Origin of the sequence: Prevotella sp. LCP21S3_D2, assembly GCF_052118345.1 — a bacterium.
Classification (GTDB): domain Bacteria; phylum Bacteroidota; class Bacteroidia; order Bacteroidales; family Bacteroidaceae; genus Prevotella.
The window spans coordinates 56488-114158 of the sequence record NZ_JBQKHJ010000005.1 but is presented as its reverse complement, the minus strand read 5'-3'; the positions used below and the strand labels follow the sequence as shown (position 1 = coordinate 114158).

General features: G+C 46.8%; 46 protein-coding genes and 2 pseudogenes (2 of these 48 only partly in view). 18 read left to right on the top strand and 30 right to left on the bottom strand.

Translation table 11 applies throughout. From position 1 onward, the window contains the following. Both ACTQ16_RS05580 and ACTQ16_RS05575 read right to left on the bottom strand, forming a co-directional pair. Positions 1-1382, bottom strand: the start of a protein-coding gene (locus ACTQ16_RS05580) for an acyl-CoA dehydratase activase-related protein (protein WP_441936538.1). 2992 nt of this gene lie to the left of the window's left edge; 1382 of the gene's 4374 nt are visible here — the first part of the coding sequence; it begins with the start codon at positions 1380-1382; its stop codon lies off the left edge, out of view. 114 nt (positions 1383-1496) lie between these two features. Further along, complete coding sequence (locus ACTQ16_RS05575; protein WP_441936537.1) at positions 1497-2837, bottom strand: MATE family efflux transporter; 1341 nt, start codon at positions 2835-2837, stop codon at positions 1497-1499. A 260-nt stretch (positions 2838-3097) separates the two neighbouring features. Here ACTQ16_RS05575 and ACTQ16_RS05570 point away from each other — a divergent pair, with 260 nt between their 5' ends. Next, positions 3098-4252 (top strand): N-acetyltransferase, encoded by a 1155-nt coding sequence (locus ACTQ16_RS05570; protein ID WP_294969529.1) that lies wholly within the window; start codon positions 3098-3100, stop codon positions 4250-4252. 88 nt (positions 4253-4340) lie between these two features. On the opposite strand, the gene ACTQ16_RS05565 is transcribed toward ACTQ16_RS05570, so the two are convergent. From ACTQ16_RS05565 to ACTQ16_RS05550, 4 genes are read right to left on the bottom strand one after another with little or no spacing between them, the layout of a single operon-like run. Beyond that, on the bottom strand, positions 4341-5189 hold the full coding sequence (locus ACTQ16_RS05565; RefSeq protein ID WP_295347287.1) for a phosphatase PAP2 family protein: 849 nt from the start codon (positions 5187-5189) through the stop codon (positions 4341-4343). 6 nt (positions 5190-5195) lie between these two features. Beyond that, entirely contained in the window at positions 5196-5900 is a 705-nt protein-coding gene (locus ACTQ16_RS05560) for a CDP-alcohol phosphatidyltransferase family protein (RefSeq protein WP_294969525.1), read from the bottom strand. Positions 5901-5944: 44 nt separating this feature from the next. After that, a complete protein-coding gene (locus ACTQ16_RS05555; protein ID WP_153122561.1) occupies positions 5945-6406 on the bottom strand; it encodes a GtrA family protein in 462 nt (153 codons plus the stop codon). Beyond that, a complete protein-coding gene (locus tag ACTQ16_RS05550) occupies positions 6394-6930 on the bottom strand; it encodes a phosphatidylglycerophosphatase A family protein (protein ID WP_294969519.1) in 537 nt (178 codons plus the stop codon). Before ACTQ16_RS05550 ends, ACTQ16_RS05555 begins: the two co-directional genes overlap by 13 nt. A gap of 218 nt (positions 6931-7148) precedes the next feature. Here ACTQ16_RS05550 and ACTQ16_RS05545 point away from each other — a divergent pair, with 218 nt between their 5' ends. The 6 genes from ACTQ16_RS05545 (at position 7149) to ACTQ16_RS05520 (ending at position 21794) form a co-directional block, all read left to right on the top strand. Further along, positions 7149-9710, top strand: coding sequence for a DUF5686 family protein (locus ACTQ16_RS05545; RefSeq protein ID WP_441936534.1), 2562 nt, complete (start codon positions 7149-7151; stop codon positions 9708-9710). 81 nt (positions 9711-9791) lie between these two features. Beyond that, positions 9792-10430: a response regulator transcription factor gene (locus tag ACTQ16_RS05540; RefSeq protein WP_294969516.1), complete on the top strand. Its 639-nt coding sequence runs from the start codon at positions 9792-9794 to the stop codon at positions 10428-10430. 272 nt (positions 10431-10702) lie between these two features. After that, the gene (locus ACTQ16_RS05535) at positions 10703-11719 is read left to right on the top strand and encodes a LacI family DNA-binding transcriptional regulator (RefSeq protein WP_294969514.1); all 1017 of its coding nucleotides are present in this window, start codon (positions 10703-10705) and stop codon (positions 11717-11719) included. Positions 11720-11864: 145 nt separating this feature from the next. Further along, positions 11865-16067 (top strand): hybrid sensor histidine kinase/response regulator transcription factor, encoded by a 4203-nt coding sequence (locus tag ACTQ16_RS05530; RefSeq protein WP_441936532.1) that lies wholly within the window; start codon positions 11865-11867, stop codon positions 16065-16067. A gap of 186 nt (positions 16068-16253) precedes the next feature. After that, positions 16254-19208: a TIM-barrel domain-containing protein gene (locus ACTQ16_RS05525; RefSeq protein WP_441936530.1), complete on the top strand. Its 2955-nt coding sequence runs from the start codon at positions 16254-16256 to the stop codon at positions 19206-19208. Between the two features lie 114 nt (positions 19209-19322). Further along, on the top strand, positions 19323-21794 hold the full coding sequence (locus ACTQ16_RS05520; protein ID WP_441936528.1) for a glycoside hydrolase family 2 TIM barrel-domain containing protein: 2472 nt from the start codon (positions 19323-19325) through the stop codon (positions 21792-21794). Between the two features lie 141 nt (positions 21795-21935). Here ACTQ16_RS05520 and ACTQ16_RS05515 read toward each other — a convergent pair whose 3' ends face one another. Together ACTQ16_RS05515 and ACTQ16_RS05510 are read right to left on the bottom strand one after the other, a co-directional pair. After that, the gene (locus ACTQ16_RS05515; RefSeq protein ID WP_294969505.1) at positions 21936-22418 is read right to left on the bottom strand and encodes a low molecular weight protein-tyrosine-phosphatase; all 483 of its coding nucleotides are present in this window, start codon (positions 22416-22418) and stop codon (positions 21936-21938) included. Between the two features lie 333 nt (positions 22419-22751). Then, entirely contained in the window at positions 22752-24080 is a 1329-nt protein-coding gene (locus tag ACTQ16_RS05510) for an inositol-3-phosphate synthase (RefSeq protein WP_294969503.1), read from the bottom strand. A gap of 229 nt (positions 24081-24309) precedes the next feature. Here ACTQ16_RS05510 and ACTQ16_RS05505 point away from each other — a divergent pair, with 229 nt between their 5' ends. Continuing rightward, on the top strand, positions 24310-26199 hold the full coding sequence (locus ACTQ16_RS05505; RefSeq protein WP_441936525.1) for an SLC13 family permease: 1890 nt from the start codon (positions 24310-24312) through the stop codon (positions 26197-26199). Positions 26200-26455: 256 nt separating this feature from the next. Here ACTQ16_RS05505 and ACTQ16_RS05500 read toward each other — a convergent pair whose 3' ends face one another. Beyond that, complete coding sequence (locus tag ACTQ16_RS05500; RefSeq protein WP_295347268.1) at positions 26456-27031, bottom strand: DNA-binding protein; 576 nt, start codon at positions 27029-27031, stop codon at positions 26456-26458. 346 nt (positions 27032-27377) lie between these two features. Beyond that, positions 27378-27566, bottom strand: a complete 189-nt coding sequence (locus ACTQ16_RS05495) for a hypothetical protein (RefSeq protein WP_153122584.1) — start codon at positions 27564-27566, stop codon at positions 27378-27380. A 390-nt stretch (positions 27567-27956) separates the two neighbouring features. Between ACTQ16_RS05495 and ACTQ16_RS05490 the strand changes: the two genes are divergently transcribed. From ACTQ16_RS05490 to ACTQ16_RS05480, 3 genes are read left to right on the top strand one after another with little or no spacing between them, the layout of a single operon-like run. Continuing rightward, positions 27957-28181 (top strand): DUF3791 domain-containing protein, encoded by a 225-nt coding sequence (locus tag ACTQ16_RS05490; protein WP_294972626.1) that lies wholly within the window; start codon positions 27957-27959, stop codon positions 28179-28181. A 20-nt stretch (positions 28182-28201) separates the two neighbouring features. Beyond that, positions 28202-28669, top strand: coding sequence for a DUF3990 domain-containing protein (locus ACTQ16_RS05485; protein WP_441932600.1), 468 nt, complete (start codon positions 28202-28204; stop codon positions 28667-28669). 5 nt (positions 28670-28674) lie between these two features. Continuing rightward, entirely contained in the window at positions 28675-28905 is a 231-nt protein-coding gene (locus tag ACTQ16_RS05480) for a DUF3791 domain-containing protein (protein ID WP_294972631.1), read from the top strand. Positions 28906-28978: 73 nt separating this feature from the next. Here the strand turns inward: ACTQ16_RS05480 and ACTQ16_RS05475 are convergent, their stop codons facing one another. The 12 genes and pseudogenes from ACTQ16_RS05475 to ACTQ16_RS05420 form a co-directional block, all read right to left on the bottom strand. After that, a complete protein-coding gene (locus tag ACTQ16_RS05475) occupies positions 28979-29200 on the bottom strand; it encodes a DUF4248 domain-containing protein (RefSeq protein ID WP_294972634.1) in 222 nt (73 codons plus the stop codon). A gap of 173 nt (positions 29201-29373) precedes the next feature. Next, positions 29374-30723, bottom strand: a complete 1350-nt coding sequence (locus ACTQ16_RS05470) for a CHC2 zinc finger domain-containing protein (RefSeq protein WP_441936523.1) — start codon at positions 30721-30723, stop codon at positions 29374-29376. Positions 30724-30740: 17 nt separating this feature from the next. Then, complete coding sequence (locus ACTQ16_RS05465) at positions 30741-32066, bottom strand: hypothetical protein (RefSeq protein WP_441936522.1); 1326 nt, start codon at positions 32064-32066, stop codon at positions 30741-30743. Positions 32067-32278: 212 nt separating this feature from the next. Further along, positions 32279-32629, bottom strand: a complete 351-nt coding sequence (locus ACTQ16_RS05460; protein ID WP_441936521.1) for a hypothetical protein — start codon at positions 32627-32629, stop codon at positions 32279-32281. Between the two features lie 434 nt (positions 32630-33063). After that, complete coding sequence (locus ACTQ16_RS05455) at positions 33064-33396, bottom strand: hypothetical protein (protein ID WP_441936520.1); 333 nt, start codon at positions 33394-33396, stop codon at positions 33064-33066. After that, the gene (locus tag ACTQ16_RS05450) at positions 33397-34257 is read right to left on the bottom strand and encodes a hypothetical protein (protein WP_441936518.1); all 861 of its coding nucleotides are present in this window, start codon (positions 34255-34257) and stop codon (positions 33397-33399) included. After that, positions 34254-34508 (bottom strand): winged helix-turn-helix transcriptional regulator, encoded by a 255-nt coding sequence (locus ACTQ16_RS05445; protein ID WP_295347297.1) that lies wholly within the window; start codon positions 34506-34508, stop codon positions 34254-34256. Before ACTQ16_RS05445 ends, ACTQ16_RS05450 begins: the two co-directional genes overlap by 4 nt. Next, positions 34506-35084, bottom strand: a pseudogene (locus ACTQ16_RS05440) (RloB family protein); the annotation flags it as partial. The gene ACTQ16_RS05445 and the pseudogene ACTQ16_RS05440, both read right to left, overlap by 3 nt. 3 nt (positions 35085-35087) lie before the next feature. Beyond that, positions 35088-36386 carry an AAA family ATPase gene (locus ACTQ16_RS05435; protein ID WP_441936516.1) on the bottom strand — a complete coding sequence of 433 codons (1299 nt, stop codon included), beginning with the start codon at positions 36384-36386 and terminating at the stop codon, positions 35088-35090. A gap of 297 nt (positions 36387-36683) precedes the next feature. Continuing rightward, positions 36684-38414, bottom strand: a complete 1731-nt coding sequence (gene dcm / locus ACTQ16_RS05430; RefSeq protein ID WP_441936515.1) for a DNA (cytosine-5-)-methyltransferase — start codon at positions 38412-38414, stop codon at positions 36684-36686. Positions 38415-38416: 2 nt separating this feature from the next. Continuing rightward, entirely contained in the window at positions 38417-39952 is a 1536-nt protein-coding gene (locus tag ACTQ16_RS05425; RefSeq protein WP_441936513.1) for a MutH/Sau3AI family endonuclease, read from the bottom strand. A 166-nt stretch (positions 39953-40118) separates the two neighbouring features. Beyond that, on the bottom strand, positions 40119-41390 hold the full coding sequence (locus ACTQ16_RS05420; protein WP_441936512.1) for an AAA family ATPase: 1272 nt from the start codon (positions 41388-41390) through the stop codon (positions 40119-40121). A 229-nt stretch (positions 41391-41619) separates the two neighbouring features. Here ACTQ16_RS05420 and ACTQ16_RS05415 point away from each other — a divergent pair. Both ACTQ16_RS05415 and ACTQ16_RS05410 read left to right on the top strand, forming a co-directional pair. Beyond that, positions 41620-41790 (top strand): annotated as a pseudogene (locus ACTQ16_RS05415) (MBL fold metallo-hydrolase); the annotation flags it as partial. A gap of 508 nt (positions 41791-42298) precedes the next feature. Further along, on the top strand, positions 42299-43168 hold the full coding sequence (locus ACTQ16_RS05410; RefSeq protein ID WP_441936511.1) for an Rpn family recombination-promoting nuclease/putative transposase: 870 nt from the start codon (positions 42299-42301) through the stop codon (positions 43166-43168). 155 nt (positions 43169-43323) lie between these two features. Here the strand turns inward: ACTQ16_RS05410 and ACTQ16_RS05405 are convergent, their stop codons facing one another. From ACTQ16_RS05405 to ACTQ16_RS05390, 4 genes are all read right to left on the bottom strand, one after another. After that, positions 43324-43713 (bottom strand): PD-(D/E)XK nuclease domain-containing protein, encoded by a 390-nt coding sequence (locus ACTQ16_RS05405; protein ID WP_441936509.1) that lies wholly within the window; start codon positions 43711-43713, stop codon positions 43324-43326. A 367-nt stretch (positions 43714-44080) separates the two neighbouring features. Then, positions 44081-45217: a cytochrome d ubiquinol oxidase subunit II gene (cydB, locus tag ACTQ16_RS05400; protein WP_441932612.1), complete on the bottom strand. Its 1137-nt coding sequence runs from the start codon at positions 45215-45217 to the stop codon at positions 44081-44083. A gap of 87 nt (positions 45218-45304) precedes the next feature. Then, positions 45305-46840, bottom strand: a complete 1536-nt coding sequence (locus ACTQ16_RS05395; RefSeq protein WP_441936589.1) for a cytochrome ubiquinol oxidase subunit I — start codon at positions 46838-46840, stop codon at positions 45305-45307. Positions 46841-46921: 81 nt separating this feature from the next. Next, positions 46922-47182, bottom strand: coding sequence for a DUF4492 domain-containing protein (locus tag ACTQ16_RS05390; RefSeq protein WP_294972062.1), 261 nt, complete (start codon positions 47180-47182; stop codon positions 46922-46924). Positions 47183-47523: 341 nt separating this feature from the next. On the opposite strand from ACTQ16_RS05390, the gene ACTQ16_RS05385 reads away from it, so the two are divergent. From ACTQ16_RS05385 to ACTQ16_RS05375, 3 genes are read left to right on the top strand one after another with little or no spacing between them, the layout of a single operon-like run. Further along, positions 47524-48030, top strand: coding sequence for an AraC family transcriptional regulator (locus tag ACTQ16_RS05385; RefSeq protein ID WP_441936507.1), 507 nt, complete (start codon positions 47524-47526; stop codon positions 48028-48030). A gap of 5 nt (positions 48031-48035) precedes the next feature. After that, a complete protein-coding gene (locus ACTQ16_RS05380; RefSeq protein ID WP_294972056.1) occupies positions 48036-48221 on the top strand; it encodes a hypothetical protein in 186 nt (61 codons plus the stop codon). Positions 48222-48243: 22 nt separating this feature from the next. After that, positions 48244-48924 (top strand): CatA-like O-acetyltransferase, encoded by a 681-nt coding sequence (locus ACTQ16_RS05375; RefSeq protein ID WP_441936506.1) that lies wholly within the window; start codon positions 48244-48246, stop codon positions 48922-48924. Here the strand turns inward: ACTQ16_RS05375 and ACTQ16_RS05370 are convergent. Then, positions 48908-49927, bottom strand: coding sequence for a helix-turn-helix domain-containing protein (locus ACTQ16_RS05370; RefSeq protein ID WP_441936505.1), 1020 nt, complete (start codon positions 49925-49927; stop codon positions 48908-48910). The genes ACTQ16_RS05375 and ACTQ16_RS05370 overlap by 17 nt on opposite strands. A gap of 248 nt (positions 49928-50175) precedes the next feature. Next, positions 50176-52626, bottom strand: a complete 2451-nt coding sequence (locus ACTQ16_RS05365; RefSeq protein WP_441936503.1) for an outer membrane beta-barrel protein — start codon at positions 52624-52626, stop codon at positions 50176-50178. A 387-nt stretch (positions 52627-53013) separates the two neighbouring features. On the opposite strand from ACTQ16_RS05365, the gene ACTQ16_RS05360 reads away from it, so the two are divergent. Next, the gene (locus ACTQ16_RS05360) at positions 53014-53382 is read left to right on the top strand and encodes an MmcQ/YjbR family DNA-binding protein (RefSeq protein WP_295346220.1); all 369 of its coding nucleotides are present in this window, start codon (positions 53014-53016) and stop codon (positions 53380-53382) included. Between the two features lie 64 nt (positions 53383-53446). Here ACTQ16_RS05360 and ACTQ16_RS05355 read toward each other — a convergent pair whose 3' ends face one another. After that, entirely contained in the window at positions 53447-55243 is a 1797-nt protein-coding gene (locus tag ACTQ16_RS05355) for an AAA family ATPase (protein ID WP_441936501.1), read from the bottom strand. 212 nt (positions 55244-55455) lie between these two features. Here ACTQ16_RS05355 and ACTQ16_RS05350 point away from each other — a divergent pair, with 212 nt between their 5' ends. Beyond that, positions 55456-57246 carry a 1-deoxy-D-xylulose-5-phosphate synthase gene (locus tag ACTQ16_RS05350; protein WP_441936499.1) on the top strand — a complete coding sequence of 597 codons (1791 nt, stop codon included), beginning with the start codon at positions 55456-55458 and terminating at the stop codon, positions 57244-57246. Between the two features lie 174 nt (positions 57247-57420). Here the strand turns inward: ACTQ16_RS05350 and ACTQ16_RS05345 are convergent, their stop codons facing one another. Then, positions 57421-57671 carry the final stretch of a hypothetical protein gene (locus ACTQ16_RS05345; protein WP_295346215.1) on the bottom strand. The gene runs 274 nt beyond the window's last position, so the window shows 251 of its 525 coding nt (coding positions 275-525); its start codon lies off the right edge, out of view — the gene reads right to left on this strand; the stop codon is at positions 57421-57423.

The following is a 57671-nucleotide window of genomic DNA, read 5'->3' as shown; positions in this document are numbered from 1 at the left end:
TCAACAAAGATAGCCTTCATGTCCTGTCCGCCAATATCAAGGATGAAACTGACGTCGGGCATGAGTGATGCAGCTGCCCGTTCGTGTGCCATGGTTTCGATAATGCCGCTGTCAAGTCCGAATGCAGCCTTAATCAGTTCCTCGCCATAGCCGGTAGAACAAGAGCCTACGATTTCCAGTTCAGCCCCTCTATGTTCTGCTTCCTGCTTCAGGGCGTTCAGACCATCGGCTACCGCCTTAATAGGGTTGCCTAGGTTCAGACGATAGTTTGTAAAGACAATATCGCCCTTGTCCTTTTGGGCAGATTTCGCATCTGTATCCGTATTGCTTCCCATTCTAACTGCCACAATCTTGGTTGTAGTGGAGCCGGAATCAATACCGATAACCACCTGCTGCTTACCTTTTGCCAGAGGATGGGTTTCGGTAGCGAATCTTGCTTTTGACTGGAGCCATTTATCGTGCTCCATTTCGTTTTTAAACAAAGGTTCCAAGCTACTGTTCCACTCAACCTTTATTTCCTGATGTAAGCGCTTTCTGAGTATGGAAAGCTGGATTCCGTCAGAATCAGAAACATCTGTAGAATCTGCGGAATCCGTGGGAGAATTACGGTAGGCGCATCCCAGCGCAGGAATCAGATTGCTATTTTCTGATACGATGAAATCATTTTCTGACAGCTGCATATAGTCGCAGAATGCTTTGCGGAGTGCAGGGAGAAAGGTCAGCGGACCACCGCAAAGCAGGATAGGAGCCTCGAAGTCGATGCCGTGAGAAAGCGTCACCACAGTTTGTACTGCGATGCTATGAAAGATACTGGCTGCAATATCCTCTTCCGGAAGATTGCGTGCCATGAGATTCTGGATATCGGTCTTGGCGAAGACACCACAGCGGGCTGCCATCGGATAAACATGTTGGGCATTCATAGCCAACTGGCTCATCTTCTGATTGTCTACACCCATCAATACACTCATTTGGTCAATAAATGCACCTGTACCTCCGGCACAGTTTCCATTCATGCGTAGCTCCATTCCCCCATTAGGCTTGAAGAAAACAACCTTGGCATCCTCTCCACCGATATCGATGAGAGCCTTTGCTTCAGGATGAGCCTTACGGGCATAAACCGATGCTGCCACTACTTCCTGAACAAACTCAGCCTGCAGCTGTTCTGCCGTAGCCATGCCCACGCTACCCGTAACGCAGATATTTACCTTTGTATCGCCTATCAACTGGTTAATCTCATCGAAATAATGAGACACAAGTTCTTTGACACGAGCGTTGTGGCGTTCGTATTTTGAGTAAATCAAGTTTTTCTTGCCATCGATAACGGCAACTTTGGCTGTTGTAGAGCCAACATCTAGTCCGATACTATATTTTGCTTTCTCCATTTCTCTTCTTTCTTTCAGCCTGCAAAATTACAAAAATCTTTCAAGAAAACCAAAAGACAGCTATGATTTTTGCTAATAATCCCATGACTTTTTCAAAGAACAAAGAATGGGCATTCACACCTTTCTCATATCTCTGAACGCACTCCAGGCTATCGGAATAGCTACTGCAAAGGAGCAGAAGTCTGCCCATGCCTGACACATTTCTACCCCCAGCAAACCGAAGAAATGGGGTAGGATAAAGATGAGCGGAATGAAGAACAAACCGCTTCTTGCTCCAGCTACGATATTGGCACGGATAGGCTTGCGGATGGTCTGCATCAGCATATTGGTAAGTACGATGGTGGCAACCAGAGGAAAACTGATAACCTGCCATTTCAAAGCCATGGAACCAACCTCTATTACCTTGGCATCATCACGGAAGAGTTCGATGATAGGCTCTGAGAAAATGAAGCCAATTACGGCACAGATAGCCAGGAATATTGTGCCACACTTGATGCAGTAATAAAAAGCTTCCTTAACGCGGGCATATAGTCTGGCTCCATAGCAGAAACCACAGAGAGGCTGGAATCCTTGACCCAATCCGATTACCACAGCATAGGTAAAGAAAGAGATGCGGGTGACGATGCTCATGCCGGCAATGGCAGCATCTCCGTAAGCTCCCGCTGCCACATTCAATACCAAGGTGGCGATACTTCCCAAGCCTTGTCTTGACAGGGAAGGGGTTCCGCCAAAGATGATTTCCTTGGCATAAGCCTTGCTAGGTGTGAAGTAGCGAAGGTGGATTCGGATGTTCTGCCCCTTGTGCGTCATCCAGAAGAGGATGGTGCAACCGAAACATTGGCTGATGAGAGTGGCGATGGCTGCACCCGTAATGCCCAGCTCGAAGTAGAGAATGAGCAATGGGGCGAGAATCAGATTCAGCAATACGCCTGACATGATGCCTTTCATCGCATACATCGTGTTACCCTGGAAACGTATCATGTTGTTGAGAGTGAGCGAAGTGGTCATGAAAGGAGCCCCTAACAGGATAATGCCCAGATAACGCTCTGTATAGGGAAGAATGGTGGGAGTAGAGCCCAAGGTAAGGCAGAGTGGGGTAAGAAACAGCTGTCCCAGTATTGCGATGACCAAACCTGTGAGAAAGCTCAATACAAAGCCTGTTGTCGCCATCTTTCTGGCGTACTCCTCCTCTTTGGCGCCCAACTTACGAGAGATATAATTGCCAGCTCCATGACCATAGAAGAAGCCAACAGCCTGTATTACCGCCATCATGGCAAACGATATTCCCACAGCCGCTACGCTCTGGGTATTGATGCTTCCCACGAAATAGGTGTCGGCGAGATTGTACATACTTGTAGACAGCATGCTGATGATGGTAGGAATCGCCATCGTGAAAACAACCTTGTGCACAGGAGCTTCGGTCAGGAATGTATAATTATCTCTTGTTTTCTTCATTGTGAAAAATCTGTTTTCTTCTTTTTTTGACCATGCAAAGGTACTATTTTATTTTCGATTATCGCCCAATAATGGGATTTATGTGAACTTTTTTAATAAAAATGCACTAAAAACTTGCCTCTGTCAAAAATATGTAGTACTTTTGCAGACGTATTGTAGTTCTCTATCTTCTTGTAATACAAGATGTACGGACTGAATAGCTATATAAAACGGACTAATTATACTGATCAGAATTTGATTATAATCGAGTAAAAACTGTAATGAGCAATATAAGAATAATACCAGTAACAACCCGAAAGGGATTGCGTGCCTTCGTAAACTTCTATTATGAACTGTACAAGGGCAATAAATTTGCAGTTCCCTTCTTGCGTTTTGATGAAATGAATACGTTGAGTAAGCGCAAGAATCCTGCCTTCGAATTCTGCGAGGCGCAGTATTTTCTGGCTGTAGATGGTGAGGCGCGTATCGTGGGTCGTGTTGCTGCCATCATCAATCGCCGTGCCAATGAACAATGGAATAAGAAGCAGGTAAGATTCGGATGGTTTGATTTTGTGGATGATTTAGAGGTGTCGCAGGCTTTATTAAATGCTGTTGAGGCTTGGGGACGCACAAAGGGAATGACTGAGTGCGTAGGACCGCTTGGTTTTACGGATATGGACCGTGAAGGATTGCTCATCGAGGGATTCCATCATAAATCTACCATGTATATCAATTATAATTATCCTTATTATAAGAACCACATGGAAGCCATGTCGTTCTATGAGAAGGATAATGACTGGCTGGAATATCGCATCAAGGTGCCTGAGGAAACCCCGGCCAAGTTTGCCAGAACTGCAGAGATGATAGAGAAAAGATACAATCTGCATGTGCATAAGTTTACTTCCCGAGAGTTGGTTAAGGGTGGTATGGGACAAGCGGTGTTTCATATCGTAAACGAAACCTATAAAGACCTTTATGATTTCCAGCAACTCACGGACAGGCAGATAGATAAGTATGTTAATGATTATATCAAGAAGGCTGATTTGAATCTGGTTACGGGTGTTGTTGATGGTAATGATGGCAATAGATTAATAGGTTTTGGCGTATCTTTCCCTTCTTTTACCGATGCTTTGCAGAAGATAGGGAATGGCAAACTGTTGCCTTGGGGATGGTTGAAAATTCTGAAAGTACTGAAGTTTCATGCCACAGATACGGTAGATTTACTCCTGATAGGTGTATTGCCTGAGTATCGTGCCAAGGGAGCCAATGCCTTGATCTTTGCCGATCTTATCGAGCAATATCACCGTTATGGATTTAAATGGGCTGAGGCTATGCCGCAGATGGAAAGCAACAAAGGTGTACAGAGCCAATGGCAATATCTGGAAAGCGAACAGCATCGTCGTCGCAGATGTTACCGTAAGGTGATGGTTAGATAAGATAAAACAATATGGAAAATGCAATTTTAAGATAAAAAAGCGCCTGGCTTAGATAATTGATTCTGAGTCAGGCGCTTTGTTTTATTTCCTAATACCGTATGTTCTTTCTTTCTCCCAGAAAGCCCTTCAAGCCTCCCAGTTCCATCAGAATTACACCAATAAGGGTGGTGAGGATGCCCAAGATGACATCGATGATGTAATGATGGCCGGAATAAACGGCTGTCCACCAGATTCCTAAGCAGATGAAAGCGAATAGGGCTATCGTGTACCAACGCTTATGGCTCATTACGGCATAGATGGTAGTGAGGAACATGTAGGCTGCGTGCAAGCTGGGAACGGCAGCAAATACATTGGCATTCTTGCCGTACAGTCCATGAAAGATGGAAAGTCCCGTCATTTCATCAAATCTGCCTAAACCTGCCACATTACCTGGGGTGTGGAGAACCGGCTCGAAACCGTAGTTCATCGCATACCAAGGTGGAGCTGCAGGGTAGATATAATAGCCGATAAAGCCAATGATGTTGACCAGAAGAAAAGCCCATGAGAATCGTCTGAACCAGGAATACTGCTTCTTGATGTAGAGATAAATGGCGAAGGCGATAGGTACCGGTACCCAGCACAGGTAGAAGATACCAGCCATGAAATCGGCTGCTCCGCAGTTGTGAACCTTGAAGTATTCGCCTGGTATCATGAGTTGTGTATGGTCGGCTACAGCCTGCAGTTCAGCAGCTGTAGTGGCTGCTATTCCAAAGAGATATTTCTCTGCTTCATACAGATGAACTACATCGATGGAGTTTACCTTATAGTTCGGGTAAAGGCGCATCGAATCGTAGATGATTCCGAAGAGGAACCAAGGCAGGAAGTAGATGGCAAAGTTGCGGGTCTTCTTCCAAGCCATCAGCACGACCAATAGAATGATTAAATATATGCTAAACACTTTCTCTTATTTTTTTTTCATTACTCGATAGCAATGTGCGATACGCCAGAATGCTGTGATGTTGGCAAGAATGGCGATGAGAATCATGCCGCTCGCCAACCACCATAAATCTCCGGTAATGCCAGTAACGATTGCAGATACGGCAGTAACTACTACTCGCTCCGGGCGTTGCATGAATCCTACCTTGCACTCGATGTCAAGGCCTTCAGCACGGGCACGAACGTAGCTTACCATCACGGAACCCGTCATGGCAGCAAAGGTCATTACGCCCATCCAGAACCATTCGCCCTTGTCGGTAAGGAGGAAGACCAGGCAGATGCCGAAGAGACTGACCAGCTCGCTGTAACGGTCGAGCGTAGAATCCCAAAGTGCACCAAAGAGGCTGCTCTTGCCGCTCATACGGGCCAGTCTTCCATCCATCATATCGAAGAGACCAGAGGCAAGAATGATAAATCCACCCCATCCGATGAGAGTCATACAGTCGGCATAAGTATAGTCGCTAGTGCCGGCAGTCATCAGGGTAGGGTCGCTGTTGACTCCGCCCATTCCCTGAATCCACGCTGCGTCAATAAAGAAGCAGGTAGCAAAAATATTGCCGATAAAACCTACCAGCGTCACGATGTTTGGCGTGATTCCAATCTTTATCATCGCCTTGATGAGCGGATTGATCATCACGTAGATTACTTTTTGTAAGAAATCTCTGTAATTCATTTGTTTATTGTCATTTGTAATTTCCTAATATTCTTTTTCCTTTCTTATTGGAGGTCTTCAGGATTCCTTCCTTCAGGAACCTCTTCTTCGTCCTTTTTCTTAAACACGAATTTCCTCTGTCCGGGATAATTCACCAGCACAGCTACAAGAAATGAAACCACACATTTTGGAATCATGTAGTGGATATTGACGTGTTCATGCAGGTTGATGGCTTCTGTCAAGGCGATGGTACCGCCCGAATTGAGTGTCCAGCTCAAGGCCCAGATGATGAAATATCGCCATGCCACGCTCTTCTTCTTGCGCTTGGAGTCGCCGAATACGTAGCGGTAGTTGAGGGTGCAGTTGGTGATTCCGCCACTCATGACGCCCAGGGCATTGGCTAGTCCGTAGTATATTCCGATGATATCGGAGAGGAAGAAAGCCAGTCCGAAGTCTACTATCGAGGCTATTGATGCTGTCAGCTCAGCCTTTCCGAAGGTTACCAGTTCCTGCTTTATCTTACCCATAAAAATATGATTTTTGCAATCAGCATGACGACGGCTGCATAGAATCCACCCAGCAGGTCGTCTGCCATGACATAGAAGGCTCCCTCTTTGCGGTCTAGCCACTTGATGCCAAGCGGCTTCACCATGTCGAAGAAGCGGAAGAGAACCAAGGCAACCAAAGCCCACCACCAGGCATCCTTGGGTGCTCCTGTGGTAGTAAATGGCGTAATTAGGGACAGCGGAATCCATACGCCAGCCATCTCGTCGATTACAACTCGGCTTGGGTCTTCTCCCCAATAAGGCTGTAGTCGGGCTGTAGCCCAGGTTCCTAACAGGGTAGAGAGGATGACCAGGAAGAAGGTGATGCTTTGCAGCGTTTCCCCGTTGAAGCCACCGAGGTAAGCCATCAATGCCCAAATAAGGGTGGCCAAGACTGAGCCAGCCGTGCCTGGTCCCCAAGGCCAGAAGCCGCTTCCGAAGCCTGTTCCGATGATGACGGGCAGCAGCGGAGGGGGTTCATTGGTTAGATTTCCTTTATTGTTCATTTTTGCCTAATTTCTATTCGTTTTGCTTGATTGTTTGTAATTCGGTTGCAAAATTACGCTAAAAAACTAAAATATCCAAATAGTTTTCGATTATTTTCAGAATAATATGTATATCTTTGCATCCGAATTCGGAAAAAAGCCAAAAATGAAGCCCAAAAGAGCTTAAATATGGCTTATTATATAAATAAGGTATTATTAGAAAGAGGTTAATGAAGGATATGAATTTTAAAAGATCATTCTTGTTGTTTTTTACATTGATGGTCTGTGCGCTTGAGATGGCTGCACAGCAAAAAATCAGCGGTCGCGTCATCGACGAGGATGGCTTTGCCGTGCCTTATGCTAGCGTGCAATATAAGGGACACAAGATTGCCGTTTCAAGTGATGGAGAGGGTAAGTTTACCATCGAGAAGCATCCCGAATGGGTGCTTACCGTGAGTGCCCTCAGCTATAAGTCACAGACTGTGAAGATTAGCGAAAAGCTCAATTTTCTGGAAGTGAAATTGAAAGATGATAGCCGCCGGCTCAACGAGGTGGTGGTGAAATCGAAGAAAGGTAAGTACAAAAGAAAGGAAAATCCTGCTGTAGAGCTGATGCGACGTGTGATTGCTGCCAAGAAGAAGAGCAATCTGTCCAATCATGATTATTATCAGTTTGATAAATATCAGAAGTTAACCTTGGCGCTCAACGATTTGACCAAGGAACAGTTGGAGGGCAAGTTCTTCAGCAAGCGTCAGTATCTGCTGGACCAGGTGGAGAAATCGCCTTATAATGATAAGCTGACCTTGCCTGTGCAGGTCAACGAGACGGTTTCGCAGCATATCTACCGCAAGGATCCAAAGAGCGAGAAAGATATTATCAAGGGTCAGCAGAGTAATGGTATCGGTCAGGTGATTCAGACGGGTGAAATCATCAATACCGTTCTCAAGGATGTATTTACCGATGTCGATATCTACGATGATTATGTGCGCCTCCTGCAATATCCGTTCCCTTCTCCTATCGGTAGAACAGCTATTTCCTTCTACCATTATTATATAGAGGATACGGTTTATGTAGATCGCGATCTCTGCTATCATCTGCAGTTTATTCCTGCCAACAGTCAGGACTTCGGATTCCGTGGAGAGCTCTATGTGCTTGCTGACAGCACCCTGCATGTAAAGAAATGTAATCTTTACATGCCTCACAATAGTGATGTAAACTGGGTGAAGGATATGAAGATAGAGCAGGAATTTACGAAGCTCGATAATGGCGAGTGGGTTTTGACCAAGGACGATATGGTGGCAGAAATGCACATCAATAATCTGTTGCAGGACCTGCTGGTGGTAAGAAATACGCGACTCTCCGACTATGCCTTTGATGAACTGCCGAAGCAGCTGTTCAAGGGCAAGGCGAAGATAAGGCACGATATGGACGCCATGAACCGTGATGAGGCTTACTGGAATAAATACCGACAGGTAGGCCTTACGAAGAGCGAATCGTCGATGGATAGTTTCATTCATCGTATGGAGAATTCCAAGGGCTTCAAATACATTATCCTGGGTGTGCGAGCCCTGATGGAGAACTATGTTGAGGTGGCTCATGCCAAGAAGACCGAGGAGAATAAGGAAAACAGAAGTTATTTCGACTTGGGACCTATCAATACGTTCCTTTCCAACAACTTCGTGGATGGAATCCGATTGCGTCTGGCTGGTCGTACGATGGCTGCGCTCAATCCTCATTTCTTCTGGAATGGTTACGGAGCCTATGGTCTGAAGAGTCATGAATGGTATTATGGTCATGTGCTGACCTATTCTTTCAACAAGAAGAAAAACAGTCCGTTCGAGTTCCCTATGCGCAACCTGACCTTCGAGATGGGACATGATATTACTTCTCCATCTGATGACAACCTGTTGCACAACAAGGACAACTTCTTCATGACCCTTCGTGCCACGACTCAGGATCAGATGTATCTCTACCAGCGCCAGAAGCTGGGCTTTGTCTACGAGACCGATTGGGGCTTCCGCTTCGATACGAATATACGTTGGCAGAGCAACCGTACCGTGGGCAACCTGCGTTATTATAAGGTGAACACGGGCGAAGAAGTAAAGAAAATCCGTACCACGGAGGTTTCGGCAGGACTCAATTACAATCCTGGTGTTACCTATGTGAATACCAAGCAGCAGCGCTTGCCTATCAATCTGGATAGTCCTGAGCTCAGCTTGCGCCATACGACGGGTCTCGATGGCTTTATGGGTGGACAGTATAAGAGCAACATCACCAGCCTTGGTATTTACAAGCGCCAATGGTTGGGAAGCTTCGGCTACATCGATTTCAATATTGTGGGTAAGATACAATGGAACAAGGTGCCATTCAGCATGCTTATCCAGCCACCTGTCAACCTCTCTATCTTTGAACAGGAGGCCACTATCAGTATGATGAAAGACTGGGAATTCCTGAGCGACCGTCAGGTGTTCTGGTCTGTAGCCTGGGATATGAACGGCAAGCTGCTCAATCGTATTCCGCTCATCAAGAAACTCAAGTGGCGTGAATATATTGCAGCCAAGGGAGTCTGGGGACAACTTACGGATAAGAACAATCCGCTGAAGAATCCGAACGATGATGTTCTCTTCAAGTTCCCAAACAACTCTTACACCTTTGGTGATACTCCATATTGGGAATTGGTGGCTGGCGTGCACAACATCTTCAAGTTCTTCGGAATTGACTATGTGCGCCGTATCAATTACCTGAATCATCCTAATGTAGACAAGTGGGGCATCCGCATGGGATTCCTCATGACGTTCTAATCAATTTCTGATGGTCTGGAAGCGGACCATCAGAAATCATATTTGTCATCAGCAACATAAAATAAGATAGGAGATAGAATCATGAAACTTTTGCTAGCAGACAGACAGGACATCACGCGAGCAGGACTCAGCTACGTGATAGAGAAAATGGAAGGGCTGGAAAGCAAGTATGTGGAAGACAAGGCTGAGCTGATGCTTGCGCTCAAAGATAACGAAGATACGGTCGTGATACTCGACTATACGAACTTCGACATCAACGATGCAGCAGAGCTGCTCATCCTGAACCAACGTTTTCCTTATACCCGATGGCTCTTGTTTAGTGAAGACTTGAGTACCGACTTCGTGAAGGTACTCGTGGCTAGCAGTAGTATGTTCAGTATTCTCCTGAAGGAGAGCCCGCTGATGGAAATCAAGGAGGCTATCCGTTTCTGTGTAGCCAGCAACCGTTTCATCTGCCAGCGCATGATGGAAGTATTGCTCGCTCCTAAGAAAGAAACAGAAGAAAAGGTAAATCTTACCAAGACTGAGACTGAGATTCTGAAAGATATTGCATTAGGAATGACTACGAAGGAAATAGCCGAAAAGCGTTTTTCCAGTTTCCATACCGTGAACACCCATCGTAAGAATATCTTCAGAAAGCTGGGCGTCAATAATGTTCATGAGGCTACAAAATATGCTTTAAGAGCGGGCTTGGTAGATTCTGCAGAATATTATATTTAACTTCTGAACTTGTGAAACTTGAATGCGATATTTGAGGATATGGTAAAAAAATAAGGTTTCAGATTGTCTCCCGACAGTCTGAAACCTTTTGTTTCTAACTAACTTATTATCAACTATTCATTACTTACTGGCTGCAAAATTACAAGTTTTTATAGAAAAAAAAAGTATTTTCTCTAGAAAAAACACACGTAAACGTTTGCAAATTCGAATAAAAACTGTATCTTTGCACGTAAAAGTGCAATAATGCATCTTCTAATCTAACTTATTAGTAAATGAAGCAACGTAGAACATCACTAAAAGATCTCGCAGACAAGTTGGGAGTGAGCATCGCTACCGTGTCTCGAGCTTTACGAAATAGCCATGAGGTGGGAGAGGAAATGACTCAGAAAGTCAAGACCTTGGCAAAGGAACTCAACTATCGGCCTAACCCATTTGCACAGAGTCTTCGGAAGGAAGCTCCAAGGGTGATAGGCGTCATCGTTCCTAATCTGGTTACCCACTATTATGCTGCCGTGCTGGATGGCATAGAAGATTATGCCTCAAAGTGTGGCTATTCGGTTATTAGTGCCAATAGTCATGAGAACCATGAGCGCGAAGCGAAGGCTCTTGACAATTTTCTCGATATGCATGTGGAAGGTATTATTGCTTGCCTTGCACAAGATACTACCGACTATTCTCATTTCGAGCAGCTCCACAAGATGGGAGTTCCTTTGGTGTTTTTTGCCCGTTGCTGCCTGGAAGAAAAGTTCTCTCAGGTTGTGGGTAATGGTGATGTGGCGGCTCAGAAGGCTACTCAGCACATGATTGAGACAGGCTCCCGCCGTATTGCCTTCATTGGCGGTCCTAATCATCTCGATATGGTTCGCCGTCGCAAGCATGGCTATCTGGAAGCGCTCAGGGAGAACCGTATTCCTATCGACCGCAATCTGGTAGTCTGTGACAAGATAGATTTCGATGTAGCTCGTAATGCTACACTTCGACTTCTGGAGAGTGAGAATCGCCCGGATGCTATTCTTGCCTTCAACGATATCATTACCTATGCTGCCTTTGATGCCATCAAGGCTAAGGGCTTGCGCATTCCTGAAGATGTTGCCATTATCGGATTCACGGATGGAGATACGGCAGCCTTCGTTACTCCCCGCCTTTCTGCCATCATGGATAAGGCGCACGAACAGGGTACCAAGGCTTGCGAATTGCTCATGCGCAGCATCAATGGGGATGAGCAAATCTACAAGGAAGTTGTGCCGATGATTCTGAAAATCAGAGAAAGCTCTGAGAAGCAGGGTTAAAGGAACTTTTCCCTAGAACTGAAAGACCACTTTGAAGACTGATGAACCTCGATGGAAAGCGATGATAAAGATAAAAACGACAAACTATAAATATAAACCTTGAATGAGCATGTTTAAAAACTTGAATTTGCTAAGGCGGGCCCTCATGATTCTCGGATTTGTGCTGCTTCTGCAGCCTCTCCAGATGAGAGCGGCTTTGCAAAACATCGAGTTCTCCAGTTTGAATAACCGTGACGGACTCAGTAATAGCCAGGTGAATGCTATCTTGAAAGATAAGACAGGTTACGTCTGGTTTGGTACTCAGTCGGGACTCAATCGATTTGATGGATTCCGAATGAAGACCTTCTTGTATAGTGCCACAAACCAGACTTCATTGGCCAACAATTACGTAGATGATTTACAGGAGGACAATGAAGGAAAAATCTGGGTGCATACTTCTGTGGGTTATTGTGTCTATGACCCTACTACCGAGCAGTTCGACCGCAAGCCGGAAGTATGGTTGAAGACCATCAACGTAGAGGGTGCACCACAGAGAGTATTGGTGGATTCACAGAAGAACATGTGGATTCAGGTGTGGGGAAAGGGTCTTTATTATTATAACGTAAAGAACGAAACCACATACCTGTTCAAATATGCGAAGAAGCCTAAGAGCGGTTGTATCCTGGATGGCGACTTTAGCAACCTGAAGGATGTAGACGGCAAGCTGCTGGTTACTTATGGCGACGGAAAGCTGTGCCTGCTGGATGGCGACAAACAGAGCGTGCTCTGGTATAATTCTTTCCTGAAAGACCATCGTCTTTGTGGAGATAATGGCGCTTACAGTTATGTAGAGAACAATCATACTTTCTGGGTTTCTACAGCAACAGAATCTTATGTCTTCAATTCTCTTAACAGACAATGGCTTACTGCCCGTTCTTATCTTGCAGAGAGAGGAATTCTTGTTCCTGTAAAAGACCGCATCGTCATGCGCGACCTTCAGGTAGACCCAAATGGTGCCTTGTGGGTTGCTACCGATCATCATGGACTTTTCTATATTGATTTCAAGTCAAAGACTTTTCACCAGTATGTGCATAGTAATGCCCGGGGAAGTATTGTAGACAATTCTTTACAGAAGGTTTATATTGATAATTTTGGAGCCGTATGGGTGGGCAGCTATAAGAATGGTGTGGCTTATTATTCACCATCTTCCAGCAAGTTCAATACCATTCCGCTCGGCGATGTCTGTACCATTACGCAGGATTTGGCAGGAAATCTGTGGTGTGGAACCAACGATATGGGAATCGTGGGTTATAATCCTGTAACCGGACAGACCTGGCATTTCGGTAAGGCTCAGACCGGTCTTGGCTCGGATGTCGTGGTGAGTAGCGTGACCATGAAGGATGGAACCATGTATTTCGGAACCTTCAACGGCGGCTTTACCCAGTTTAAGAATGGCAGGTGGAAGACTTTCAATATTTCCAATAGCGGATTGGCTAATAATAGCGTCTGGTGCTTCCAGGAAGACCCTCAGCATCGTCTGCTTATCGGTACTTTGGGAAGTGGTGTGCAGATTTTTGATCCTGTCACAGAGAAATTCTCTACCTTCAATATTGCCAATTCGGGAATAACGAGCAATTTCATCAATTCCATTTTCCTGCTCAATAATCATGAGGCTCTGATAGGTCATTCCCAGTATATTTCTGTCTTTGATCTTCATAGTAGGAAGATGACTAACATCAATAGTACCAAGGACGGAACTCCTTTCGGGAGTCCTTCTATCAATTATGCGATGAAGGATAGCCGTGGCATCTTGTGGATGGCTTCGCCTGGAGGTATTTCGATGTATGACAGCAGCAACGGACAGTATGAATCCATCAACGAACTGAATGGAACCACAGGAGCTGTGGGCTGTGCGGTTGTTGAGGACAAGCAGCATAATATCTGGCTGGTTTCCGAGTTTATCGTCACCCGTGTAACCTTGACCAAGGATGCTCAGGGCAAGTGGAATCTTACCATGATCAGTTTCAATTCGCTGGATGGATTGCAGAGCCGTCAGTTTAATATCCGTTCTGCCTATCTGATGCGAAACGGAGCGATTGCCGTGGGTGGTCAGGACGGTATCAACATCATCCGGCCTAGAACCATCCGCACAAGCAGGCAGCAGGCTCATGTGCTCTTCAGCGGATTTGTTCTCTTTGACCATCCTCTTACTGCGGGCGAAAAGTTCGAGGGCAGAGTGCCACTCAAATTATCGCTCGACAGCAATCCGGAACTAGACTTGAGTTATAAGGACAAGGCGTTTACCATCCAGCTGGCTTCCAATCAGGTGTCGCTTCCGGCACGTTGCCGTTTCCTTTATCGCATGAAGGGATTGAATGATAAGTGGATGATGACTCCTGACGGAAGATCGGAAGTTACATTTACCAATCTCCTTTCAGGCAACTATGTGCTCGAAGTGAAGGTGGTGAATGGAGACGGAACCGTGAGCGAAGAGGTGAGCCGGCTGAAGGTTCATATCCATCCGCCGTTCTATCTCTCTACCTGGGCCATCATTATTTATCTGCTCCTCGTTGTGGCTGCGTTCTGGTACTATCGCCGCCGCATGATAGAGAAGCAGAGAGTGAAGTATGAAATCCAGATCAGGGAAGACAGCATCAAGAAGACCCGTGAGATGAACGAGTTGAAGCTCAACTTCTTTACCAATGTGAGCCACGAGCTTCGAACTCCGCTCACCCTGATTATCTCGCCTCTTGTTACCATGATTCGGGATGAGGGTGACCCAGAGAAGCGCAGAAAGCTCGAGCTGATTCATCGTAATGCAACCCGACTGCTGAATCTGGTCAACCAGATTCTGGATTTCCGCAAGTTCGACCAGAACAAGGAGAAGCTGTCTCTTGCCCGTATGGACATCGTGAGCTTCGTGGACAATATCTGCAATTCGTTCAGAATCCTGGCTAATAATAAGGTGAATCTGTCTTTCGAGTCGTTTACTTCCAAGCTGATCATGACCTTTGATGCAGACAAGGTGGGCAAGATTGTCAATAATCTCCTCAGTAACGCCTACAAGTTCACTCCAGACGGAGGATCTATTACGGTTAGACTTTCCGTAGCCTTGGGCGTAGAGGTAAAAGACCATACCCACGACATGTTGCGCATCAGCGTAGCCGATAACGGCAAGGGAATCAGCGATGAGGAGAAGAAGCACGTCTTCGAGCGTTTCTATCAGGTGAACGGCACGGAAATGCAGCCTGCCGGTGGAAGCGGAATCGGCCTCAACCTGGTGAAGAAGTTTACAGAACTTCACGGAGGTCAGGTAGAAGTAAGAGACAACGATGGCGGCGGTTCAGTCTTTATCGTAGACTTGCCGATGGATGATGGCGGAGCTGCCAAGACCAACGCCCATCTGGAATCCATGCGTGTGGCTCCAGTCATCGCTACCGTTCATAAGGCAGAAGATACGATGGAAGAAACGGTAGAGGAGGGAGGCTCTTCTGATGCGCTCTATGGCGTTCATCGTTCATCGCTAACCGCCAAGCCTGCCCGCAAGAACTATGTGGCTAAGGTGCTTCTGGTAGATGATAGCGATGACTTCCGCGAGTTTATGCGTGATGTGCTTACCGACTATCAGGTCATCGAGGCCGTGAACGGTAAGGATGCCTGGCAGAAGATTATCGAGGTTCGCCCGGACGTCATCCTCTCTGACGTGATGATGCCTGTGATGGACGGAATCGAGCTCTGCCGCATGGTGAAGAGCAACGAGGAGACGGCTTCCATTCCGTTTGTGATGCTGACTGCGCGTCTGGCTACCGACCATCAGGTAGAGGGATTGGAGAGTGGAGCAGACGATTACATCATCAAGCCGTTCAATATCGATATGCTCAATCTGCGCATCCGCAATCTCTTGGGTTGGGCACGCCGTTCTGCCCGTCGTTCTTTCCTTGATAAGAATAAGGAAGAGAAGAAGGATTCAAGCCAGCCTAAGGAGAGAGTGATTCCTAAGGGAGAACTGGGCGACTTTGAAATGACAGCCAGCGACCGCAAGTTCCTGGCAGATGTGGATAAATACATCAAGGACATGATGGGCAATCCGGATACTTCGGTAGAGTCGATGAGTGCTCATCTTTGCATGTCGCGCGTCCAGCTCTACAAGCGTATGGTTTCGCTCACGGGTACCACTCCTTCAGAGTATCTGCGTGCCAAGCGCATCAAGCGGGCTGAAGAGCTGATTCATAGCGACGAGCTGAACATCAGCGAAATCGCTTATACGGTAGGTTTCAACAATCCTCGCTATTTCACCAAATACTTCCAGGAGGCTTATGGACTGACGCCTTCCCAGTATAAGAAGAAATTGAATGGCGAGAGAATCTAATCATAGGAATCCATAGGAATCTCTTGATTTCTTGTTAACGAAAAGGGTATAAAATGTGGTAATTAACATTTTATACCCTATTTTGTTACATTTCCACGTATTATTATCACTAAAAAGAAGTAATTTTGCAGGCAGATATTCAATCTAATAATCATAAGTTTAAAAAACTTGTATAAACAATATAGTATGAAGCTAACTAAGACGTTATTGATTTCAGCCGTTTTGCTGATGAGCGCTTCTGGGCTCCAGGCAGCAGGCTTTATTCAGAAAGGTAACTATCTTACCGTTCAATTGAAACAGCACCAGAATTTTGGTCCTAGTCAGATTCGCCTCCAGGTGGTGAGCGATAAGATTATCCGTGTGCAGGCTACTGCCGAGCAGGGATTCCGCGACAAGCAGAGTCTCATCATCGTGCCTCAGAAAGGCAAGGCTAATTATAAGGTAGAGGAACAGGGCGAACAGCTCATCATTACCACAGCCGCCATGCGCGCCGTGTTGAATGAGGCTACCGGTCAGATTACATTCTATGATTTGAAGGATCATGTGCTCCTCAACGAGGTGGCTCAGGGTGGTAAGACTTTCAAGCCTTTTACCGTTCCTGACCGTGAGATTGGCGTAGACATCGCCAAGGTTCCTGAATCTCAGAAGCACGGATGGTCATGGAGAGCCCTCTTCGATTCTCCAGACAACGAGGCTTTCTATGGGCTCGGTCAGCATCAGAGCGAGGAACTCAACATGAAGGGCAAGAACGAAGACCTCTTCCAGTATAATACGAAGGTGAGTGTGCCTTTCGTCATTTCCAACAAGAACTACGGTATTCTCTGGGATTCCTATTCTTATTGCCGTTGGGGTAATCCTGAAGATTATCTCCAGCTCAACCGTGCCTTCAAGCTTTACGACAAGGACGGAAAGGAAGGTCAGCTTACCGGTACTTACGTGGACAAGAACGGACAGAAGATTGTTCGAGGCGAAGACAGCATCTACTTTGAATATGCGATGCCTGAGACTTCTGAAATCTGCAACAAGACCGACAAGGGCGGTATCCAGAACCTGCCAAAGGGCTTTGCCCTGAATGGTTCCAAGGTGGTTTACGAGGGTTATGTGGAGGCTCCAACCAACAGTTTCTACCAGTTTATCCTCTACTATGCCGGCTACATGAAGATTTATATCGACGGCAAGCTGGTTGTGCCTGAGCGCTGGCGTACAGCCTGGAATCCTAATTCCTTCAAGTTTGAAACTCCAATCAGGAAGGGTGTAAAGACTCCTATTCGCATCGAGTGGCAGCCGGATGGCGATGTCTCCTACTGCGGTCTTCGCGTAGCTGCTCCTCGTTCTGAGGCTGAGAAGAACCAGCTGAGCATCTGGAGCGAAATGTCTCCTGACATGGATTACTACTTCATTGCCGGTCAGAACCTCGACGAGGTGATTTCGGGTTACCGTACGCTTACCGGCAAGGCTTCGCTCTATCCTAAGTGGACCCTCGGTTTCTGGCAGAGCCGTGAGCGCTATAAGAGTAGCAAGGACATCGAGGAGAACCTCAAGAAGTTCCGCGACCTGAAGATTCCTGTAGACAATATCGTTCAGGACTGGAACTACTGGAAGCTCGATTCATGGGGAAGCCATGAGTTTGAGGCGGCACGTTATCCTAATCCGCAGGCGATGCTCGATAGCGTACATGCCATGAACGGAAGATTCATGATTTCCGTATGGCCTAAGTTCTACGATACCGTCAAGAACTATAAGGAGATTGATGCGAAGGGCTGGATGTATCACCAGGCTATCAAGGACGATATTCATGACTGGCTCGGCTTCCGTGGCTCTTTCTATGATGCTTATGATGCTGGTGCACGAAAGATGTTCTGGCGCCAGATGGACGAGAATCTCTATACCAAGTATAAGTTCGGAATCGACGCATGGTGGATGGATGCTTCTGAGCCTAATGTTCGCGACTGTACTCCGATGTGGTACCGCAAGGCCCTTTCCGGTCCTACAGCCCTCGGAACATCAACCGAATATTTCAACGCTTACAGTATCGTGAATGCTGACGCCATCTATCATGGCCAGCGTAGCGTGAATCCTAACCAGCGTGTCTTCCTCCTTACCCGTTCGGGCTTTGCAGGCGAGCAGCGCTACAGCACGGCTACCTGGTCGGGCGATATTGCTACCCGTTGGGAGGACATGCGCGCTCAGATGACTGCCGGCTTGAACTATTCTATGGCGGGTCTGCCTTTCTGGGGAATGGACCAGGGTGGTTTCTGCGTAGAGAACCGCTACGTGGCTGCCCAGCAGGAGTTCGACAAGACCGGTAAGGAGAATGCCGACTTGAAGGAGTGGCGTGAGTTGCAGGCTCGCTGGAACCAGTTCGGCTGCTTCGTTCCGCTCTATCGTGCTCATGGCCAGTGGCCATTGCGTGAGGTCTGGAATATTGCGCCAGCCAATCATCCGGCTTACAAGACCATCGTGGCTTACGACAAGCTCCGTTACCGTCTGATGCCTTACCTCTACAGTATGGCTGGTATGGTTCATTTCAAGGATTACACCATGATGCGTGGATTGGTGATGGACTTCAACGGCGATGATAATGTTTACGACATCAAGGACCAGTGGATGTTCGGTCCTGCCCTGATGGCTTGTCCTGTAGGCGAGTATCAGAAGTACAGCCGTAACGTTTATCTTCCTAAGCAGAAGGGCTGGTACGATTTCTATACCGGCAAGCATTATGCAGGTGGTCAGACCATCGTAGCCGATGCGCCATTCGATAAGATTCCTGTCTTCGTACCAGAGGGTTCTATCCTTCCTGTAGGTCCGGAGATGGAGTGGAGCGACCAGAAGAAGGCTGAGCTCATCGACCTCTATGTCTATGCAGGCAAGGACGGTTCTTATACGCTCTATGAGGACGAGGGAACCAACTACAACTACGAGAAGGGCAAGTATGCTATGATAGACTTCAAGTATAATGATGCCCAGAAGACCCTGACCATTGGTGCTCGCAAGGGTTCATTCGACGGAATGCTGCAGAAGCGTCGCTTCAACGTGATTCTGGTGAATGCCCAGAACAACAAGGGCGTTAACCTCGCCAAGGCTCCTAAGGGCAAGATGGTGAAGTATGCCGGTCAGGCAGTAACTGTAAAATTGAAGTAATCTAATCTCCCGCAGATTTCACAGATTACACAGATATCTGTAACTCTCTTTCTGGAAAGATGAATCTGTGAAAATCCGTGCAGTCTGTGGGATTTTTTATATTGATAGGAAAGAATGAATAAGAAAACAATATTTAGCGTTGCCTTGATGAGCGGTCTTTTCGCTCTTCCGATGAGTGCCCGCGAACATCTGTCTTTTGATAAGGGCTGGCTTTTCACTCTGGCTGATTCTGCCGGAATGTGGAAAGCGGATTATGCTGACGCCCATTGGCGAAGCCTGAATCTGCCTCATGACTGGGCGATAGAGGGCGATTTCTCGCCAGGCAATCCTTCGGGAGCCAGCGGAGGCGCTCTGCCAGGCGGAATAGGATGGTACAGAAAGCATTTCTCCCTGAATCCTCATGAGAAGTACGACCGCTTTACCATTACCTTCGATGGAGTTTACATGAACTCTACCGTCTACATCAACGGTCATCAGCTCGGAACCCGTCCTTACGGCTACAGTACTTTCGAGTACGACCTTACACCTTATATTAATAGGAAGGGTGATAATGTGATTGCCGTGAAGGTGGACAATAGCGACCAGCCTAACAGCCGATGGTATTCGGGCTGCGGAATCTATCGCCACGTCTGGCTTACCAAGTCCATGAAGAAGGCTTACATTCCTCAATGGGGGCAGTATGTTTCTACCACTCCTCAGGGTGATGTCAGGGTGAAGACGGATTTTGCAGCTTCCGGCAACAGGATGAAACTCTCTGTCCGTAACACCATCTATGATGCTGCAGGAAAAATTGTAGCAAAGAGTAAAGGTGATCAGGAACAGAAACTGCAGGTGAAGAATCCGCATCTCTGGGACATCGGAAAGGGATATCTCTATACCGTCAAGAGTGAGCTGATTCTAAACGGGAAGGTAGTGGATGTAGCCACAACCACTACAGGCTTCCGCGATGTGAAGTTTGATGCCAGGAAGGGATTTTTCCTCAATGGCAGGAATATCAAGCTGAATGGAGTCTGCGAGCATCATGATTTCGGCTGTCTGGGTGCTGCCGTAAACGAGGATGCGATGCATCGCAAGCTCACCATCCTGCGCAACATGGGCGTGAACGCCATCCGGAGCAGCCATAATCCTCCGGCTCCTGAACTCCTCAACATGTGCGATTCGATGGGAATCCTCGTCATGGACGAGAGTTTCGACATGTGGCGACGCAAGAAATCGAATGGCGACTACGCCCGATTCTTTGATGAATGGCACAAGCGCGACCTCTCTGACCTGGTGAAGCGCGACCGCAATCATCCTAGCATCATCATGTGGAGCATCGGCAACGAGGTGCTGGAGCAATGGTCGGATGCTGCGGCAGATACGCTTTCGCTGGAGCAGGCGAATCTGATTCTGAATGCAGGTCATGATGCTTCTACGCTGGCGCATGGCGATGAGCTGAGCGTGAATTCGCTCCTTACCCAGCATCTTGCCCAGATAGTCAAGGAGTATGATCCGTGGGGAATGCGACCGGTTACGGCTGGCTGTAATGAGCCCGACCCGAAGAACCATCTCTTCAAGAGTGGAGCCATCGACGTGATTGGGTTCAATTACCATCATCAATGGGTGAAGGATGTTCCGAAGAACTTCCCTGGCAAGCCTTTCATCATGTCGGAGAGTGTCTCTGCCCTGCAGACGCGCGGCTTTTACATGATGCCTAGCGACAGTATCTATTCGGCTCCTAAGGAGTGGTGGCTGCCGTACTACGACCCTTCCTTCAAGTGCTCGGCTTATGATAATATGCATGCTTCATGGAGCAGCACGCACGAGGAGACATGGGATGTGGTGAAACATAATGATTTCGTGGGCGGACAGTTTATCTGGACCGGTTTCGATTATATAGGCGAACCTACTCCTTATGCTTATCCGGCGCGAAGCAGCTACTTCGGAATCATCGACCTGGCAGGTCTCCCGAAGGACACTTATTTTATGTATCAGAGTGAGTGGACGCAGAAGAACGTGCTTCATCTCTTCCCTCATTGGAACTGGATTCCGGGACAGACCATCGACATGTGGTGCTACTACAACAACGCAGACGAGGTGGAACTTTTCGTGAACGGCAAGAGCCAGGGTGTTCGCAAAAAGACCGTCTATGGTGAGAAGAACGAGGGTGAAGCCTTCCGGAAGAGTACGGAATATCACGTGATGTGGCGAGTTGAGTTCCAGCCGGGCGAAGTAAAGGTGGTGGCTAGAAAGGGCGGCAAGCTGGTGGGCGAGCAGACCATCAGGACTGCGGGTGCTCCTCATCACATCGTCTTGAAGAAGACCTATCAGGGCAATCTGGCTTATGGCTCAGCAGAACCTACAACCTTCGTAGAAGTGAATGTGGTGGATAAGGACGGAAATCTCTGCCCGAATGCAGAGAACCAGATTTTCTTCTCTTCCGATGCTCAGATTCTGGGTACGGATAATGGTTGCCAGACCTCTCTGGAGCGTTTTACCGACCCTCATCGCAAGGCGTTCTTCGGCAAGTGCGTGGTGGTATTGAAGGGCAAGGGTAAGCTCCAGGCAAAGGCTGTTGACCTGAAGGAAGCAGCTTTGGAATTATAGAATAACTTAACTTCCCCATATGCGAAAGTTCAGTTTTTTAAAAATGCTGTCATAAAAAAAATCCTTCGGAAGTAATGCGATGTTTACTTCCGGAGGACTTTTTTTTGTAGATGATAGTATGATTAATATGTTGTATCTTTTTTACTCGATGATGCTTTGCAGCAACCCCTGGCAGGCATCTTCCAATAGGGTGATGACCAGTTCGAAATCGCCCATGTCGCCATAATATGGGTCGGGAACGGTGGTGTATTCACGATGGTGGGTCAGGAAATCGGCCATCCGGACCACCTTGTCCTTATCTGCCTGGCAGGAAGCCATGGAGGTAATGGCACGGTAATTCTCATTATCCATCACCACGATGGTTTCGAATTTTCCGAAATCTGACTTCTGGAACTGGCGGGCGTGGCTGTTGAAATTGTAGCCATGCTCAGCGCCACATTTCCGCATGCGGCTGTCAGGCAGCTGCCCCACGTGCCAGTTGCCTATTCCTGCAGAATCAATTTCAAACTCATCCTGCAGCCCTGCCTTTTCTACCAGGCTCTTCATGATGCCCTCGCCGGCTGGCGAACGGCAAATGTTGCCGAGGCAAATAAATAAAACGGTATGTTTACCTTTCTTTGTCATAAATATTATATTTAAATGTTTGTCAAGTTTAGCGAGTTCGCCCCGCACGCCCTGTTTTGTAAGTTCGCCCCGCACGCCCTGAAAGGGCAGAAGCTCCTAGCCCAGGGCAACGCCTGGGTATAAACAGCAGTCAGCAAGGCGCCCTGTAAGGGCAAAAGCTTTATTACCCATATTCTAAAGCTTTTGCCCTTACAGGGCGTATATTTATAACTCCCTACAACCCAGTGCGTTGCCCTGGGCTGGGAGCTTCTGCCCTTTCTGGGCGTATTGCTGAAATCAACCTTCGTCTGTTTGAAATCAACCATTACCGTCCTTTATCGGGAGATAATATTTTTAGTCGATTTCCTCGTCAGCCTCATAACCGCCCATCTCGCGGATGGCGTTCTTCAGCATGGTGTACTGCTGGTAGAGGTTGTTCACAGCCTCTTCACCCTGGGTATAATCGTGCATTGGCGCCTTGAGGAAGAAACTCAGGAAGCGCTGGATGCCGTAACGGCCGGCACGGGCTGCAAGGTCGCTCAACAGACAGAGGTCGAGCAGCAATGGAGCGGCAAGGATGGAGTCGCGGCACAGGAAGTTGATCTTGATTTGCATTGGATAACCCATCCAGCCGAAGATGTCGATGTTGTCCCAACCTTCCTTGTTGTCGTTGCGAGGAGGATAATAGTTGATGCGAACCTTGTGATAATACTGAGTGTCCTCATCGTTGCCATGGCCGTAGAGGTCTGGCTGGACTTCTGGCTTCAGTATAGTCTCAAGGGTAGAGAGCTTGCTCACTTCCTTGGTATGGAAGTTGGCTGGCTCATCGAGAACGAGACCGTCGCGGTTGCCCAGAATGTTGGTAGAGAACCAACCGTTCAAGCCGAGGCAGCGGGTGCCGATGATAGGAGCAAAACCACTCTTCACGAGAGTCTGACCAGTCTTGAAGTCCTTGCCTGCGATAGGCATGTGGGTCTTCTCGGCGAGTTCCCACATGGCAGGAATGTCAACTGTTGTGTTAGGAGCACCCATGATGAAAGGAGCACCCTCCGTAAGGGCTGCATAAGCGTAGCACATGGATGGAGCGATGTGCTGGCGGTCGTCAGCCTTCATCGCAGCCTCGAGAGCTGCCAATGAGCCGTGGATTTCCATATCTACCGGTACGTAGATTTCGGTAGATGCTGCCCAGGCTACGACGATGCGGGAGCAGCCGTTCTTCTCCTTGAAGTCGCGGATGTCCTGACGCAGAGCCTCCACCATTTCCCAGCGGGTCTTGCAGTCCTTCACGTTGTCGCCATCCAGACGCTTGGCGTAGTTCTTGTCGAAGGCAGCCTTCATTGGAACCACCTTCTCCAGCTCCTCGCGCACAGGGTTGATATCCTTCTCCTTCAGAACCTCGGCATACATAGCAGCCTGGTAAGCATTCTGCGGATAAACATCCCAAGTGCCGAATACGATGTCGTTGAGATCTGCCATAGGCACGATGTCCTTGTAGTGAAGATACTTCTTGTCTGCACCCTTGCCTACGCGAATCTTATCGTATTGAGTCATTGAACCTACTGGCTTTGCAAGTCCCTTGCGAGCCATAAACACACCAGTCATGAATGTAGTAGAAACTGCACCACAACCTACAACCATGATACCCAGCTTGCCATCAGCTGGTTTAACCTTGTTTTGTTCCATTATCTAAAAAAATTAATGTATTATAAAGTCTTCTAATTCTATTGTTCAGTATGTCTATCTGGATTGCAAAGATAAGGAAAACTGATGGAATAAGTGTAGTTTTTTGGAAATATCTGCAATAAATTTAGAAATATTAGCATTAGAATGATAAAAAAAACGATAAAAAGTAAGTATCTTTGCAAAAGAGTTTATAATCAGAAGAAACAATTATCTAAATTTTTTTTATAGCATGACAATAACGCTTATTATATTAATCATTACGGTTGCCATGTTTATATGGGGCAGGGTAAGGGCTGATATTGTGGCTCTTACTGCCTTGGCAGCACTCTTGGTTCTCGGAATCCTGACGCCGGCAGAGGCTCTTGCCGGCTTCTCTTCGCCCATCGTCATCATGATGATAGGCCTCTTCGTGGTGGGTGGAGCTATCATGCAGACCGGCCTTGCCAAGCTGACGGGCAATAAGCTGATGGCGCTCTCCCGTGGCAACGAAACCGTTACCTTCCTCCTCGTGATGCTGGTAACCTCGTTTATCGGAGCCTTCGTGAGCAATACCGGAACCGTGGCGCTGATGATGCCTATCATCATGAGTCTGGCTGCGGGTTCGGGCATGCAGTCATCGCGATTCCTCATGCCGCTCGCCTTTGCAGGAAGCCTGGGCGGAATGCTTACCCTCATCGGTACGCCGCCCAACCTGGTCATCGACGAGGTGCTTACCGAGGCGGGATTCAAGCCCCTGGCGTTCTTCTCCTTCTTCCCCGTGGGAATCATCGTCATCGCCATCGGAATCATCGTCCTCATGCCCCTGAGCAAAATCTTTCTCAGCAAGAAGCAGAACGGGAAGAAAAAGAAGAACGGGAAGTCGCTCGACGACCTGGTAGACGAATACCAGCTGCTAGACAACCTGCATCGCTACATCGTGCCAAGCAAGCGGACGGCTGCAGCCATCGATGAGAATGGGCAGATGATGGACATCGTGGGCAAGACCCTCAAGGACCTCAGCATCCAGAAGAAATATGGCGTGAGCATCATCGAAATCAGAAACGAGAAGAAATCGCGACTGGGACTCGTGAAGGACGTCAACCAGAATATGGCGAAGAGCAGCAGCACCATCGCCGTGCACGACACCTTATATATAATAGGTGACGAGGAGAAGATTGAACGGTTTGCGCAGGATTACGACCTGAGGAAGATGAAGGACGTGAAGATTGATTTCTACGACCTGGGACTGACCGAGATTGTTGTGATGCCTACTTCCAATTTTGCCGGATTGCGAATTGGAGATGCCAACCTGCGCAAGCGCTTCGGCATCAACGTGCTGGGCGTGAAGCGAGGCGGAAGCTCTTCTGACGGCAAGGTGGGAAAGGAATATATTACTGACAATCTGATAGCTACCAAGCTGCATGTGGGCGATATGCTCCTGGTGCAGGGAGAGTGGACCAACCTGACCCATCTTACGGCAGATACCACCAACTGGGTGGTGCTGGATCAGCCGGAGAAGACGGCAGACAAGGTGCTCCTGGACTACAAGGCTCCTGTGGCTGCAGCCATCATGCTCTTGATGATAGCGATGATGGTGTTCGACTTCATCCCCGTGGCTCCGGTCACGGCGGTCATCATCGCCGGACTGCTTACCGTCTTTGCCGGATGCTTCCGCAACGTGGAGGCAGCCTACAAGACCATCAACTGGGAGAGCATCGTGCTGATTGCCGCCATGATGCCGATGTCTACGGCGCTGGAGAAGACGGGTGCTTCGGCCTTGGTTTCGCAGGGGCTGGTAGACAGTCTCGGCTCGATGGGACCGACGGCTCTGCTGGCAGGTATCTACTTCACCACTTCGCTCATGACGATGTTCATCAGCAATACCGCCACGGCTGTGTTGATGGCTCCTATCGCCCTGGTGGCAGCCCAGCAGGTGGGCGTGAGTCCTTATTCCTTCCTCTTTGCGGTAACGTTGGGTGCCAGCATGTGCTTTGCCTCTCCGTTCTCCACTCCGCCTAATGCGCTGGTGATGAAGGCGGGTGGCTATACGTTCATGGACTACGTGAAGGTAGGTTTGCCGTTGCAGATCATCATTGGCGTGGTGATGACCTTCGTGCTTCCGCTCCTGTTCCCGTATTGATTTTACTTCAATCAATTCCCTCATTTGCGAAATTACTGAACTTTAGAAGTGTTAAGGGGAAGTTAAGGGACAAATGTCCTACGTTATACGACAAAAGACAATTGTCTCTTCACTTCCTGAACGACCGAAGGGAGTGATAACTTCTTTAACTTCAATCAATTCCCTCTTTTGCGAAATGCAGGAAAAAGATAATCCCCAATCTCTTGGTGCTCCTGATGAGTCCGAGGATTGGGGATTTTCTATCTTGGTAGTAGGACTACATGCCTACGTCTCCTTCAGCGTCTCCACCGCTGGTGCCACCGCCTTCGGTATTGCCTGAACCACCGCCTTCGGTATTGCCTGAACCGCCACCTTCGGTTCCACCTCCGTTTGGATCCTTGTCTGGGTCTTCCACGTTGCCGCCATCGCCCGAAGTAACGTTCTTCACCACCTTGCCGTTGCGGTCGATACAGGTAATCTGGATAGGAGTTCTCTGCAGCTCATCCTTGATATCCACGTTTGGAGTGAAGATAACTCTGCGGGTGGTGATGAGGCTACCTGCCACCTCACCCACGGTAGCCACGCTCTTGGCTCGCACGCCGAATCTCATGGTTCCCAACCCCGGGATGGCAACGGAGTGTCCTTCGGTAGACCATGTCTTGATAACTTCGCCGGCAGCATCCCAGCATGCCTGCATCACGCCGCGGCTCACGCCACTTCTCAGAGCCGCCTCCTTGATAACCTTGCTCTCCGGGAGCTTGTTGTAAAGCTCGGTACTGAGAACGTAACGATACTTACCTTTCAACTCACCCACCTGGATGAGGGTTTCCTTTGCTTTCAAATTAATAGCCATAATCTTCTTGAATTTTAAATTGTTAATAAATTGATAAAAAAATAATTATAAAGCTTTCCCCCCTTTCAGGGTGTGCCCTTCTAGCCCGCCTTCCAGCCTCCGTTCTTGCCGAGTCAGAAAAGGAGCGCAAGGCTCGTAGCTCCCTTCTAGCCCTCTTCCAGCCTCCGTTCTTGCCGAGCCAGAAAAGGAGCGCAAGGCTCGTAGCCCCCTTCCAGCCCGCCTTCCAGCCTCCGTTCTTGCCGAGTCAGAAAAGGAGCGCAAGGCTCGTAGCTCCCTTCCAGCCTCCGTTCCCAGCGATTCCATCGCTGGTCCCCCCTAGGCGTTCCGGCGTTTTTGCAAACCATCTTCACCTGATGGTGATGGTTGGCACGAAGTGCGAAGAGTCGGCTCGCGTGGTGATGTTGTTCTCCTGCTGCTGCCTCTGGTTCTTCCCGATCACGAGACCCGCGGTACACGAGCTGGTGAGGAAGGTGACGATGGCAGAGCATACGGCCACGATGAGATACTTGATGAATGCCTTCATATTTGGGTTCATACGCTTCTCTTGCCCCCTATTAACTTTCCGTCTTCTTTTTTAAAAAGAAGAAAGAGAAGGACTCGTATCAGGGCTTGGAGTCGAGGTTGATAACTTGATGCATTCGGGATTATCTTATCCGGAATATCTCCCAGATGCCTTTTTTCATTTTTCCAACTGGAGAAATATTTTTCTCCAACTAGGAAAGTGATTTTCCAGCGCTTTCTGAATCACGATGCAAAGATACGAAATCCCCCACAGTCAGTTGGGCGATGGCATGTGAAGCCGTGCGATAGCGGAACATTTTTTAAAAAAACATAAAATCAGCCTAATTAATGGCCTTATATCGAGATAATTGATTATATTTGCTAAAAAATAGGAGGCATAAGCCTTGGTATAAAATTAAAGCGTATGGAACAAGTAGGTTATAACAATATACATCTGGCTATCATGGCAATAGAGAAGGGAGCAAAAATAATGAATGTTCCTTCTAAAAACATGTATATGCGTTTGAAGAAACAAGGTCTCATCCATAATTTCCTTTTGCCATATTATGAAGAATTACATACCCAGAGTTCTGATTGGGTTGCAAGAACTACGGTTGAAACACTCAAAAACTGGGAGATGGCACAATGAAATTATTCCATGGATCATACATGAAAATAGAATATCCAGAAATCAGTAAAGGGCGTACTAAAGTTGATTTCGGGCAAGGGTTCTATTTAACTGGCATTAAGTCGCAAGCTGAAAAATGGTCTAAGGTTATTGCTATCAGAAAAGGACCTGCCTTTCGGCCAATCGTCAATATGTTTGAATTGAACGAAGATTTGTTTAACTTGTCGGATTTCCGTATCAAAAGGTTCAAAGAATACAATATAGAGTGGCTTCAATATGTTGTGGATTGTAGAAGAGGAGGTAATTTGCAAAAACAATATGACCTGGTAGAGGGTGGTGTAGCCAATGATAATGTAATCGACACAGTAGAAGATTTCGAAAATGGCAGAATTACTGCGGAACAGGCATTGGGACAGTTGGTGTATAAGCAAGTGAACCATCAAATTTGTATTCGTAATCAGCAAATTATCGACAAATACCTTCAATTCGTTTCATCCTATCAAATTTAGAAATTATGAGAGACTCTGTACTTTGGCGTAAACAAAGCCGTATCGTGATGTTGCTGGCAAAGGAGAAGAATATTACTCCAGAACAAGCTCTTGATATCTATTATTCTTCAAGAACCGCTCAGCTGTTGTCTGATCCTAATACAGGATTGCAACTCATGAGCGATCAATATGTGCTTGAAGACCTTCTAAAAGAGCTGGAGGAAAGAGAAGTATCTGCAGCTTCCGGAATATCATAAATGAGCTCCAAACGCCAGTAACCAATTGGCTGGCGCTTGGGGCTTACTTATACTAAACTATCAACTCTAAACCTTATCCCGGTTCCCCCAGGTAATCTATGATAGCCTTCACCTGCTTGGGCGTAAAAGCCTTGCTCAGTTTGTGATAGCCCATTGCCAGGAGCTCCTCCCATAGCGGGTCGCATTGGTGAATCCAAGCCATCAGATGGTTGACGGCTGTGCGTGGATTACTCTCGGGAAAGTACATCAGGGCAAGTTCCTTCTTGGTGTACGTACGAATGATAAATTCTTCCATATTCATTTTGATTTTAAAGGGTGAGTTTCGCATATGGGGAAGTTAAGGGAAGTTAGAGAAGTTAGAGGGAAGTTAAGGGACAAATGTCCTGCATCTTACGAAAAAGACTATTGTCTCTTAACTTCCCGAACAATCGCAGGGAGTGATAACTTCTTTAACTTCAATTAATTCCCTCACTTGCAAAACTTGAATAAATAATACTCGCTGAAATCCTTGCAGCCTGGGGGCAACTGATGATGAACCAGATGGGGGAGAATCTCCCTGAGTTGCAGGAAGAGTTGTTCGCCGGGCGCATCCTGATCAGGAAACATGTGGAATTCCACCTGATATTGACGCTCGATATCAGCCAGCAGCTGCTTATCCTCGGGTTTGAGAAGCGTGGCAGAAGGAATGGCTATCGCCTTATGTCCGGCAGAAAGCATCGCCCAGCAGTCGCTGCATCCCTCCGTGATGAAAAGCTTCTCGCCAGGTTTCAGTCTCCCTACCACCGGCAGGTTGTAGATGGAGCATCTGGCGCCATAGGGAAACCGGAAGCGGGGAGCCATCGGTTCCGTCTGATGTGAACCCTCCGTCTGAAGCGAACCCTCCGTCTGAAGCGAACCCTCCGTCTGAAGCGAACCCTCCGTCCGAAGCGAACCCTCCGTCTGATGTGAACCCTCCGTCTGAAGCGAACCCTCCGTCTGATGTGAACCCTCCGTCTGAAGCGAACCCTCCTTCTGAAGCGAACCCTCCGTCTGAAGCGAACCCTCCGTCTGAAGCGAACCCTCCGTCTGATGTGAACCCTCCGTCCGAAGCGAACCCTCCGTCTGAAGCGAACCCTCCGTCTGAAGCGAACCCTCCGTCTGATGTGAAGGAGAATCTGTGTCATCTGTGAAATCTGTGGGCGTCTTCCGGTAATCGAGGTTTCTGTTCTGGATTCCGATGAGCCGTCCGTCCATGTCGAAGTAGGGAATCTGTAGCCAGTTGATGCCCTTCTTATCCGTCCATGAAGTCAGTCTGCACCAGTTCACCACTCTCCAGTCAATCTTCCTCTCTTCGAACAGGAACCTCCTTGCCGCCTCGTTCAGCCACGGATGCTCAAAGAATCTCGCATACTTGCTGGCATCGAAGGAGGAGGATTTTCCCGAATGAGAACCACCGGAATCATCTCCCGAATGAGAGCCACCGGAATCCATTCCCGAATGAGAGCCACCGCCAGAAGAGGCTTCGGAGGAAAGAGAAGAGAAAGCCCCCTCTCTCTTCCTGCCATCTTCCAGATAAACCCCATTTACCTCGGCGAGCCATCGGCAAGCCGACAGGAAATCCTTCCCCAGGTATTTCATCACCAGGTCGATGGTGCCCACGGAATTACCCATGCAGACATAGCAGCGGCAGCTGTTCCTCCTCGTATTGAACGAGAGGCTGGCATGGTGGTCGTCATGAAAGGGGCAGAGCGCCTTGTGCCGCTCCACCTTTATCCCCATCTGCTCCGCAACTCCCTCAATAGGCAGGTCGCGCAGTTTCTGAATTTCATATTTCTCCATAAAAACTATTTTTTACTTTATTTCTTATCCTTTCCCGCCGGCATTCCCATCAGATATTCCCTTGTCTTCGTATAAAGCCCCGTCTGGGCAGAATAGGTGATGAATTTGCGGTTCTTCCATACGTTAAGCTGATGCTTGGTGCCCTCCTTGCTCTTGCCAAGGCTCAAGCGGAGAGCTTCCAGCTGCAGTTCGTTGAAGGATACTTCCAGATGGTCAAGCATATTCTTGGGACCGGTTCGCTGCACCTCCTCCTCCTGCACATCGCCACACTTGAACATGTCGCCAAATACCTTCACTTTCGACCACAAGTCATAATAGCAGAACCATACCACGAAGTCCCCGATGGAGCGTGTCCACGTCTGGTCGTTCAGAATCCACAGCACGGCTCCCTTCTTCCATGCCGAAAAGATGCTGCGGTGGGAAAGCTCCCAGAGCATGTCATCATCGGCAAGATCGGCAAGCCTTGCCATTTCTTCTGCCAGCTGGTCGGCCACCTTGTTGAGCTTCTTCACCACAAAACTGCCCTTACAGTTGTCCAGGCGCAGCAGATAGCTGTCCATCTTCTTCAGGAATTCCGCATCATACGTTCCCTGCCGTGGAATCTTGCCACTACGCTCGCCACGAGCCTTGTAGGCGAAAGGGATGCGGCCGAAGAAACCATTGGTGAGGTCTTTCTTGTAGAACTGTCGGGCAGCCTCGGGGGTAGAAGTGAAGGTGAGGTTCACCCTGAGCACGGGATTGCCCGTTACGCCATCTGCCGTGGCGCGCAGGGCTCCGGCACGCTGACGGTCGTAGATGTTTCTTACCATCTGGCTCACCTGCTTATGTCCGCCACACATCCTGTCCGCCATTTCTACTTCGGGCAGATTGATGTATTGCGTGCGCTCGCCCAGTTTTTCGCATGCCATGGCATTCTGGATAAAGGCAGGATTGGTGACATCGGCTGGTGGAAACCAGAAACTCACGTCCGGACGTTCGGGTTTTTCCTTGTTGGCGCCCTTGGTCTTCATCTGTCGCTGCCAGTCCACGAGTTTCTTGAACTCAGTCTCATCATGCTTGCGAAAAGGGCGCATGATAGCCTCTACCAAATGCCCCAATTGTGCCTTTCCGATACCCGAAGGACCTATCAGATGCCCCATCTGCCCGCACATTTCATAATATTTGTTGTCGCAATACATGAACCTTACGTCCGTGAGATGAGCGGCAAGAGCCGGAATTGCCATCGGAATGAGCACTTCACGCATGTCTTTTGATGCCTGCGAGAGGGCAAATTTCACAAATTCTGTGCCCTTGCTGGGCTTGGGCATCGCCGGAGCGGCATTGCTGAAAATGTTGTAAATCATTGCTTTTTAGAGAATTAAATTAAAATCGATGTTCTTTTTTTATTGCCTACAGTCTCAGTCTCAGAGTCTCAGTTTTTTTTCATGTGGTCTCGCTTTCTATATATATTATATATAACTAATTAATAATCAATAAGTTATAAGTGCTTGAGAAGCGGGTTTGAAGTTGAATTGTGACATTTATCCTAACTGAGACTGAGACGTGAGACTCCGTGTTATCTGTTATCACTCTTGCTGCAAATGCAGAGCAGCTCGTCGGCGGCACCCTGGCAGAAGTCCTGGAAGGTGAAGCGCTCTGAGAACTGCGGGCGGTTGAAGGTAGGGTAGAGCGTACCGTCTTTCTTCCGGTTCACGTTGATGTACGTTCCTTCATACACGTGCGGATTTCTCTGCACCACCTTCTTCTTCTTCTCGGAGTCGTTCTGCACGAATGTGAAGTGGTCTTCTCCGTCGTGCGTAATGGCTCCGTCCAGATACTCGCCCACGGCCATGCGTCCAGGCTTGCGTGTTATTAACTTGAGGTCGATACCCAACTCTGTGTTGGGGTAGAAATTATGATTAGACATAATTGTAGTCTTTCCGGTTATTCCCTCCGTTTCGATGAGAGGGGACCTCCATTCCGCATCAGCCAAAATCGAAACAGGCTTCGTTCTTCGCTTGCCCATGCCTGATGTGGTTTGGTGCTGCAAAGGTCGGTATTTTTTGAGAGATAGACAAGGAAAAAAGTAGATAGTAGATGAGTGAAAAATATTTACGTTTTTAGAATTCTTGATGTTATGCTAAGTTAAAAAGTAGATTGAATGGTAGCAAAGTAGATTATTAAAAGCAAAAACGTAGATTGATAGGCTACTGATAATCTACTTTTTATAAAAAGTTAATCTGGTTTTCATAAAAAGTAGATTTTCAAAGCAAGAATTCAATAAAAAAAGTGTATCAGCTATGCGAGCTAATACACTTTTTGGGTATTTTGAACCATTTCACTCCCAATCAAATCTACTTTTTAAGCACTAAAATCCATCAGGTCTTCATTATTGCTATTTGCAAAAAGTACATTGATGCCGGATATGAAACTTTTTACCATCTCGGAGGTCTTGTTATATTCCAGACTATGTTTGTTTACTGCGGCATATTTTACAGGAGCGTAGTTCCCATTGTAGTGCTCGATGAAGTATTCTACTGCCTGCTTCACATTATCAGGCAAAGCCCATTGGCAGAAAATATATTCATACATTCCCATCAGTTTGTGCTTGAAATCAGCTGGCAGCAGTTCGTCGAAGTGGCTTATTACGTATCTTATTTTCTTGATGGTTTTTGGATTGTTGCCCCAAAGCATCTACTCTTTAATGGTTATATCCTCATTTTCGGTTTTAGCTTCGATAAGGCATAGATGATCCATCGAGGCACAGTTCTGCTTGTGGAATTCTCCTTGCGCAAATCCTTCCTCCGAAGCATAGTGTAGGTACGCCTGGTAAGCAGGTGTTGTAGTCTTGAGATACTCTATCGTATCTTCGGAGATGAGCATAATCGTATTTTCCATACGTTTGTATGCTTTTTGTCTGTATTTATCCAATATGCATTTACTTTTGATAGGATCCTTGCGTATAGCCAGTTCTTCTTGTAGAATTTCTGCACAGATATCCATACATTCCTTTTCTGCCTTGAAGAATTTAATCATCTCGTTATACAGCCCCTGTACTGCTGGCGGAAAGCTTTCCAGTTCAAACAAATCAGGCTGGTATATTTCATCTCCAAGTAATGAAGCATCGATTACCGATTTGGGCGGAATATTATACATTTCGCATTCTGCAGCCGAAGGATGCTTTCGCGGGCAGAATTTCTTGAGGATGATTTTCAGAGGGGACAAGTGGCTTCTGATATGTCTTAGAACTTCGCTTACTGAATTGTAGTAGTTGTTGTGGTCTGTGGCAAATTGATTATTGAAAGAGGGTTCAAACTTTTTCAGTCGTTCCAGTTCTTTTTCCATTTTGTCGCAGGCTTGGGCTATGAATCCTGAAAGTTGTTCTATTTCGTCTAGATCCTTGTGCTTCATTTCCAGGGCACAGGTAAGGCGATTTGCTCCATTCTCTTCAAATTTGGAGACTATTTCCTTTATCTGATTTAGTCGGTCTAGTGTAGGCTCGATATCAGAATGGTAATATGCCTTGCGGCATTTTTCTTTTTGGTCTGTTGTCATTTTTTAGGTTGTGTCTTTAATTTATATAATTTATCTTTATAATTTCCCTCCACATCAATCAGACCTTTATCAACGAGCGTTTTGAGATAATCTCGTGTTCTTGAAACTTTCAGGCCTGTAGCTTTTGAAATGGATTTCAAATCAGATTTTCCGTTATTGACGATGAAATTGATGATTTCCTGTTGGTTGTCTCCAATTGGGATTTGTTCATTCGGTAGGATGATTTCCTTGCAGGTTTTATCATGATTCATCGATGCTATCAGCTCGAATACCCGGTGCATCTGGCTATAGGCAATCTTATCTTCTGGCGTAGTCTCGCTTAGCCGGGAGAGTTCCTTGGCATAACCTAGAGCTCGCTGAAGATCGCCGTTTTCCGTAAGATAGTTGTAAAGCTTGTTCTTGCGGAAATATCTTACGGTCTTTTCGTAGCCAGGCATATAGCGCTGAAGCTCAGGAATGAGCTGCTCATAGCAGTCGTAACGCTTCACGGAAAGTTGAGGCAGGAAATGCAGCAGAAACCAGAATTCCGTGCATGGATTGGTTTCCACCCAAAGAATCTTATGGCTGCTCTTCTTGCGTATCTTGGAGTAAGTTTCCATTTCTTTGGGATTCTGCAACAGACGGTCCATATCAACAAGGCAGATTACATAGTCGGTTTCGCATTTTACATACGACTCTGCCAATTTTGCCATGTGAGGAATGTCGGAATGTTGGGGAAAATCGGGCGCCACCTTGAAGGGATAGCGGCAGGCGACGCGGAGCGAGTCGAAGTAGAACCACTCCGTCTCGCCTTCACCTATGATTGCTATACTTTTCTTTACTGCCATATTCTAATCCTCCTTATCTAGATAAATACTTCCAAGGAATGGTAAATCCACCAGCTTGCCTTGCTTGTAGGCATGATATGGATTCATCGTCTTGTGCAGACCCAGCGAACTGAGACGCTTCAGCTGGGTGGCACCTTCACGGCTCTTGTCTGTAAACCATACCACATCCCGACGGATGTAGCCTTCGTTCAGCAGATTGATGTCGTGAGTAGTCATGAGCAGCTGGCTAGAACCCTCGCTGTTGGCAAGAAACAACTTGATGAAGTAGGAGAGAAGCTCATAATGGATGCTCGTTTCCACCTCGTCGATAGGGATGAAGTTGTTGTGGTGAAGCACATAATAAAGCACAACCGACATGCCCAGAAACCTGTGGGTGCCTGCCGATTCCATTTGTTCGTGTAAAGTATATTCGCCGCCGTCGCCCGTATGCTGGAAGAGGATTTCATCATGTTTAAGCGTACCACGGCGGAGCATCTCTACCTTAGCCTCCTCTGGGATGGGAGCACTCTTGATGGTCTTCTCCATTTCCGGAGTGATACTTTCTTCGCGGTCATCTAGAGAAAGGTCGGTGATGTTGAAGTCGCTCGCTTTCAGCATCTGTAATAGAAAGCGTTTCTTCCTGCCATCCTTGTCATGGCGCAATTCGTCTTTCACATTGAAGGTCAGGGAGGCGCGCGGGCTCAGCGTATCCCGCATTCCCGAATAGAAGAATTCTGCCACGATATTCAGCCGTGATGTGGTTGCATTTGATTGTCCAAAGGCTGCCATAACCGTACAGTTGTTGGTTGTATTACCGGCGATGGCACGCTGGGTGGCTTTGTTGATGCCCGATTTGCTGCCAAAGGTAACTTCCGAGTGGTCTGTTTCCTGCTGGTAGCTGCGGCTGTATAGCTTGGTAGGGCGTGAGCTTGTATAAACCATCAGCATCTCCTCGTAGATTCGCTTTTCGTCGAATTCCAGGCTTAGGACGTATTTTTCCCGGTTGAGCCAGAAGGTCATCTGCATCGAGGAGTGTTCCTTGCGGCTGTGATTATCCAGAAGAAAAGGAACGTACCCCATTCCCGTATTCTTGTTTTCCGGCTTGTCGAGCATGGTGCGGCGGAAGAATGCGAGGGCATCGAGCAGCGTGGTTTTGCCGCTGGCGTTGCTACCATACACGATACCAATCTTGAGGAGTTCAACACCTTCTGCCACTTCGTATAGGTATTGGTTTCTCATCTTGTCATCATTCGTAGGAAGGAAGCTGAGCGTTTGCTTTTCTCTGATGCTGAAGAAGTTTTGTATTTGAAATTCCTGTATCATAGCTGTTTTTTTTTGCTGCAAATATACGATAAAAAAGCAGAATTGCAAAATGAAAATTTGTGTTTCGTAAAAAATTCACGTTATTTAATATTAAAAGCAGCGTTTTCCGTATTTTTTCCTATTTTAAAGAGGCTTTTTGTTGGCGAAATGCTGTTTAAAAGTAGCATAAAGGCTTTTCTTAAACCTGCTAATGAGTTATAAAAATGAAAATAAATCCCATTTCATTTTGTTTTTTGCCGGTTTCTTCGTATAATAATATAGGTTTATTCTCTCCTTGGGGGAGGATGGGGGATAGTATTACCCTTTATCCCCCATCACTCTTCCTAGAACTGTGTTTCTATAGGTGTTGAAGATGTTAGGCTTCAGCATCATGTAGTTTGGCAAGCTCTCTAGATATTCCAACTCAAACACAAGGCGTGGGTCTTTGTCGTCTGACTCTGGATGAATCTCTGCCTTGCTGCCTATGCGGGCTATGCGGATGAGATACAAGTCCTTGATACCCTTGCCCTTGATGTAAGGCATGAAATAGTAAAGCTTGTTGAGCGCAACAGTCGATGGGAAAGACTTGGTCTTACCTGTATAGTAAATCTTTGTCTGACCACCATCTAAGAAATAATCTGTATTATCTTCCTTGACAAAGCCTACCAAGAGACTTTTGTTCATATCCAAGGTGTAGCTCTTCTTCGGCTTATTTATTTTCAACTCAGGTTCCATTTCTGAGAATAAACCAAGATTCAACTTTGGTTGAGAATCACGCTTAATATCTATTGGATGAGTAGAAACTGGTTCTTTTTCGAAGATGAAGCGATAAAGACTCTTGCCAATCTGCTGTACGATTCCACATACCAAAGCATTACCCATCAGGAAGGCTCTGCGGCCATCCGTAACGTCAGGATGCAAGGTGTGATTGTCCGGGAACATGTTCAGACGCTCCAGTTCAATTGGAATCAAACGGCGATAGCGACCAGAAGGTGTCTTGATAACATGCTTGAAGCGCGATGCAGATGCACCACCTTCAGCTGTAATAATCGTACGTGAAGGCTTATCCAGGGAATCAGGGAAGGCCATTCCGCCCTCAGAGAAAAGATACTTGAAACCTTCCTTGGTAGTACGTTCTATTTTCTTTGCACCCTTTTCGTATTCCCATTTTGCAACTTCATCTTGCGGAATAAAGAACTCCTCCGGGACCAGGGACTCATCAACGATATTGCCGCCAAGTGTCATAACTGGGCCATCATAAACCGCCTCTGCATCTACTGAATATACGCAACGGTTGCGCATGATACCGGCATTTCCAAATGGACTTTCTTTTCCTTCCTTGTTGAAATTATCCGAAACCTCCTTAATAGTTCCTTCTATCTCAAATTCAGAGAGGGTTTTGTCCTTCGGTTTAAAAGGAAAAGCCTTTGCCAGCACGCCTTCATAAAGCACCCAATCCTTCAACTCTTGTACTTGTCTTGAAACATTTGAATTCTCACGGTAACCGACAATATAAGTACGGCGTCTGCGCTGAGGCATTCCATAATCTGCAGCATTAATCACTCGCCATTCTACAGTATAGCCCAAATCTGCGAGTGAAGCAAGGATGATTGCAAAGTCACGTCCACGCTGCTTGGCTGGCGAGCCGAGCAAACGGTCAACATTTTCAAAGAAAATATAGCTTGGACGATTATCTCCCTTCTCATTCAGTATACGATAGATTTGCCACCAAAGCACACCCTTCTTTCCCTCAATTCCGCCAGAACGGCTAAGAGTTGAAGCTACAGAATAATCTTGGCATGGAAAACCGCCAACCAGCAAGTCATGATCAGGAATGTCTGCTGTTGGTACAGTATTAATATCTTGGTTGCTATGACCCTTTGAGCCAAAGCGTGCTCTATAGACGAGCGAAGCATCTTGGTGCTTGGTTGATGGTTCCCATTGGTTGTTCCAGATGGTCTTATAGGCATCAGATGCTCCTTCCAGTCCAATGCGGAAACCTCCTACACCGGCGAAAAGCTCTACTACCTTTATTGTATTTTTAGACATATTTATATGTATGGAATTTCTTGTAATTTTTTAGCAATATATGAACCCTTAAGCCAGAAAAACTGTGGTAACATTCTAATGCCATTCACGCTTTCTGTTCTGGTTTTCTCTGTCGAAATATTTGCACCTCCTCGGAAGAATACTTTATATTCGGAACTCTTAGGGAAGTTTGGCGCTCCCATATAGGAACCACTATTGTTCATACGTTTGTTTCCTTTTTTGTCATATACGTATTCCCATTCCAGTTCGTTTCTATGAATCAGATTCCTGGAATCCTCCCAAGTGCGGCGAACTTCATTTTCTATGAAATCTTCATCAAAGGCAAAGCGTTTAAAACCTTCAAAAACAGTCTTGCTCGGGTCTTTACTATCATGCTCACAGAAGATAGGGCAGAGGAAGCTGTGCTCACAGAAGTAATCGTACACATCAGAATCTTCAAAGTCTGCATCTCTATCTGCCCATTCTTCAAAGTCGATGTGCTTGAGTTTCATGTCCTCTGTTCTTCCACCTTGGGGGGTAATCGTGATGGTCTTTGCTATGATACCGGCTTTGTTGAAGTCTGAGATTTGATTTAACCTATTGCAATCGGTTCCGAACATGCGGATAACGCATTTAGCTGAAATATCCTTGACTTTAGCATTAATTCCAAGCATTTCTCTTAGCTCAGGCAGAGTCTTACCCTTATACTTTAATGTAAGTTCATGGCAACGAGCATCCAGCTGGGCGAAACTTGAAAAAGATTCTTTCAGTACGATTTCGTTTTTTGCTCTGCTTTTGTTAAAATGCCCCCGCACGATGTAATCAACAAAAGTCTGTTTCAATCTGTATCGGGGCTTTTGGTAAGAGCCTGTTGCTGTGCGCTTGAATCCTGGTACTAATTCTATCAGCAAGAGATTGGGACGAAGAAGGTGAGTGAAACCAACCAGTTGTTCGTTGCGCTTTTCTTCATCCTGATAATCATGATAAACCTGTTGCAGGTAGCTACTGACAATCTCCCAGTCGTTTTGCAATTTGTCTTTTTCTTCTTGAGAGAAAGAATTGTAGCAGTAGTCAACAATAGGGAACTTGGCATAGCCGGAAGCAGGCACAACTTCGTATGATTTATATTCATAGAATATAATTAAAAGCCGTTCTGATTTTTCCCAAAAATGAGAGGTGTTGAAGTCTGTCTGTATCGGAGGCTCAAAGGTAACATGTGTAATACTGATACCTTCCTTTGCTCCTAGGTAAACATTATAAGCTTCTCCTTTTTTTCCGCTTACATTCTTCAGGTCTCTCTTGGGTACACGAACTCCAGTGGTCTTAACTTCCGTAAGAACACCATCAATCTCAATATCACATTCCTGTTTGCTGTCTTTTTTGTAACCGAAAACAGATTGCTCTATCACGTCTCCAGCGATACCTGTAATCTTTTTACTTTCTAAGGTACGAGCAAACTGGTGGGATTTGTCAACCTCACCTAGAGTCTTGCCCTTTGCTCCTTCGAGAAGGGTATAGACTTGTTCTTTCGTAAACTTTCTATCTTCAGATACTGCCATCAGCTAAGTTTTTAAATTTACCTTTCATGCGTTCCTTACGCATGTTGACCGAAGTCAATCTGCAAAGGTACTAAAACTTTTCAGAAAACTTGGCGTCTGATCACGATCTTTAACTCTAATCTTTAGAAAAATCCTGATCTTTTGGCAGGCGTATTTATCTCATTAATTAAATTAAGGTCTGCATCTGCTTGCGCACCGCCTCATTAGTAATCACAAATCGGGTGTAGCTCTGGTAGGTTCCGTCTATCGTAACCATACCTAAATTGAAGAGTAAACTGAGAATACCATCGGGGGTGTTGATACTGGTGGCTGGGAAAATATCCAATAGATACCCTAAGGCGAATCCCTTGGTCATTATATCTTCTATGATGCAGGAATCGTGGGCAAACTCCTTGGCGTAGCGGATGAGCTGGCGAACAATCTCATGGTCTGTACTTGGGATTACTTCACATGGTTTCTTTGGAATCTCGTAATTGCTTTGAATGTAATTGTCCACAAAGTTGAGTACCATTGCGGGGTTGTAGATGATAGCCATTCCGCATTCTGAATTATCAAAACAATAATTGCCATACCATGGCTTCATCACTTCTATCAGCTCATCCACGCTATGGCGGAATGGCAGCACGCTGGCGTAATAAGCCAGCATTTCACGCACTTCCTCCTCGGTGAATCCCACCATCTCGTTGAACTCCGGAGCCAGGGAATAGTTTGTACAGATGTTGAAAACATTGGCTAAATTGTACATGGTTACAGGGGTTACTCCTGTAATGAAAACTCTTGCCATAGAACTTGCTGCGGCACCCTTGATATTATTGAAAAAATGGCGCAAGTGTTCTTCGCCAAGAGTCTGTTCTAGGTGTTGTCCTTCATGTTCCTTGTGGGCAAGAATCTGATTGGTAAAGTGGTCGTATTCGTCGATGAAGAGATAAATCTTCAAGCCTGCTTCAGCACATTTGTCGCATAGAAATCCCAATTGGGCAACGGCATCTTCCTTTTGGTTCATCTCTTCCTTTATGTCCGGTGGCAAAAGGTGGGCGTATCTGCTGCAGAAGGAATTGAACTTGTTGTTGCAATGGGCATCAAGTCCTTTTTTATAATTATCCAATCCTGCTGAAATCATGGCAAAATTCAGGTGAAGGATGAGATAGCTGTTGCGTTCAGGGGTAGGATTCTCTCCGATGTAAAGCTTGCCGAAGAGGCTTTCAAACTTATCCTTCTTGTTGATGTCGTAATAGTTTTCGAGCATGGAGAGGGTAAGGCTCTTGCCGAAACGGCGAGGGCGAATGAAGAAGAAATACATGTTGGATTCTTCTATTTTCTCTATGAATGGGGTCTTGTCAACATAGTAACAATCTCTTTCCATTACATCCTCAAAGTTCTGCATTCCGTAAGGGATACGCTTGCGATAGATTCGCTTTTGTCTTTCTATTTTTGCCATAATCGAAACCAACTTTTTGTTTTTATGCCGCAAAGTTAAGATTATTATTTGGAATAAGCAAAGTTTTAGGGGCTTTTTCTTGGTGGTTAATCAGAAAATGAGTAGTTTTGTGGGCGTGAATCTTCTCTGTAATAAGGGAATAAAATCTTCCTGATGATGAGGAAATCTATTCCTGATGGGGGAGATTGAGATAAAACAAAATATGAATCATAACGAAAATAGCGAAAAGATGAATCAAATTACGATGCTCGGAACGGGAAATGCTACGGTTTCCCAGATTTATAATACCTGTTTTCTGCTCAAGACTTCCTGCACCCTAATGCTGGTGGATGCGGGCGGAGGAAACGGAATACTGGCGCAGCTGAAGAAGGTGATCAAGACCATCATCGACATGATTCTTGCCAAGAAGCAACTGGCTAAGGTGGCTGAAAGGGTGGTTTCTGTTCTCTTTTGGGTACACGAACTCCGGTGGTCTTAACTTCCGTAAGAACACCATCAATCTCAATATCACATTCCTGTTTGCTGTCTTTTTTACTTGTTCTTTCGTAAATTTTCTATCTTCTGATACAGCCATCAGCTAAGTTTTTTAATTGTTTCCATGCGTTTCTTGCACATGTTGACCGAAGTCAATATGCAAAGGTACTAAAACTTTCATAAACTTGGCGTCTGATCACGATCTTTAACTCTAATCTTTAGAAAAAAACAGATCTTTTGGCAGGCTGTTTTTATCGCCATAATGAAATAAGGTATACATCTGGCTGCGCACAGCCTCATTGGTAATTTCAAATCGGTACCATAAATTCATCTGCCAAGGTCGGGGTTCAGAAAGAAAATCCTATAATTTCTTGGCAGTTTCAATAAAAATGCGTATCTTCGCAGCAGATTTATAGAATCGAAAATAATTAATTATGGGTAGATACATCAACCCTTTTACCGATTGGGGCTTCAAGCGTCTCTTCGGTCAAGAGTTCGGCAAGGACTTGCTGATTAATTTTTTGAACGACTTGTTTGAAGGCGAGTTTCAAATCAAGGACGTAACATTCAAGGATAAGGAACAGCTTGGAGATTCTAATGATCTCCGTGGCTGCATCTTTGATATCTATTGTGTAACCGACGATGGCAAGCATTTCATCGTTGAGATGCAGAACAGATGGGTACCTTTCTTTGTGAATCGTTCCATCTATTATGCTAGTAAGGCTTTTGTCGCCCAGCGCAAGAGGTTTGATGAAGCAGGTGAGCGCACTCCTGTTTTATACCAGTTTGTGCCGGTGTATGTGGTTTGCATCATGAATTTTATGCCAAGGGAGCATGAGGTGACAAAGTTTAGGACAGACGTTGCTTTGAGGGAGAAGTCTAGCGACTCAATGTTTTCTGACAAGCTTCGTTTCATCTATCTTTCTCTTCCCTTCTTTGATAAGAGTGAGGAAGAATGCGAGACTGGTTTTGAAAAATGGATTTATGTATTGAAATATATGGAAGTATTGGAAAGATTGCCTTTTACGGCACAGAAGAAGATATTCAATCATCTTGCTAAATTGGCTGATGTTCGTTGCTTGAGTAGTGAGGAGCAGGAAAAATACGATGAAAGTATTAAGGCTGTTGATGATTACTACTCCGGCCTTTATGGCTCTTATGTTGAAGGCGAGGAAAAGGGTAGAGCGGAAGGTGAACTGTCTAAAAGTTTAACAATAGCCCGTAACCTATTGGCAATGGGTATGACTTTGCCTCAGATTATGAAGGCTACAGGATTGAATGAAGAGCAGTTGAAGCAGCTTTAGGAGTTGTTCCGGAAGATAATGAAGCCAAGATTGCTACCATCGGCATTTTGAAATACATTATCTGCTAAAGATAAAAGGGCAAAAGCATTACCTTGTCAATATATGGTATGATGCTTTTGCCCTTTCTTTCTGTATGTCTTTTATTCCACTACCTTTTATTCCACTTCCTTCCAATCTATCAGTCCCTTGCCCTGTTCGTCCAGTTCCACGGCCAGGGCTACCACTTTGCGCTTGTCGGCCTGGAATGGTTCTGCGTATTGCTTCGCCTTAATCTGAGCTTCGGCTGCTGAAATGCCGCCGTTGTTGGAAAGTTTTAACTCCATAACATAGATGTAGCGGGTTACCTCTACCACCATGTCGATTCTGCCCGTAGAAATCATCTTTTCTACTTCCACGCGGCAACCGATGGCGTTGAAAATCGTGCTCAGAATCAGGCGGTAACGCTCCTCCATATCCATCGAGGCTAACTTCTTGTTGCTGTAAGGCACATCGGCTATCAGCGCCTTCAGATATTTTCTGGCATCAGAAAGATTTCCTAATTGCAAAGCTAGCATCAGGCTGGATTGGGTAGATTGAATACTTGTTCGGTCTTTGGGATAAAAAGCACGCAGATTTCGCAGATGACGCAGATTTTTTTGTTGGAGATTTGTGTTTCTTTGTCCCACAGATTTCGCAGATTTACGCAGATTTTGGACTTGTTCGGTCTTTGGATAAAAAGCACGCAGATTTCGCAGATGACGCAGATTTTTTTGTTGGAGATTTGTGTTTCTTTGTCCCACAGATTTCACAGATTTACGCAGATTTTTTTGTTTGGATATTTGGGGAATTTTCCTTTCGATTATGGCAAGAAAGAATCTGTGTAAATCTGTGGAATCTGTGGGACTTTTGAAGAGGCTTACTTTTTCGCCTTTTTTAATACGCTTCTCCCTGCTCTATTTCTTCCTGCGTGATGCGCTTGCGGTCGATGGCGCGCCAGGCGAAGACGATGTAGGCTAGGACGAACGGGATGAGGAGGGAGGCTATCGCCATGGTGCGGAGCGTGAACTCGCTGCTGCAGCTGTTGGCGAGGGTGAGCGAACTCTGAAGGTCGATGTTCGACGGATAGTAGGCGGTATTGTTCCAGCCGGCTATCAGCAGCAGAACCAGCACGGTGAGCACGGTTCCGATGCCCGTAAACCAGATTCCCTTTCTATACTGCACGCTCCTCGATGACTTGAAAATGCCGAAGAGAACGAGTACTACACCTATTAATAATATTACAATCAAGATTGGCATCTCCAGAAGATTGTGAAGATACTTCATGCTCTCAATCGTAATGCTGGAAGAAGAAGTGCTGAATCCATCCTTTATCATCAATCTGATGAGGAATGGCAGGAAGAACAATAGGAAGAGCAGGGCATTCCATGGCAACTGGCGGGTGCAGCGCTCCTGAATCTGCTGGTGTTCGATGTTGTTCTTGATGTAGAGCATGCCCAGGATGCGGGCTAGCATCAGTACGGCAAGTCCCAGCACCACATTCCATGGGTCGAGTAGGGCATCAAGACCATGACTGGCGTTTGCCCAACGGCTGATGACGGGTTGCAGACTGTTGGTAATATTCCCCTTGTCTATCAGGAAATTGCTGCCGTTGAAGAAGGTGGCTACGGCGCCGCCAAGAAGCAGCGGACCTACGATGCCGTTGATAATGAGGCAAATCTGAAAGGTCTTCGGTCCAAGAAAATTACCTATCTTGTTCTGGAATTCATAGCTCACGGCTTGAATCACAAACGAGAACAGGATAATCATCCACAGCCAGTAGGCTCCGCCGAAACTGGTGCTGTAGAACAGCGGGAATGAGGCGAAGAAGGCTCCGCCGAAGGTGACGAGCGTGGTGAAGGTGAACTCCCATTTTCGTCCCGTAGAGTTGATGATGAGGCGACGCTCCTCTTCCGTTTTTCCCAAACAGAATATCAAGGTGTTGGCTCCCTGTACAAACATGAGAAACACCAGCAGGGCTCCTAATAATGATACGAGGAACCACCAGTATGATTGCAAAAATTCGTATGTCATAATACTTTCGGGTTTTGTTGTTTACTGAAAAACTATCCTATGATTCTTTTCGAAATCTTTCTGAAAAACCATTGATTATCAGAGAGATTAATCGTATTCCGGTCCTTTCTTGATCTGCTTCACCAGGATGCTGATTTCTACGGCAAGCATGGTGGTGAAGAGTGCCAGGAAGATGAAGAAGGTGGTGGCCACGCTGCCTGCCTCGATGTCGGAGATGGCGGCACTTACTGGCAGCAGGTCTTGGATGGTCCAAGGCTGGCGACCGATTTCTGCTACTATCCAGCCCGATTCTGAGGCGATGTAAGCCAGCGGAATCATGATGATGGCGGAAATGAGGAACCATCGGTATTGGGCGATTTCCTTCTTATAAACCAAGAAGAGGCTGAGGGCGAAGAAGAGGATGAGCAGGCAGCCTACTCCCACCATCAGGCGGAAGGCGTAGAAGCAGATCGGGATGCTCGGCACCAGTTCCCTGGCGTCCTTGATGTAACCATATCCGAAGTATTTCATGTTCTCCCTGAGGATAGGGAGCTGGTCTTGCGCCTTGGTTTCGCGATAGGTTTTCAGGGCAACAATCGCCTTCTTGCCCCGGGCTATCTTTTCCTGCACGGATGGCTCCCGGGTGCCATCCTCGTGGGTGTAACCCTTGAGAATATCGTTTACGCCTGGCACGTAGCCATCGGCTGTGCGGGTGGCTAAGAACGAGAGCATGTTGGGGATGGCGATGCGCATGGCTGGCTCCTGCTCGTTTTCGTAATCGGGCTGCTGGAATGGGTGAACGGCTGCTATCGCCGTAAGGCTTTCGCCGTTTCCGCCATTATATAAGGCTTCCATCGCAGCCAGTTTCATCGGCTGCACCTGTGCCACCCGATAGGCGGAGTTGTCGCCGGTCATCGCAGCCAGCAGGGTAGCGATGAGTCCTACTCCGGCACCCATCTTGATGCTCGCCTTGGCAAGTTGGGTTTCTCTTTTCTTCAGGAGATACCAGCAGCTTACGGCTACTACGAAGGTGGCGCCGATGATCCAGGAGGAGGTGACGGTATGGGTGAACTTGTTGATGGCGAATGGCGAGAGTGCCACATCCATAAACGAGGTCATCTCGAAGCGCATGGTGTCGGGATTAAATTCCTGACCTACAGGATATTGCATCCAGGCGTTGGCTACGAGAATCCACCAGGCAGAAATGGTGGCTCCAAGTCCCGTGAGCCAGGTAGAGGCAAGGTGGAAGCCCCGGCTCACCTTATCCCAGCCGAAGAACATCACGGCCACGAAGGTGCTCTCCATGAAGAATGCCAGGATGCCTTCGATGGCTAGGGGAGCGCCGAATACGTCGCCCACGAACCAGGAGTAGTTGCTCCAGTTGGTGCCGAATTCAAACTCCAGGATGATTCCCGTGGCAACACCCATGGCGAAGTTGACGCCAAAGAGTTTTTGCCAGAAACGGGTTACGTGCTTCCAGAACGGTTTGTTGGTGCGGTAGTAGCATGTTTCGGCGATGCCCATGATTACTGCCAGTCCCAGGGTGAGCGGCACGAACAGCCAATGGTAGATGGCCGTGAGTGCGAATTGCGCCCTCGACCAGTCGATGGTGGCTGATGTAATGTCTAACAATAGATTTGTCATCATAGTTGAACGGTTTTAGAATTGTTATTATATAATGTTTTTGTATTTCTTTCGATGTGAAGGTTGCGGGGATTCTGAGTCTTATCTGTTCAGAATTTCCTTGGATACGAAGCCCGCCTTATCTCCATTCTTTGCATTACTGTTAATATAATTCGGAAAGAAAAAGAGCTTGAGCACCAGGAAGATGATGGCAAGCTTGATGAGGATGATGGTCCAGAGCGTCCTGCCCAGGGTCATCGTCCTGAAACCATCGTAATAGAGATGGAAAATCCGGGATAGCAGTCCTTGCTTCATCGGTTTTACATCCGTTTTCATCAGGTTTTTATCCTTTTTCTTCTGCATAAGCACTCCTTCTTAAAAAAATCTGCTGCAAATCTACAATAAATAATTGTAACTACCAAACATTTTATTGAAAAAGATACACAATGAAAAGAATTTGTTTCTAGATAGTCTATTCAGGTTTTGCAAGTAGGTTCTGTTATTTTTTATTCCCTTAAATTAAAATCTCCTCTCTAAAAATAGCTTATCTTTGCAGTCTCATTACATGAAATGAGATGTAAAAAACTTATAATATAAAATAGAAGAAAATGTGTATGATTATAGGAGTAGTAATTGTTAAGGTGGCGATGCTGGTAAGTCTTGCTGCCTATAAAATATTAAGATAACATTAAAATCATTAGGAAATGGAAATTACAGAAAGAATTCAGAGTAGAAAGGATGTAAAGGCGATTAGTGTTCGCCTTTTGGGTGATTATAAATCTGTCAATTATATGGAGGCTTGGAACAAGTTGGGTGCTTATTGTCAGAAGCATCATCTTGATTATGATTGTCCGGATGCAGAATACATCAACATCTATCACGACAATCCGGCAACGACTCCTGCTGAAGCCTGTCGCACGGATGTTTGTATCGCAGCTCCTATCGTAGAGCAGCTTCAGCCTGAGGAAGGTGTGAACATTATTACGATTTATGGCGGTCGCTTCCTGGTTTATCGTTATCAGGGACCGTATGAGAATCTGGCAGAAGTTAACGCCAAGGTTTATGGCGAACTCCTTCCTGCATCTGGCGAGAAGGTGAAGTTGGGAAGCGGAGTGTTGGAGCATTGTCAGATGTTTGAGCGTTACCTGAACGACCCGGAGACAACGGCTCCGGAAGAATTGCTAACAGAAATTTGGATTCCGATAGAGTAAAAAATATGAAGAAAAAGAATATTCCTTGCGCAGATTGTTGTATGCGGCGTAAGTATGAGGCGAATCCTCGTTCGCTTGTTTCTCGTTTCTGGCATTGGCACACTCGCTTCTGCCCCGGCTGGAAGGCTTTTATGAAGAGCCTTCCTGAGGCCGAGCAAAAGGAAATGAGGATAAAGTATGATTTGAAATAAAGTTGATGAGAAGAAGAATGTTATGAAGAAAGAGATAAATGCAAGAGAAACTTCCAGGGCGGCGGCATTCGAATTATGGATTTCGTCGCCGATGCCGATGGTAACCCTGACCAAGACATTCGATGTTTCCCGAATTATGAAGATAAGCAGGAAGAGGGGGTGGAAATTCAATATGATCTTGTGCTGGGCGATAGGCTGTGCTGCATCGAGAACCAAGGAGTTTTATCTTCTTCCGGAAAAAGAATCTTCTAAAGGAATTCCTGATGAGGAAAAATCCCAAGAAAAAGAATCTGGTTCATCCTGGCGATTGATGCAATACGATTCTATCGCCATTAACGTAATCGTGGGAAATAAGAAGGGAGGAATCAATTCCTGCGACATTCCTTATTCTGATGATATTCAGAAGTTTAATGAAGATTATCTTCGTCTGACTTCTGAGGCTGCTGCTGAATGCAAATCATCTTCTTTAGAGGATGCGATGGTGGTGGGAACGTCGGCGATGATAGGAACGGAGCTTGATTGTATCGTGAATCAATACACGGATTTATTCTGCAACCCCATGCTGATGTGGGGAAGTTATAATCGTGGTTTCTTCAGAACCACGCTCCCCATCTCCTTCCAGTTTCATCATGTTCAGATGGATGGCGGCGAGGCTGCAGGATTTCTGGAGTTATTACAAGTAATCATCAGGTTCTTGCAATAACTCCACGTCTTAATCTGAATTCCATCGGGCTCACCCCATGTTTCCGCTTGAATGCCGTGCAGAAATGGCTCTGGTAATCGTAGCCCAATTTGATACCGATGTCGGCAATCGGCAGACTTGTGTCGAGGAGATAATGAACCGCTAAATCCATGCGGAAATCGAAGAGATACTGGAATACCGTGGTGCCAAACTCCTGCTTGAAGGCTTTCTTCAGGGTGCATTCGTTGGTGCCCACCATTGCCGCCAACTCGTGGAGCGAAGGCATTTCCTGATAGTGGGTGAGGATGATGCTTTGGGCATCGTGTATCTTGTCACGGATGCTGAGACTGAAGGTTTGGCTGCCTGGCAAGAGACTGGCGGGCAGGAGAAATCCCGAGAGGCAGTCGATAATCTTCGATTCCAGGTATTTGGAGGCTTGGTTGCCTAACAGGCGGGAACGCTGGATGTCTCGTGCCGCCTTGATGACTGCTGCTATGGCGGGCTGGTTGTACTTGATGATGGTCTGGGTGTCGAAGGTAGGGCTGGTTAGAGGGGAGAGCTGCTCAAAAGCCTCCGCGTCGTGCTCGATAAGCTCTTCTATGAATTGCTGTGGGATGACCACGTTTAAGATTTCGAATTGGGTGCCCTGGTTCAGGTGAGTGTTGGCACCACCTTCGCCGCTTAGAAAACAGAGGCTTGCCTCGCCTGTTTTCCACATCATTTCCTTTTTTTTACCACGACCGCCGTATACTTCTTTCATGCTGCCGCCAAAGGTTGGCATGGAGAAGAGCAGGGCTGGTCTGACCTCGTGCTGCGCGATAAACTTGGTGTTGTTCGCCTTGCCAAAATAGTGTTGGTTCATAATGCCAAACTTCCGGTAATGCCACTCCTTGAGCGAAACTTCCATTGCATTCGATTCGATGTGGTTGCTCCGTTCCATCCCATGGTTGTCGATGAAGGTAAGGCCGTTTGTCCTTACTTCCCCTTCTATCTTTCCATCTCTTATTATCTGACAGTCGATCATTAGCTTTACTTTTAGTTGTTTTTATGCTGCGAAATTGCAATTAAGCAAGAAATTCGTTGCAAATGTACGATATTCTAAGTAAATATACAAGTTTATCTCCAATTTTATACCTCTTTTTTCGAGAAAAAGTCTCTGCTGGGGCAAAATCATAGAGATTCTGCTTAACAGAGACTTCGTTTTTTCTATATTTAAACCGAGAAAGTTCTTCTACAAAGAGGAGTTCTTCTGGAGAAACCGAGAAAGTTTTTCTATTTTCCTCCCATTCGTCCCACGGCTTCCTGGGCAGAGTTCTCGCCACGGTATTGCTTCTTGGCCTGGTTGAAGCGATAGGTGAGGCGGAGCTGGACGCTTCGGGTGTCTACCCACTTCTGCTGCTGGAACCGTACGTTGCCGTAGGTACCGTCGGTCTTTTGGCGCTTGGTGTTGAAGATGTCGTTCACGTTCAGGCTTAGCGAGAGACGGTCTTTCAGGAAACTCTTGTAGAGCTGGAAGTCGAAGTTGTGCACGCTGCAGAGGGTGAGGAAATCGTAGGTGCCGCTGCTTCGGTAGGAGAACGCGAGGTTCATGTACCAGCCCTTTGGAAGATGGAAGCCGTTGTAGAGGCTGAAGATGTAGTAGGGGTCGTGGAAGCTTTTCTCCTTGCCCATGCTGACGGCCTTGATGAAGCCCTGCTGGATGCCAGCCTGTAGCTGTGGCTCGTAGAAGCCCCAGCGGTGGCGGTAGCCGAGGAAGCTGCCCCAGTTCCAGCAATGGTCGATGTTGGTCCAGGTGATGTAGCCCGTTTGCGGGTCATCTGAATCGGGTTCGATGATGCTGGTGATGTAATCCTTCACGTAGGTGTAGCTTGCCTGGACGAAGAGGTCGCCGTAGCTTGCCTGGTATTGGAACTCGTGGCGCTGGGATGGCTCCAGCTGGCTGTTTCCTATCTGCCACATGTAGCGGTTCGCGTAAACCGTGCCCGTGTTCAGCTCCTGGAAGGATGGTCGGATTTCGGAAGAGCGGTAGCTCAGGGACTGGGAGAATCTGCCTGACTGATGAGAGAGCAGGAGGGAAGGGTAGAGGTTGTCGTATTTGCGATGAAGCGGCTCGGTGGAGGTAGTTTCATCTTTCAGATAATCCAGGCGGCTGTCCACGTGCTCGTATCTCAATCCTACTCTTAATGAGAAGGGCTTGAAATCGAGTGAATACTCGGCGAAGACGGCAGCATGATTTTCCTTGGTGATGCTGTGGGTGGAGGTTCCCTTATCGGCAGGGGTGTAATCGGTGCGCGATTCGCTCTTCACGTAGTTGTACTCGGCGCCCATCATCCAGGTTTGCTTGTCGTTGATGGTGTAGTTGGCGCGGGCCTTTGCTCCCCAGATGGTTCCATCGCTTTGCGGCAGGAGTGTGAACTTGTTTCTGGCTTCCTGCAGGGGGGAACTTGAATCGAGGGACCAAGCGATGGAATCGCTTGGAACGGAGGCAAGGAGGGGGACAGAAGGGGAGCTGCTTGGGGCTAAGAGGGCGCTTGGGGAGGTGGCTGCTCCTTTTCCTTTGGCTGCTTCTTTCTCTGAGATCTCATCCACGAATTGAGCCTGCTCCGTGTGCAGCTTCACGAAATCGCCGAAGAAGTTCAGCTTCCATTTCTCTCCGTATTTGCCCTGGTAGAAGGCGTTCACGTGGTGCTGCCAGTCGTAATAGAGAAACTTGTTGTTGCCCGTTACGTTGTCATCTACGTGATCGTTGGTCATCGCATAGCTCGTCATCTTGAAAGGCATCGGCTGATGGATGTTGTAGCCGTCGTATTTTACTCCGATGGTTTGCTTTTCTGTCAGGGCGAGGTCGGCTCCGGCACTCCAGTAGAAGCGGTCGTAGTAGCTGTGCTTGCAGTCGAGGGTGGCGGAAGCAATGTAGGTGGTGGCGTTATCGCCAGCCTGGCTGCCGCTTACGTAATTTGTGGCGATGTCCTGTTCTTTCCATATTCCCTGCCAGTTGGCGTAGCCCAACTTGCCGTAGTACGTCATCTTGCCGTGGGTGTAGGTAAGGTCGAGGTCATGGTTGTTGCTCACGAAGGAGTCGAAGAGGAAGCCGGAGTTCTCCACGATGGCGAGTCCTTGCAGGTTCTTCTTGGTGGTGATGAGCAGCACGCAGCCCACGTTGTTGCCGTATTCGGCTCCGGGATGATGAATCACCTTCACCTCTTTTATCTGTGTAACGGGCAGGTTTTCTACCACGCTGTAATCCTGCACCTTTCTGTCGTTGATGTAGATTTCGGGTGAGCCGCCGATAAATGCCTGCGGTTTGCCATCCTTGTTTTTGAACATTCCGGGAAGTTTGGCAAGCACTTCCGTAGCTGTTGGCTCCTTCTCGAGAGAAGTTCCCGAGATGCGAGCCACGATTCCGCCGTTCTTCTGGCGGAATTGCGAGCGGGTTCCCTTGATGGTTACGGCTGCGAGCTGTTTCTCCCATTGGATGCTGTCCTGGCGCAGCTTTTCCTTCATCGCCTGGATGCTATCAGTAGAATTATTCTTTGCAGTAGAAATATTTTTTGCTGTAGAAATGCTCTCAGTAGAAATATTCTTTGCTGTAGAAATACTCTCAGTAGAAATATTCTTTGCTGTAGAAATACTCTCTGCTGTAGTGGTCTTTGTCTGTTGAGCGTTTGTCATCATCGGATTTCCCAGGACGAGCAAGCTGCTTATGATCAATTCATGTTTCATAATCTTCTTTTTTATTTTAATGCAATATGTCACAAAGTTCTTGCGAATGTTACTGCGCAGGAATCTTGCGGATGATGTTGCAAAATTACGGATAAGGAAAGAGAAGGATTTTAATATAACGGAATTTTTTCGGATAAGATTTGTTTTTTATGGAATAAGGCTTGCTGTTTCATCATAATTCGTTATCTTTGCACTATTTATAGGATAAGCTGGATCTCAGCAATTTTTATAGGATAAGCTGGATCTCAGCAATTTTTATAGGATAAGCTGGGTCTCGGCAAGTTTTATAGGATAAGCTGGATTTCACAAGTTTTATAGAATAAGCTGAATCTCGGCAAGTAGAACTAAATGAGAAGAAATGTAGAATTAATTTAGTGTGAAGAAATAATGAATATAGAATCTGTTAGAGAGTATTGCCTCTCGCTTCCCCTCGTAACCGAGGCTTTTCCTTTTGATGAGCGAACCTTGGTGTTTCGCATTTTGGGCAAGATCTTTGCCTGTGTTGACCTGGAGCGCCCCGAGTGGGTTACGATGAAATGTAATGCCGATTACGCCCTCGAACTCCGGGAAGTGCATCCCGAAATAGAAGGCGCATGGCATTGGAATAAGAAATACTGGAATCAGGTAAACCTTTATGGTACGCTGGAAGATGATTTCATCCAGTCCCTGATTCGCCACAGTTATTCCGAAGTAGTGAAGAAGCTCAAGAAAAAGGAGCGGATGGAGCATCCTGAAATGCTGGATGTGAAGGAATAGGGAGAAAGTAAAAAGAAGAAGGCTCTGAATTAGCCATAAGAAATGCTGATTCAGAGTCTTCTTATTAATTTATAATTCCTAGCTTTTTAAGTCTAGAGTAAATCGCTCCTCTCGAACGCTCCATGATTTCTGCTATTTCCTTTATCTTTTTTCCTTCATTATAAAATTTTATCAGAATATCATCTGCTTCTTTTTCCCAAGGGAGATAGGCGTTTCCGTGTTCTTTTCTTTTTTCTTCGACAGAATACGCTTTCTTAAGTGTTGGTTTTGTTGAAGTTTTATCCAGAATCCTGTATTCCCAATCCTCAATAGTCCTTGTCTCTGTGCTGAAGCTGATGCCAATCTTTACGAGCTTTCTTTCATCAGCCTCGAAAGGAACCATGTAGCCTTTTTCGTCTATCTGGGCGAGGGCTTCCTTAGCAGGCTTGTTGATCTTTATCTCGAAGACGAAGATGGTGTGGGGCGAGAACATCACGGCATCGGCCCTGCCCCTGCAACTCTTCACCTGCGTGAGAACGGCTATGTTCATCATCGAAAGCATGATGTAGAATACGGTTTCATAATAATACTCGTTTTTCTGCATGTCTGCCAATACATCTTTCCCGCCTTCTGGATAAGGAATGGAAGCGAAGTAGGATTTCATCAGCGTCATCGCCTTGTCGATGTTTCCATACACCAATGCCTGATAGAATCTTGCCGCAAACCCCAGCGATGTGCCGTCGCTCAGATTCGTGTAGAGCGGCAGCAGGTTTTCCATCAGTCCGGCCCTTACTTCCTTGTTGGGAATGCCGAGAAAGTAGCCTTTGGTGAGAGGGTCGTAGTCCTTGATGGTAAGGTAGCCGCCCTGATAGAGCAATGGCAGGGCATCCGTCATCTTCTCCGTAGGACGGTCGAAGGAAGACGAGAAGGCGAAGACATTATCCAGCTCCGTCACGTTAGTCTTGAATTTCTGCATCTGATTGATGAGATAGGTAGAAGTGCCCGATGCAAACCAGTAGTCCTCTATCTCGCCCGACGCCAAGGCTCGCATCAGACTGAACGGATTGAAGATGTCTGGGCTGTTTCTTGTGAAATGATAGCCGTCGTAATTCTCCTGAAGCATCCGTGCCATCTCTTCCTTGCTCACCCCATTGTGCTCCGCCATCAGTTCGATGTCCTGACTCAGGGTGGTGGTGAGCTCCTCCTTGGTAATGCCGCAGATGGCAGCAAACTCTGGGTCCATGGAGATATTGCTCAGGTTGTTGATAGCGCTGAAGATGCTGAGCTGCGAGAACTTGGTGATTCCCGTGATGAAGGTGAATCTGATGTATTCATCATTAGCCTTGATTGGGGCATAAAATTCCTGTATGACGGTTCTGATTTCAGCTAGCCTGTCCTCATTATGGAGCACATCAAGAAGCGGCGCATCATATTCGTCTATGATAATGATGACCGGCTTGCCTGTTTGCTCTTTTGCCGAAATAATCAGGTTCTTGAATCTGTCTCCCGGAGTTTCACTTTCAGGATTCTTTCCCCAGATACTTTCATATTCGGAAAGTTTGTAATTGAATTTGGATTGCAAATCTTTGAGATTGCAATTCTTGAATGTGGACATGTCGAAGTGCAGGACAGGGTATTCTGTCCAGTCCTTTTCCAAACCTTCGATGGCAAGCCCCTTGAACAGGTCTTTCTCGCCAGCGAAATAGGAATGGAGGGTTGTGCTCAGCAAGGATTTTCCGAACCGACGGGGACGACAGAGAAATACATACTTGTACTTCTTGGTCAACTTGTATATCAAGTCTGTTTTATCCACGTACACGCATCCTCTATTGATGATATCGCTGAATGTCTGTATTCCCACAGGATAAATTCTTTCTGCCATAGTCTTTGCATTTTTATTCTTTGTGGCAAAGTTACGAAAAGTTTTTGAAATGAAAGCGATTTGGAAGGAAAAAATGGGGCTGGGGGATGAAAAAGTAGAAGCATTTGAAGGAATAGGGAGAATCTTTCATTTTTTCTGTAGTTGGGGTAATGCGTGTTTCCAGGATTCTTCGTATCTTTGCAACCAGAAATCATAATTAAAACTATAAGAAAATGTATATAGAGAAAATAAAGTCGCCAGCCGACTTGAAGAAGCTGGATTTGAAGGAACTGCTGGTGGTGGCTGATGAAACCAGACAGGCTGTGCTGAACCGTGTGAGCAAGCATGGCGGTCATGTGGGACCGAACCTGGGATTCGTGGAGGCTACCGTGGCGCTTCACTACGTTTTTAATGCGCCAAAGGATAAGCTCGTGTTTGACGTAAGCCACCAATGTTATCCGCATAAGGTGCTCACCGGACGAGCTGCGGGATTCCTCGGCGATGTGGATGACATGAATGCCATTTCGGGCTATTCTTCTCCTGCCGAATGTCCGGAGTATGATAACTTCGAGGTGGGGCATACTTCCACTTCCGTGAGTCTTGCCACCGGTTTGCAGAAGGCGCGCGACATCAAGGGTACCGATGAGAACATCATCGCCATTATCGGCGACGGATCCCTTTCGGGCGGCGAGGCTTTCGAGGGACTGGACGAGGCTTCGGAACTCGGTACGGGCATCATCATCGTGGTGAACGACAACGAAATGTCTATCGCCGAAAATCATGGCGGAATCTACAAGAACTTGCGTGCCCTGCGCCAGAGCAACGGCACCTGCGAGCACAACTGGTTCAAGGCGTGGGGCTTTGAATACAAGTATCTGGAAGAGGGTAACGACATCGAAAAACTCATCCAGGTTTTCGAGAGTGTGAAGGATACGGATAAGCCTACCGTGGTTCACATTCACACAGAGAAAGGTCATGGATTTGCGCCAGCTGTAGCCAACAAGGAGGCTTGGCATTGGGGAATGCCTTTCAATCTGGAAGACGGTTCGCGACCAAGAAGGAATGCCGATGGAACCCTTCCGGAGGTTGCTCCAACAGAGGATTACGGCACTTTATTCTCTGACTGGATGCTCAGCGAGATGAAGCAGGATAAGACCCTCATCGCTGTAACCGCCGGTACTCCTACCGCCGGTGGCTTTACTGCCGATAAGCGCCAACTGGCTGGCAAGCAGCACATCGATATGGGAATCGCCGAAGAGCAGGCAGTGGCCATGATTTCGGGAATGGCGAAGGGCGGATTGCATCCTGTCTGGACCGTTTACAGCACCTTCATCCAACGTACCTACGACCAGATAGCGCAAGACCTCTGCATCAATTCCAACCCAGCCGTAATCAACGTGGTAGGAGGCGGAGTGAACTCGATGAACGACATCACCCACATCTGCCTTTTCGATATTCCGATGCTCTGCAGCATTCCGGGACTCATCTATCTGGCTCCAACCACCTGCGAGGAGTATTTCGCCATGCTCCGCTGGAGCATTCTGCAGGATAAGAAACCTATCGCCATCCGCGTGCCAAGCAATGGCGTGGTTCATACGTCCGAAGCCGTTGATGCTGAATATGGTTACGAGGCAAAGTACAAGGTGATGCACCAGGGCGAGAAGGTGGCAGTCATCGCCGCCGGTTCGTTCTATCAGAAGGGCGAGAATGTAGTCCGCCTGTTGGCTGATAAGGGCATCGATGCTACGCTCATCAATCCACGTTATCTGAACGAGGTGGATGCCGAGACACTGGATAGCCTGAAGGCAAACCATCAGTTGGTGGTAACCCTGGAGGATGGCTCGAAGGATGGCGGATTCGGAGAGCGTATCGCCTCTTACTATGGCACTTCTGAAATGAAGGTGATGGTGAGCGGTATCAGGAAGGGACTCTACGACAGATACGATGTGAAGGAGTTGCTTTCGGATAATCGCCTGCTCGATGAGCAGATTGTGGAAGACGTTTTGTTAGTTATTAATGATTAGTGATTAGTGATTAGTTATTAATGATTAGTTAGTCAGCATAGTTAGTTTTTATTTACCGAGAAATCCAAGCCGGAGAATCATCTCTAGCTTGGATTTCTTCTGTTTTATCATCGAATGTTTGTCTTAATCTCAGTTTTAATCTTAGTCATCATCCCTGTCATTATCATCATCATCCTAATCTCTATCGTGCTTCCACTTCTTGTCGTGCTTGTGATGCTTGTCGTGCTTGTGATGCTTGCCCGGCTTTCCTGGTCCGTGAGTTTCATGGGTTCCGCCTGGCCATCCCGGTCTTCCGTAGCTGCACTCCGGGCGAGGGCGGCGCTTGTCGTGTCCCCAGTTATGCTTAGGATACTTGGTGTAAATATGGTGAACATACACATGATTCTCCCAGCCGATAGGGCGATAGAAATAGTAGGAGTTCTTGA

Bases quoted from the DNA above. Each gene is read 5' to 3' on its own strand.
- ACTQ16_RS05570 (WP_294969529.1), top strand. From the start codon at position 3,098: ATGAGCAATATAAGAATAATACCAGTAACAACCCGAAAGGGATTGCGT.
- ACTQ16_RS05515 (WP_294969505.1), bottom strand. From the start codon at position 22,418: ATGACAAAGAAAGGTAAACATACCGTTTTATTTATTTGCCTCGGCAAC.
- ACTQ16_RS05520 (WP_441936528.1), top strand. From the start codon at position 19,323: ATGAATAAGAAAACAATATTTAGCGTTGCCTTGATGAGCGGTCTTTTC.
- ACTQ16_RS05550 (WP_294969519.1), bottom strand. From the start codon at position 6,930: ATGAACAATAAAGGAAATCTAACCAATGAACCCCCTCCGCTGCTGCCC.
- ACTQ16_RS05445 (WP_295347297.1), bottom strand. From the start codon at position 34,508: ATGAATCATGATAAAACCTGCAAGGAAATCATCCTACCGAATGAACAA.
- ACTQ16_RS05435 (WP_441936516.1), bottom strand. From the start codon at position 36,386: ATGATACAGGAATTTCAAATACAAAACTTCTTCAGCATCAGAGAAAAG.
- ACTQ16_RS05360 (WP_295346220.1), top strand. From the start codon at position 53,014: ATGAATATAGAATCTGTTAGAGAGTATTGCCTCTCGCTTCCCCTCGTA.
- ACTQ16_RS05540 (WP_294969516.1), top strand. From the start codon at position 9,792: ATGAAACTTTTGCTAGCAGACAGACAGGACATCACGCGAGCAGGACTC.
- ACTQ16_RS05355 (WP_441936501.1), bottom strand. From the start codon at position 55,243: ATGGCAGAAAGAATTTATCCTGTGGGAATACAGACATTCAGCGATATC.
- ACTQ16_RS05480 (WP_294972631.1), top strand. From the start codon at position 28,675: ATGAGAGACTCTGTACTTTGGCGTAAACAAAGCCGTATCGTGATGTTG.
- ACTQ16_RS05545 (WP_441936534.1), top strand. From the start codon at position 7,149: ATGAATTTTAAAAGATCATTCTTGTTGTTTTTTACATTGATGGTCTGT.
- ACTQ16_RS05375 (WP_441936506.1), top strand. From the start codon at position 48,244: ATGAAGAAAGAGATAAATGCAAGAGAAACTTCCAGGGCGGCGGCATTC.
- ACTQ16_RS05485 (WP_441932600.1), top strand. From the start codon at position 28,202: ATGAAAATAGAATATCCAGAAATCAGTAAAGGGCGTACTAAAGTTGAT.
- ACTQ16_RS05470 (WP_441936523.1), bottom strand. From the start codon at position 30,723: ATGGAGAAATATGAAATTCAGAAACTGCGCGACCTGCCTATTGAGGGA.
- ACTQ16_RS05350 (WP_441936499.1), top strand. From the start codon at position 55,456: ATGTATATAGAGAAAATAAAGTCGCCAGCCGACTTGAAGAAGCTGGAT.
- dcm (WP_441936515.1), bottom strand. From the start codon at position 38,414: ATGTCTAAAAATACAATAAAGGTAGTAGAGCTTTTCGCCGGTGTAGGA.
- ACTQ16_RS05450 (WP_441936518.1), bottom strand. From the start codon at position 34,257: ATGACAACAGACCAAAAAGAAAAATGCCGCAAGGCATATTACCATTCT.
- ACTQ16_RS05530 (WP_441936532.1), top strand. From the start codon at position 11,865: ATGATTCTCGGATTTGTGCTGCTTCTGCAGCCTCTCCAGATGAGAGCG.
- ACTQ16_RS05410 (WP_441936511.1), top strand. From the start codon at position 42,299: ATGGGTAGATACATCAACCCTTTTACCGATTGGGGCTTCAAGCGTCTC.
- ACTQ16_RS05535 (WP_294969514.1), top strand. From the start codon at position 10,703: ATGAAGCAACGTAGAACATCACTAAAAGATCTCGCAGACAAGTTGGGA.
- ACTQ16_RS05425 (WP_441936513.1), bottom strand. From the start codon at position 39,952: ATGGCAGTATCTGAAGATAGAAAGTTTACGAAAGAACAAGTCTATACC.
- cydB (WP_441932612.1), bottom strand. From the start codon at position 45,217: ATGACATACGAATTTTTGCAATCATACTGGTGGTTCCTCGTATCATTA.
- ACTQ16_RS05420 (WP_441936512.1), bottom strand. From the start codon at position 41,390: ATGGCAAAAATAGAAAGACAAAAGCGAATCTATCGCAAGCGTATCCCT.
- ACTQ16_RS05495 (WP_153122584.1), bottom strand. From the start codon at position 27,566: ATGAACCCAAATATGAAGGCATTCATCAAGTATCTCATCGTGGCCGTA.
- ACTQ16_RS05525 (WP_441936530.1), top strand. From the start codon at position 16,254: ATGAAGCTAACTAAGACGTTATTGATTTCAGCCGTTTTGCTGATGAGC.
- ACTQ16_RS05475 (WP_294972634.1), bottom strand. From the start codon at position 29,200: ATGGAAGAATTTATCATTCGTACGTACACCAAGAAGGAACTTGCCCTG.
- ACTQ16_RS05500 (WP_295347268.1), bottom strand. From the start codon at position 27,031: ATGGCTATTAATTTGAAAGCAAAGGAAACCCTCATCCAGGTGGGTGAG.
- ACTQ16_RS05560 (WP_294969525.1), bottom strand. From the start codon at position 5,900: ATGAATTACAGAGATTTCTTACAAAAAGTAATCTACGTGATGATCAAT.
- ACTQ16_RS05555 (WP_153122561.1), bottom strand. From the start codon at position 6,406: ATGGGTAAGATAAAGCAGGAACTGGTAACCTTCGGAAAGGCTGAGCTG.
- ACTQ16_RS05575 (WP_441936537.1), bottom strand. From the start codon at position 2,837: ATGAAGAAAACAAGAGATAATTATACATTCCTGACCGAAGCTCCTGTG.
- ACTQ16_RS05390 (WP_294972062.1), bottom strand. From the start codon at position 47,182: ATGCAGAAGAAAAAGGATAAAAACCTGATGAAAACGGATGTAAAACCG.
- ACTQ16_RS05395 (WP_441936589.1), bottom strand. From the start codon at position 46,840: ATGACAAATCTATTGTTAGACATTACATCAGCCACCATCGACTGGTCG.
- ACTQ16_RS05380 (WP_294972056.1), top strand. From the start codon at position 48,036: ATGAAGAAAAAGAATATTCCTTGCGCAGATTGTTGTATGCGGCGTAAG.
- ACTQ16_RS05460 (WP_441936521.1), bottom strand. From the start codon at position 32,629: ATGTCTAATCATAATTTCTACCCCAACACAGAGTTGGGTATCGACCTC.
- ACTQ16_RS05505 (WP_441936525.1), top strand. From the start codon at position 24,310: ATGACAATAACGCTTATTATATTAATCATTACGGTTGCCATGTTTATA.
- ACTQ16_RS05465 (WP_441936522.1), bottom strand. From the start codon at position 32,066: ATGATTTACAACATTTTCAGCAATGCCGCTCCGGCGATGCCCAAGCCC.
- ACTQ16_RS05490 (WP_294972626.1), top strand. From the start codon at position 27,957: ATGGAACAAGTAGGTTATAACAATATACATCTGGCTATCATGGCAATA.
- ACTQ16_RS05385 (WP_441936507.1), top strand. From the start codon at position 47,524: ATGGAAATTACAGAAAGAATTCAGAGTAGAAAGGATGTAAAGGCGATT.
- ACTQ16_RS05510 (WP_294969503.1), bottom strand. From the start codon at position 24,080: ATGGAACAAAACAAGGTTAAACCAGCTGATGGCAAGCTGGGTATCATG.
- ACTQ16_RS05370 (WP_441936505.1), bottom strand. From the start codon at position 49,927: ATGATCGACTGTCAGATAATAAGAGATGGAAAGATAGAAGGGGAAGTA.
- ACTQ16_RS05365 (WP_441936503.1), bottom strand. From the start codon at position 52,626: ATGAAACATGAATTGATCATAAGCAGCTTGCTCGTCCTGGGAAATCCG.
- ACTQ16_RS05455 (WP_441936520.1), bottom strand. From the start codon at position 33,396: ATGCTTTGGGGCAACAATCCAAAAACCATCAAGAAAATAAGATACGTA.